The organism is Sporosarcina sp. CAU 1771, assembly GCF_054482775.1.
Genome location: NZ_JBTLRN010000005.1, coordinates 55968 through 113638, shown reverse-complemented (window position 1 = coordinate 113638; position 57671 = coordinate 55968). Strand labels below are relative to the sequence as shown.

General features: G+C 39.2%; 58 protein-coding genes, 3 pseudogenes and 1 riboswitch (2 of these 62 cut by a window edge). Of the genes and pseudogenes, 5 read left to right on the top strand and 56 right to left on the bottom strand.

Features of this window, described 5'->3' with window-relative positions:
* The 3 genes in view from ACXYMX_RS06535 to mce are tightly spaced (at most 13 nt apart) and all read right to left on the bottom strand, a layout consistent with a single transcriptional unit that may run on beyond the window.
* Positions 1-336, bottom strand: the 5' portion of a protein-coding gene (locus tag ACXYMX_RS06535) for a M20/M25/M40 family metallo-hydrolase (protein WP_459043437.1). 804 nt of this gene lie to the left of the window's left edge; only the first 336 of its 1140 coding nucleotides appear in the window; the start codon lies at positions 334-336; the stop codon falls past the left edge of the window.
* A 13-nt stretch (positions 337-349) separates the two neighbouring features.
* The gene (locus ACXYMX_RS06530) at positions 350-1897 is read right to left on the bottom strand and encodes an acyl-CoA carboxylase subunit beta (protein WP_459043436.1); all 1548 of its coding nucleotides are present in this window, start codon (positions 1895-1897) and stop codon (positions 350-352) included.
* A gap of 3 nt (positions 1898-1900) precedes the next feature.
* Entirely contained in the window at positions 1901-2311 is a 411-nt protein-coding gene (gene mce / locus ACXYMX_RS06525; protein ID WP_459043435.1) for a methylmalonyl-CoA epimerase, read from the bottom strand.
* A 112-nt stretch (positions 2312-2423) separates the two neighbouring features.
* On the opposite strand from mce, the gene prli42 reads away from it, so the two are divergent.
* Positions 2424-2525 carry a stressosome-associated protein Prli42 gene (gene prli42 / locus ACXYMX_RS06520; protein ID WP_459043434.1) on the top strand — a complete coding sequence of 34 codons (102 nt, stop codon included), beginning with the start codon at positions 2424-2426 and terminating at the stop codon, positions 2523-2525.
* A gap of 47 nt (positions 2526-2572) precedes the next feature.
* On the opposite strand, the gene ACXYMX_RS06515 is transcribed toward prli42, so the two are convergent.
* The 12 genes from ACXYMX_RS06515 to ACXYMX_RS06460 form a co-directional block, all read right to left on the bottom strand.
* The gene (locus ACXYMX_RS06515; protein WP_459043433.1) at positions 2573-3013 is read right to left on the bottom strand and encodes a BrxA/BrxB family bacilliredoxin; all 441 of its coding nucleotides are present in this window, start codon (positions 3011-3013) and stop codon (positions 2573-2575) included.
* Between the two features lie 89 nt (positions 3014-3102).
* Positions 3103-4197: a methylmalonyl Co-A mutase-associated GTPase MeaB gene (gene meaB, locus ACXYMX_RS06510; protein WP_459043432.1), complete on the bottom strand. Its 1095-nt coding sequence runs from the start codon at positions 4195-4197 to the stop codon at positions 3103-3105.
* Complete coding sequence (gene scpA / locus ACXYMX_RS06505; protein ID WP_459043431.1) at positions 4197-6356, bottom strand: methylmalonyl-CoA mutase; 2160 nt, start codon at positions 6354-6356, stop codon at positions 4197-4199. The genes meaB and scpA overlap by 1 nt, the downstream gene beginning before the upstream one ends.
* Positions 6353-8062 carry a methylmalonyl-CoA mutase family protein gene (locus ACXYMX_RS06500; RefSeq protein WP_459043430.1) on the bottom strand — a complete coding sequence of 570 codons (1710 nt, stop codon included), beginning with the start codon at positions 8060-8062 and terminating at the stop codon, positions 6353-6355. Before ACXYMX_RS06500 ends, scpA begins: the two co-directional genes overlap by 4 nt.
* Before the next feature lie 118 nt (positions 8063-8180).
* Entirely contained in the window at positions 8181-9488 is a 1308-nt protein-coding gene (locus ACXYMX_RS06495) for a dihydrolipoamide acetyltransferase family protein (RefSeq protein ID WP_459043429.1), read from the bottom strand.
* 52 nt (positions 9489-9540) lie between these two features.
* Positions 9541-10524 carry an alpha-ketoacid dehydrogenase subunit beta gene (locus ACXYMX_RS06490; RefSeq protein ID WP_459043428.1) on the bottom strand — a complete coding sequence of 328 codons (984 nt, stop codon included), beginning with the start codon at positions 10522-10524 and terminating at the stop codon, positions 9541-9543.
* The gene (locus ACXYMX_RS06485; protein ID WP_459043427.1) at positions 10524-11531 is read right to left on the bottom strand and encodes a thiamine pyrophosphate-dependent dehydrogenase E1 component subunit alpha; all 1008 of its coding nucleotides are present in this window, start codon (positions 11529-11531) and stop codon (positions 10524-10526) included. The genes ACXYMX_RS06490 and ACXYMX_RS06485 overlap by 1 nt, the downstream gene beginning before the upstream one ends.
* A gap of 29 nt (positions 11532-11560) precedes the next feature.
* Positions 11561-12988, bottom strand: a complete 1428-nt coding sequence (gene lpdA / locus ACXYMX_RS06480; protein ID WP_459043426.1) for a dihydrolipoyl dehydrogenase — start codon at positions 12986-12988, stop codon at positions 11561-11563.
* A 26-nt stretch (positions 12989-13014) separates the two neighbouring features.
* On the bottom strand, positions 13015-14097 hold the full coding sequence (gene buk / locus ACXYMX_RS06475) for a butyrate kinase (protein ID WP_459043425.1): 1083 nt from the start codon (positions 14095-14097) through the stop codon (positions 13015-13017).
* Between the two features lie 107 nt (positions 14098-14204).
* Positions 14205-15293 carry a Leu/Phe/Val dehydrogenase gene (locus ACXYMX_RS06470; protein WP_459043424.1) on the bottom strand — a complete coding sequence of 363 codons (1089 nt, stop codon included), beginning with the start codon at positions 15291-15293 and terminating at the stop codon, positions 14205-14207.
* 29 nt (positions 15294-15322) lie between these two features.
* Positions 15323-16228: a phosphate butyryltransferase gene (gene yqiS / locus ACXYMX_RS06465; RefSeq protein ID WP_459043423.1), complete on the bottom strand. Its 906-nt coding sequence runs from the start codon at positions 16226-16228 to the stop codon at positions 15323-15325.
* A 17-nt stretch (positions 16229-16245) separates the two neighbouring features.
* Positions 16246-18291: a sigma 54-interacting transcriptional regulator gene (locus ACXYMX_RS06460; protein ID WP_459043422.1), complete on the bottom strand. Its 2046-nt coding sequence runs from the start codon at positions 18289-18291 to the stop codon at positions 16246-16248.
* Between the two features lie 178 nt (positions 18292-18469).
* Here ACXYMX_RS06460 and ACXYMX_RS06455 point away from each other — a divergent pair, with 178 nt between their 5' ends.
* A complete protein-coding gene (locus ACXYMX_RS06455) occupies positions 18470-18742 on the top strand; it encodes a DUF2627 domain-containing protein (protein ID WP_459043421.1) in 273 nt (90 codons plus the stop codon).
* A gap of 43 nt (positions 18743-18785) precedes the next feature.
* Here the strand turns inward: ACXYMX_RS06455 and ACXYMX_RS06450 are convergent, their stop codons facing one another.
* From ACXYMX_RS06450 to ACXYMX_RS06325, 26 genes are all read right to left on the bottom strand, one after another.
* Positions 18786-20366, bottom strand: a complete 1581-nt coding sequence (locus ACXYMX_RS06450) for a DUF342 domain-containing protein (protein WP_459043420.1) — start codon at positions 20364-20366, stop codon at positions 18786-18788.
* 150 nt (positions 20367-20516) lie between these two features.
* Positions 20517-21308, bottom strand: a complete 792-nt coding sequence (gene spo0A / locus ACXYMX_RS06445) for a sporulation transcription factor Spo0A (RefSeq protein WP_459043419.1) — start codon at positions 21306-21308, stop codon at positions 20517-20519.
* A 221-nt stretch (positions 21309-21529) separates the two neighbouring features.
* On the bottom strand, positions 21530-22498 hold the full coding sequence (locus ACXYMX_RS06440) for a SpoIVB peptidase S55 domain-containing protein (RefSeq protein WP_459043418.1): 969 nt from the start codon (positions 22496-22498) through the stop codon (positions 21530-21532).
* A gap of 101 nt (positions 22499-22599) precedes the next feature.
* Positions 22600-24297 carry a DNA repair protein RecN gene (gene recN / locus ACXYMX_RS06435; protein ID WP_459043417.1) on the bottom strand — a complete coding sequence of 566 codons (1698 nt, stop codon included), beginning with the start codon at positions 24295-24297 and terminating at the stop codon, positions 22600-22602.
* Positions 24298-24312: 15 nt separating this feature from the next.
* On the bottom strand, positions 24313-24762 hold the full coding sequence (ahrC, locus tag ACXYMX_RS06430; RefSeq protein WP_459043416.1) for a transcriptional regulator AhrC/ArgR: 450 nt from the start codon (positions 24760-24762) through the stop codon (positions 24313-24315).
* Between the two features lie 58 nt (positions 24763-24820).
* Positions 24821-25642 (bottom strand): TlyA family RNA methyltransferase, encoded by an 822-nt coding sequence (locus tag ACXYMX_RS06425; RefSeq protein WP_459043415.1) that lies wholly within the window; start codon positions 25640-25642, stop codon positions 24821-24823.
* A complete protein-coding gene (gene dxs, locus ACXYMX_RS06420; RefSeq protein ID WP_459043414.1) occupies positions 25639-27540 on the bottom strand; it encodes a 1-deoxy-D-xylulose-5-phosphate synthase in 1902 nt (633 codons plus the stop codon). Before dxs ends, ACXYMX_RS06425 begins: the two co-directional genes overlap by 4 nt.
* 149 nt (positions 27541-27689) lie before the next feature.
* Positions 27690-28574: a polyprenyl synthetase family protein gene (locus ACXYMX_RS06415; protein WP_459043413.1), complete on the bottom strand. Its 885-nt coding sequence runs from the start codon at positions 28572-28574 to the stop codon at positions 27690-27692.
* A complete protein-coding gene (locus ACXYMX_RS06410) occupies positions 28567-28809 on the bottom strand; it encodes an exodeoxyribonuclease VII small subunit (protein ID WP_459043412.1) in 243 nt (80 codons plus the stop codon). Before ACXYMX_RS06410 ends, ACXYMX_RS06415 begins: the two co-directional genes overlap by 8 nt.
* Positions 28810-30165 (bottom strand): exodeoxyribonuclease VII large subunit, encoded by a 1356-nt coding sequence (gene xseA, locus ACXYMX_RS06405; protein WP_459043411.1) that lies wholly within the window; start codon positions 30163-30165, stop codon positions 28810-28812.
* Positions 30166-30287: 122 nt separating this feature from the next.
* On the bottom strand, positions 30288-31139 hold the full coding sequence (folD, locus tag ACXYMX_RS06400) for a bifunctional methylenetetrahydrofolate dehydrogenase/methenyltetrahydrofolate cyclohydrolase FolD (RefSeq protein WP_459043410.1): 852 nt from the start codon (positions 31137-31139) through the stop codon (positions 30288-30290).
* Positions 31140-31160: 21 nt separating this feature from the next.
* On the bottom strand, positions 31161-31544 hold the full coding sequence (gene nusB, locus ACXYMX_RS06395) for a transcription antitermination factor NusB (protein ID WP_459043409.1): 384 nt from the start codon (positions 31542-31544) through the stop codon (positions 31161-31163).
* A 130-nt stretch (positions 31545-31674) separates the two neighbouring features.
* Complete coding sequence (locus ACXYMX_RS06390) at positions 31675-32070, bottom strand: Asp23/Gls24 family envelope stress response protein (protein WP_459043408.1); 396 nt, start codon at positions 32068-32070, stop codon at positions 31675-31677.
* 21 nt (positions 32071-32091) lie between these two features.
* A complete protein-coding gene (gene accC / locus ACXYMX_RS06385) occupies positions 32092-33435 on the bottom strand; it encodes an acetyl-CoA carboxylase biotin carboxylase subunit (RefSeq protein WP_459043407.1) in 1344 nt (447 codons plus the stop codon).
* A 14-nt stretch (positions 33436-33449) separates the two neighbouring features.
* Positions 33450-33944, bottom strand: a complete 495-nt coding sequence (gene accB, locus ACXYMX_RS06380; RefSeq protein ID WP_459043406.1) for an acetyl-CoA carboxylase biotin carboxyl carrier protein — start codon at positions 33942-33944, stop codon at positions 33450-33452.
* 444 nt (positions 33945-34388) lie between these two features.
* The gene (locus ACXYMX_RS06375) at positions 34389-34589 is read right to left on the bottom strand and encodes a cold-shock protein (protein ID WP_378156680.1); all 201 of its coding nucleotides are present in this window, start codon (positions 34587-34589) and stop codon (positions 34389-34391) included.
* A gap of 255 nt (positions 34590-34844) precedes the next feature.
* Positions 34845-36071: a hypothetical protein gene (locus tag ACXYMX_RS06370; protein ID WP_459043405.1), complete on the bottom strand. Its 1227-nt coding sequence runs from the start codon at positions 36069-36071 to the stop codon at positions 34845-34847.
* A gap of 312 nt (positions 36072-36383) precedes the next feature.
* Complete coding sequence (locus ACXYMX_RS06365) at positions 36384-36926, bottom strand: SpoIIIAH-like family protein (protein WP_459043404.1); 543 nt, start codon at positions 36924-36926, stop codon at positions 36384-36386.
* Positions 36923-37342 carry a hypothetical protein gene (locus tag ACXYMX_RS06360; RefSeq protein WP_459043403.1) on the bottom strand — a complete coding sequence of 140 codons (420 nt, stop codon included), beginning with the start codon at positions 37340-37342 and terminating at the stop codon, positions 36923-36925. Before ACXYMX_RS06360 ends, ACXYMX_RS06365 begins: the two co-directional genes overlap by 4 nt.
* A 243-nt stretch (positions 37343-37585) precedes the next feature.
* Positions 37586-38485, bottom strand: a complete 900-nt coding sequence (locus tag ACXYMX_RS06355; RefSeq protein ID WP_459043402.1) for a stage III sporulation protein AE — start codon at positions 38483-38485, stop codon at positions 37586-37588.
* A gap of 16 nt (positions 38486-38501) precedes the next feature.
* Positions 38502-38900: a SpoIIIAC/SpoIIIAD family protein gene (locus ACXYMX_RS06350; protein WP_459043401.1), complete on the bottom strand. Its 399-nt coding sequence runs from the start codon at positions 38898-38900 to the stop codon at positions 38502-38504.
* The gene (locus tag ACXYMX_RS06345; RefSeq protein ID WP_459043400.1) at positions 38879-39088 is read right to left on the bottom strand and encodes a SpoIIIAC/SpoIIIAD family protein; all 210 of its coding nucleotides are present in this window, start codon (positions 39086-39088) and stop codon (positions 38879-38881) included. The genes ACXYMX_RS06350 and ACXYMX_RS06345 overlap by 22 nt, the downstream gene beginning before the upstream one ends.
* A gap of 96 nt (positions 39089-39184) precedes the next feature.
* Positions 39185-39745: an elongation factor P gene (efp, locus tag ACXYMX_RS06340; RefSeq protein WP_459043399.1), complete on the bottom strand. Its 561-nt coding sequence runs from the start codon at positions 39743-39745 to the stop codon at positions 39185-39187.
* A 14-nt stretch (positions 39746-39759) separates the two neighbouring features.
* Positions 39760-40818 (bottom strand): M24 family metallopeptidase, encoded by a 1059-nt coding sequence (locus tag ACXYMX_RS06335; RefSeq protein WP_459043398.1) that lies wholly within the window; start codon positions 40816-40818, stop codon positions 39760-39762.
* Positions 40815-41264: a type II 3-dehydroquinate dehydratase gene (gene aroQ / locus ACXYMX_RS06330; protein ID WP_459043397.1), complete on the bottom strand. Its 450-nt coding sequence runs from the start codon at positions 41262-41264 to the stop codon at positions 40815-40817. Before aroQ ends, ACXYMX_RS06335 begins: the two co-directional genes overlap by 4 nt.
* Before the next feature lie 62 nt (positions 41265-41326).
* Positions 41327-41764 (bottom strand): hypothetical protein, encoded by a 438-nt coding sequence (locus tag ACXYMX_RS06325; RefSeq protein ID WP_459043396.1) that lies wholly within the window; start codon positions 41762-41764, stop codon positions 41327-41329.
* Positions 41765-41890: 126 nt separating this feature from the next.
* Between ACXYMX_RS06325 and ACXYMX_RS06320 the strand changes: the two genes are divergently transcribed.
* The gene (locus ACXYMX_RS06320) at positions 41891-42874 is read left to right on the top strand and encodes a DUF1385 domain-containing protein (RefSeq protein ID WP_459043395.1); all 984 of its coding nucleotides are present in this window, start codon (positions 41891-41893) and stop codon (positions 42872-42874) included.
* 57 nt (positions 42875-42931) lie between these two features.
* Here the strand turns inward: ACXYMX_RS06320 and ACXYMX_RS06315 are convergent.
* From ACXYMX_RS06315 to ACXYMX_RS06300, 4 genes and pseudogenes are all read right to left on the bottom strand, one after another.
* A pseudogene (locus ACXYMX_RS06315) lies at positions 42932-43537 on the bottom strand (vitamin B12-dependent ribonucleotide reductase); the annotation flags it as partial.
* A gap of 127 nt (positions 43538-43664) precedes the next feature.
* Complete coding sequence (locus ACXYMX_RS06310; RefSeq protein ID WP_459043394.1) at positions 43665-44297, bottom strand: LAGLIDADG endonuclease; 633 nt, start codon at positions 44295-44297, stop codon at positions 43665-43667.
* A 197-nt stretch (positions 44298-44494) separates the two neighbouring features.
* Positions 44495-45661: pseudogene (locus ACXYMX_RS06305) on the bottom strand (vitamin B12-dependent ribonucleotide reductase); the annotation flags it as partial.
* Positions 45662-46036: 375 nt separating this feature from the next.
* A pseudogene (locus ACXYMX_RS06300) lies at positions 46037-46828 on the bottom strand (ribonucleotide reductase N-terminal alpha domain-containing protein); the annotation flags it as partial.
* Between the two features lie 561 nt (positions 46829-47389).
* On the opposite strand from ACXYMX_RS06300, the gene ACXYMX_RS06295 reads away from it, so the two are divergent.
* Together ACXYMX_RS06295 and ACXYMX_RS06290 are read left to right on the top strand one after the other, a co-directional pair.
* A complete protein-coding gene (locus ACXYMX_RS06295) occupies positions 47390-47719 on the top strand; it encodes a rhodanese-like domain-containing protein (RefSeq protein ID WP_459043460.1) in 330 nt (109 codons plus the stop codon).
* Positions 47720-47785: 66 nt separating this feature from the next.
* On the top strand, positions 47786-49054 hold the full coding sequence (locus ACXYMX_RS06290; RefSeq protein WP_459043393.1) for an ATP-binding protein: 1269 nt from the start codon (positions 47786-47788) through the stop codon (positions 49052-49054).
* Positions 49055-49123: 69 nt separating this feature from the next.
* On the opposite strand, the gene ACXYMX_RS06285 is transcribed toward ACXYMX_RS06290, so the two are convergent.
* From ACXYMX_RS06285 to comGB, 11 genes are all read right to left on the bottom strand, one after another.
* Positions 49124-49501 carry a GtrA family protein gene (locus ACXYMX_RS06285; protein ID WP_459043392.1) on the bottom strand — a complete coding sequence of 126 codons (378 nt, stop codon included), beginning with the start codon at positions 49499-49501 and terminating at the stop codon, positions 49124-49126.
* Between the two features lie 124 nt (positions 49502-49625).
* Positions 49626-50405: an enoyl-ACP reductase FabI gene (fabI, locus tag ACXYMX_RS06280; protein WP_459043391.1), complete on the bottom strand. Its 780-nt coding sequence runs from the start codon at positions 50403-50405 to the stop codon at positions 49626-49628.
* 179 nt (positions 50406-50584) lie between these two features.
* Complete coding sequence (gene gcvPB, locus ACXYMX_RS06275; protein WP_459043390.1) at positions 50585-52045, bottom strand: aminomethyl-transferring glycine dehydrogenase subunit GcvPB; 1461 nt, start codon at positions 52043-52045, stop codon at positions 50585-50587.
* The gene (gene gcvPA, locus ACXYMX_RS06270; RefSeq protein WP_459043389.1) at positions 52038-53405 is read right to left on the bottom strand and encodes an aminomethyl-transferring glycine dehydrogenase subunit GcvPA; all 1368 of its coding nucleotides are present in this window, start codon (positions 53403-53405) and stop codon (positions 52038-52040) included. The genes gcvPB and gcvPA overlap by 8 nt, the downstream gene beginning before the upstream one ends.
* 23 nt (positions 53406-53428) lie before the next feature.
* Entirely contained in the window at positions 53429-54526 is a 1098-nt protein-coding gene (gene gcvT / locus ACXYMX_RS06265; protein WP_459043388.1) for a glycine cleavage system aminomethyltransferase GcvT, read from the bottom strand.
* Between the two features lie 136 nt (positions 54527-54662).
* Positions 54663-54754: riboswitch (glycine riboswitch) on the bottom strand.
* 213 nt (positions 54755-54967) lie between these two features.
* Positions 54968-55483 carry a shikimate kinase gene (locus tag ACXYMX_RS06260; RefSeq protein WP_459043387.1) on the bottom strand — a complete coding sequence of 172 codons (516 nt, stop codon included), beginning with the start codon at positions 55481-55483 and terminating at the stop codon, positions 54968-54970.
* Between the two features lie 191 nt (positions 55484-55674).
* On the bottom strand, positions 55675-56124 hold the full coding sequence (gene comGF, locus ACXYMX_RS06255) for a competence type IV pilus minor pilin ComGF (protein WP_459043386.1): 450 nt from the start codon (positions 56122-56124) through the stop codon (positions 55675-55677).
* A complete protein-coding gene (locus ACXYMX_RS06250; RefSeq protein ID WP_459043385.1) occupies positions 56112-56408 on the bottom strand; it encodes a hypothetical protein in 297 nt (98 codons plus the stop codon). Before ACXYMX_RS06250 ends, comGF begins: the two co-directional genes overlap by 13 nt.
* Complete coding sequence (locus tag ACXYMX_RS06245) at positions 56401-56847, bottom strand: hypothetical protein (RefSeq protein ID WP_459043384.1); 447 nt, start codon at positions 56845-56847, stop codon at positions 56401-56403. Before ACXYMX_RS06245 ends, ACXYMX_RS06250 begins: the two co-directional genes overlap by 8 nt.
* On the bottom strand, positions 56837-57163 hold the full coding sequence (gene comGC / locus ACXYMX_RS06240; RefSeq protein WP_459043383.1) for a competence type IV pilus major pilin ComGC: 327 nt from the start codon (positions 57161-57163) through the stop codon (positions 56837-56839). The genes ACXYMX_RS06245 and comGC overlap by 11 nt, the downstream gene beginning before the upstream one ends.
* 13 nt (positions 57164-57176) lie before the next feature.
* Positions 57177-57671 carry the end of a competence type IV pilus assembly protein ComGB gene (comGB, locus tag ACXYMX_RS06235; protein WP_459043382.1) on the bottom strand. 549 nt of this gene lie beyond the right edge of the window, so 495 of the gene's 1044 nt are visible here — the last part of the coding sequence; its start codon lies off the right edge, out of view; it ends in the stop codon at positions 57177-57179.

Sequence of the window (57671 nt, the reverse complement as noted above, 5' to 3'; positions counted from 1 at the left end):
TATCCCTGCTTTGTCATCAGCACCTAGGATCGTCGTTCCATCTGAATAGATATACCCGTCATCACGGAGTTCTGGTTTTATGCCTTTTCCTGGTACAACGGTATCCATATGGCATGTAAAATAAATGGGGTACGCATCTTTCACTGACCCTTTCATAGATGCAATTAAGTTCCCAGCACCATGTCCGGTTCGTTTAGCAGAATCATCTTCTATGACATCAAATCCGAAATCTCTCATTTTTTCAGCTAAAACATCTGCAATTGTTCGTTCATCTTTCGTTTCTGAATCAATTTGGATAAGTTCCAAAAACTCAGTCAATAGTCTTTCTTCATTCAAAACTTACAGCCCCTTACAATGGTATATTGCCATGTTTTTTCTTCGGTCGAGACTCTTTCTTGTTACGCATCATATCTAACGCTTGTAATAACTTAATTCTTGTTTCACGTGGGTCAATAACGTCATCTACCATACCGTGTGAAGCAGCAACATATGGATTAGAGAACTTCTCTCTGTATTCTTCAATTTTAGCTGCACGCGTATCATCGGGATTCTCACTGTTTGCAATTTCACGAGCAAAAATAATATTCGCTGCACCTTCTGCACCCATAACTGCAATTTCAGCATTAGGCCAAGCATAGACTACATCAGCACCGATTGATTTTGAATTCAGTGCCACGTATGCTCCACCAAACGCTTTACGTAGAATGACCGTCATTTTAGGAACTGTAGCTTCTGAGTAGGCATATAAAATTTTGGCACCGTGACGAATAATTCCACCATGTTCCTGTTTAATACCCGGGAAAAATCCAGTTACATCTTCGAATGTGATAAGAGGAATATTAAAGGCATCACAGAAGCGAATAAACCGAGCGATTTTATCTGAAGAATCGATGTCCAGTCCGCCTGCCATAAATTTAGGTTGGTTACATATAAGTCCAACAGTTTCACCTTTCATCCGAGCAAGTCCAACTACAGCATTTTTTGCAAATTCAGACTGAACTTCCATAAATGAATCTACATCTACGACTTGTTCTATTACTTTTTTCACATCATAAGGTCGGATTGTTTCGTAGGGAACTATATCAGCCAAATCCTTACGGTAATCGTCATTTTCATCGTAGTCTTGAATAGGTGCTTTTTCTTCGTTATTTTGTGGCAAATAGGCTAGTAATTTTCTTACATCAGCTAGTACGGTTTGTTCGTCTTTTCCACGGAAGTGCGCATTTCCACTAATCGAGTTATGTACTTTGGAACCACCAAGACCTTCGGAAGAAATCTTTTCACCTGTTACTATTTCAATAACTTTAGGTCCAGTAATAAACATTTGGCTAGTTTCATCTGTCATAAAAACGAAATCTGTAATTGCAGGTGAATAAACAGCACCGCCAGCACATGGGCCAAGTATTACCGAAATTTGTGGAATTACTCCTGAGTAGATTGCATTTCGGTAAAAGATTTCTCCGTAGCCATCAAGTGAAACAACGCCTTCTTGAATCCGCGCTCCACCTGAATCGTTTAAACCAATGAAAGGCGCACCATTTTTTGCAGCAAGATCCATAACATTGGCAATTTTCATTGCGTGCATTTCACCCAGTGCTCCACCGAAAACAGTGAAATCTTGAGAGAATAAATAAATTGGGCGGCCATGAATTTTTCCGTATCCGGTAACGACACCATCACCAGGGCCTTCGAGTTGGTCCATCCCAAAATCTCGCGTTCGGTGTGAAACGAACGGATTCAATTCAACAAATGTATCCGGATCGAGTAAAAGGTCAATACGTTCTCTTGCCGTCAACTTTCCTTTTTCATGTTGTTTGGCAATTCGTTCATCGCCGCCACCCAGCTCAATTTTTCTTTTTCTATCATACAAATCATTTATTTTATCATAGATATCCATAATTTATTCCCCCTTGTCCTTTTTTTCACATAGCTCATAAAGTACACCATAAGATGATTTAGGGTGTAAGAAAGCAACCTCAGCTCCCCCAGCTCCCGGTTTCGGTTCATCTTGTAACAAACGAACACCTTTTTCTTCTAATTCCTTCATTCGCGCGCGAATGTTGGTAACTCCAAAAGCGATATGATGAACCCCTTCTCCACGCTTCTCGATAAAATTAAAAATAGGACCTTCATTATTTATTGGTTCTAACAATTCAATCTTAATGTTTCCTGCATCAATAAAGGCAACTCGTACTTTTTGACTTTGAACTTCCTCAATTGCAAGTAGTTTCAAGCCAAGTGTATTTTGGTAGTAATCTAGTGATTCTTTGATAGTTTTTACAGCAATCCCAATATGATCTACATTCTCCATTTACATCACCCCTACCTTCTATTGTACATTCTTGAGAACAAAACTGCTACATCTTGTAATAATCAAAATTTCTGTTAAAATAGAAGATACAATGATTAAGGAGTTTTGATCAATGAGCAATCGAAAAACACAGAAGATAATTGTCTACGTTATGGTTGGCGCAATGTTAATTTCTGGTCTCGGTATGGGCTTAACAATGTTTGCTGGTATGTAAAAAACTGTCTGTATCCGCCGAATGGCGAATACAGACAGTTTTTTTAATTATACTTCTTTACAATGATCCTCAAACTGGCTTTGCAAGTTTTGAATTACAGACATCGGGTCATGACCTTCAATTTCATAACGACCAATTTCAGAAACTAATTTTCCGTCTTTAAGTAGTGCAAAAGAAGGCGATGATGGTAAATGGTCATCTCCAAAAAGCATACGTGCTTGTGCAGTTGCTTCCTTGTCTTGACCAGCAAATACTGTCACTAAATGATCAGGACGCTTATCGTAATGTACCGAATGCTTCGCTGCAGGACGTGCAATTCCTCCAGCACAACCACACACAGAATTGATCATAACAAGAGTTGTTCCAGAACGCTTAAATGCATCCTCTACTTGTTCAGGTGTCGTTAATTGCTCATAGCCACTCTCATCCATATCTGTGCGTGCTTGTTTAATTGTATCATTCATTAACATATTAAAATCCATTGCCATTCGTAAAAACCCCTTTCTATATTTACATCTATATCATAGCAGTAGCACGTTTAAGATGCAAAGGACGTGCAACTTTAGAACAGCACTATTTAGGATTCGGGTTGCTCTTCCTTAAATAGTCGATCGACCGCTCCCGAAACAGTTAAGTTACCAGTTATTATTGCTTCCTCTAGCTGAACTACTTCATTCTTTTTCCCTTGTATTCCAAAGAAGTTGTCAATCAGTCGGTCGTTTATCATTGAATGAAACCAGTCTTTTGTTTGTGACTGTCTTCGCATTTCCCAATTAGTACTTTCCTCCATTACACCTTTGAACGTCATAACTGTTTCCCATACGTCATCGAGCCCTGTTTTAGCTAATGAGGAGACGGGTTGGGCAGTTGTGGTCCATCCTGGTGAAGCAGGTTGTAAGAAATGCAGCAACTGACGGTATTCACGAACCGTTTTTTTTGCCAATCTTAAATTATCACCATCCGCTTTATGAACAACGATACCGTCAGCTAATTCCATTATTCCTTTTTTCATACCTTGCAATTCGTCCCCAGCGCCCGTTAATACGAGCAACATAAAGAAGTCTACCATTCCACGAACAACTGTTTCACTTTGCCCGACGCCAACCGTTTCAATTAAAATTACGTCGTAACCCGCAGCTTCGCAAAGCAACATTGTTTCACGAGATTTCTTATGAACGCCTCCGAGAGTTCCGGCTGTAGGGGATGGACGAATAAATGCGTTTGGATGACGTGCGAGCTCTTCCATACGAGTTTTATCTCCCAAAATGCTACCGCCTGTAAGTGTTGAACTAGGATCGATTGCCAATACCGCAACTTTATATCCCGCATTGCAGAGCATCAATCCAAACTCTTCAATAAATGTACTTTTACCGGCACCTGGCACACCCGTAATCCCAATTCGAATGCTTTTCCCAGTATGAGGAAGTAAATTTAACAACAATTTCTGTCCGGCATTTTTGTCCTCGGAAGTCGTACTTTCAAGTAAAGTAATTCCTTTAGCCAAATGCAATCTTGATTTTTCTAGAATCATTTGTGTCCATTCATCGATTGGTACGCTACGATCTTTTTTCTTAAAACGTTTCCTTGGTGTCGCAGAAAGCCCATCATGAGAAGAAGCAATACCATTCATAACATGCAGTGCGCTATTGTTTGGTATGTTTTTTTTGTTCATTACCCAGTCACTTCCTCGTAACCAAGCCTACGATAGATTTCTTCAATCACTTTTTGTGCAGCCACAGGAATTACGGTTCCGGGTCCGAAAATTGCAGCGGCCCCGTTTTCTCTCAGGTATGCATAATCTTGTGCCGGTATTACACCGCCAACTACGATTAAGATATCTTCTCTTCCTATTTTCTTCAGTTCGCCAAGCAATTCCGGTACAAGTGTTTTATGTCCAGCCGCTAATGAACTAACTCCAATAACATGCACATCATTTTCAGCTGCTTGCAAAGCGGTTTCTTCTGGCGTTTGGAAAAGTGGTCCAATATCGACGTCAAAGCCTAAGTCAGCAAAAGAAGACGCAATTACTTTAGCACCACGATCATGTCCATCTTGTCCCATTTTAGCAATTAGGATTCTTGGACGTCGCCCTTCATTTTCTAAAAAGTCATCGGACATCGTTTTCACTTCATCAATTTCCTCTTTATTCGAGAAGTTCGAACTATACACGCCGCTCACTGATTGAATCACCGCCTTATGTCTTCCCGAAACACTTTCAATCGCATCAGAGATTTCGCCAATTGTAGCACGTGCCCTAGCAGCATCCACAGCACAAGTCAGTAGGTTTCCTTCTCCAGTTTGTGCAGTTTCCGTTAGTACTTTCAATGTTCGCTCGACTTCAATCTGATCTCGAGTTGATTTCATTTCATTGATTCGATCGATTTGTTTTTGGCGAACAGCTGTATTATCAATATCTAAAATATCAATAGGCTCTTCAACGTCTAAACGGTATTTATTCACTCCAATAATCGACTCAGACTTTGAATCAATTTGCGCTTGGCGTTTTGCAGCAGCTTCTTCAATTTTCATTTTAGGTAAGCCTGTTTCAATTGCTTTAGCCATACCTCCAAGATCTTCTATTTCCTCGATTAGTTCCCATGCTTTCTCCATTAATTCATCCGTTAGTTTTTCAACGTAATAGGAACCTCCCCATGGATCAGCAACTTTTGTCATCATTGTTTCTTCTTGGAGAAACAATTGCGTGTTTCGTGCAATTCGAGCGGAAAAATCAGTTGGTAAAGCAATTGCTTCATCCAGTGCATTTGTATGCAGTGACTGAGTATGCCCCATTGCAGCTGCGTTAGCTTCAACCAACGTCCTTGTAACATTATTAAACGGGTCTTGTTCAGTTAGACTCCATCCCGATGTTTGTGAATGTGTACGTAAAGCTAACGACTTTGAATTTTTAGGATCAAAAGATTGCATCATTTGTGCCCACATCTTACGTGCTGCACGCATTTTCGCAATTTCCATAAAGTAATTCATGCCAATTGCCCAGAAGAATGATAATCTTGGAGCAAACGAATCAATATCGATACCGGCTTTTAAACCAGTACGCACATACTCAAGCCCATCAGCTAGGGTGTAAGCAAGCTCTATATCTGCTGTTGCTCCAGCTTCTTGCATGTGATAACCCGAAATGGATATCGAGTTAAACTTAGGCATAAATTTAGATGTGTATTCAAAAATATCAGCAATAATTTTCATCGACATAGCTGGCGGGAAAATATATGTATTTCGCACCATATACTCTTTCAAAATATCATTTTGAATCGTTCCTGCTAGTTTGTCGGGTGAAACACCTTGTTCTTCAGCTGCAACAATATAAAATGCCAAAATAGGTAAAACTGCGCCATTCATCGTCATAGAGACTGACATTTGGTCCAGTGGAATTTCGTCAAAAAGGATTTTCATATCCTCAATTGAATCAATTGCTACTCCCGCTTTACCAACATCACCTGTAACCCGTGGATGGTCAGAGTCATACCCACGGTGAGTCGCCAAGTCAAATGCAACTGACAGTCCTTTTTGCCCCATCGCCAAATTTCGTCGATAAAACGCGTTACTTTCTTCTGCTGTTGAAAACCCGGCATATTGACGTACAGTCCAGGGCCTAGATACATACATCGTCGGATAAGGACCGCGCGTATTTGGTGCTATTCCAGGGTAATCGTTTAAATGATTTACGTCCGTTAGATCCTTTTCTTCGTATACCTTTTTCAGACTTATGCCTTCATTTGTCAAGAAAGGAGTGCCCGTCGGAGCTGCTGTTTCTTCGCTTACAGTTGGAGTCGATAAAAAATCTACTTCGCTAAATACTGGCTTTTTCATTTCTTTACAACCCCTTTCAACGCATTTCCGATTTCTGCAAGTTTCTGTACTTTATCTTGACCGCTATAGATAAATCCAGACAGTCCAGCAGCACGCCATTTATTTGAATCTTCCTCGCTATAGAGTCCAGCTACATCAACCAGAATATCTTTCGGAAGGCCATCTAATAACTCGTCCATTACGTTTTTCGTAACTTTAGGTGAAGCACAAACAACGACATATTCTGGCTTTTCAGTTGCTAACCATTGAACTACTTGCTCTGCATTTTCAAAGACCGGGCTCCATTCGACTCGAATTCCACCTGTTGATAAAAATCCACTTACAAAATCTGTTCGAGGTTTAAAGTCTTTGAGATCACCTATAGGTACTAAGTAAATTTTTGGTTGAGCTTCTTTATTACTCATTCTTAAAATTTCAAAAGGCTCCGCTAAGCGCTCTGCGACTTGAAAACTCGAAGATTCAGGTAAGGCTTCAGCTGAAAGATCTGCGTAGACATTGGTCCCAATAAGCGAACTCTTTCCTTTTGCAATATCTTGTTTTCGGATTAGCTTTCGTTGTTCCAGTAATTCAGCTAACTTTCCACTTTCTACATAGGTACTGTAACCACCGAAGGATTCGATAGTTAAGAATAATTTCCACGCTTTGTCTGCAAGTTCGAGAGTAAGATTTTCGATGAAGTAAGAACCACCAGATGGATCTAATACCTTATCGGCATGAGTCTCTTCTTTAATAACTAATTGCACGTTTCGCGCCAGTCGGATAGAAGTTGGCGTTACACCTGTTAAGACATCATGTGGGTGTACCGTAACAGCATCAGCACCACCAAGCACAGCTGAGAAAACTTCATTTCCAGCTCGAAGTAGATTTACATAAGGGTCTAGCTTTGAATATGAACGAAGTGATGTCGCCACCAAAATCGGTACATGACTCACACTCTCTTCTCCAAAAGCAGAACTAAATTCATTCCAAAGGACTCTAAATGCCCGAATCTTAGCCATTTCCATAAAGAAATGTGTATCTACTGCAAAACGTACAGAAAAGTCTTTTGCAAATGTAGTAAAGTCCTTATAATCCGTTGTTGACTCTGCCGCTTGTGCAAGTGCAATTGCCAGTTCGGTTACTCCATCTGCACCCTCATGATGGATGGACCACGTGTCCACCCCAATCGTACGTAAATTAAAGAATCCTTCTGGTTTCAACCACCCAGGTGAAAAAACTGACCCTTGGACTTTCATACGTATTTCAAGGGGAATCAAATCAAAAACCTTCAAAAAAGCATCGTTTTTGTCCGTGTTAAAAATAATAACTGGATACTTTGTAATTAGTTCCGCTATTTTATTAATGGAATCGTCACACCATTGAATTGAATTGGTTCCATCAAAAACAACGGCTTCATTTCCTCGCTCAATTGATGTTATTAATCCTGTAATGAAATCGTTTCCATTTGTCGCATATTGTTGTTGTGCAACAATCCATCCAGATTCATCCGTAGAAGCCCGAATAGAAGAAGTAATATGCGCAAGTGTTTCATCTGCATGATTCAAAAGATCTTTCTCGGTATATAAAGGCTTTAAATCAACGCCTTCAATTGTCTTTGTAATAAGTGCATCGAAAGGTTTTCCTTTTAATGATTGAGTCGCAACTTCATGCCATTCATCATAATTAATAGTTGCAAATGTAGTTGACTTCATTTTATGTATTGTCATAATATCATTTCAATCCCCCTCGAAATATTCAAACTATTTCTAGTTTACACGACTTCCCATTTATTTAAAAGTAAAAAAACCCAGAACCAAACGAAATGGTTCCAGGAAATTAATATAGTTAATAGATAGAAGTATTTTCTGGAGAAATATTTTCAAGTATTTCCTTAACGCGTGCAAGGAAACGCCCACAAACAAGCCCATCTAATACCCGGTGATCTAATGACAAACATAGGTTCACCATATCGCGAGCTGCAATCATTCCACCGTCCATAATTACTGGACGTTTAACAATGGATTCAACTTGGAGAATCGCCGCTTGAGGGTAATTAATAATGCCCATCGACTGAACCGAACCAAATGAACCCGTATTGTTTACAGTGAACGTTCCACCTTGCATTTCGTCAGATTTTAATTTTCCTGTACGAACTTTTCCTGCAAGCTTTTGAATTTCACGTCCAATGCCTTTTACTGTTTTTTCATCTGCAGCGTTAATCACAGGTACATAAAGTGCATCTTCCGTAGCTACTGCTATCGAAATGTTGATATCTTTTTTCTGAATGATTTTATCGCCTGCCCACATTGAATTAATCATCGGGAATTCTTTTAGAGCTTGAGCAATTGCTTTCACAAAAAATGCGAAGTAAGTCAAGTTGAATCCTTCTTTTTGTTTGAAATCATTTTTTAAAGAATCGCGATAGCTTACAAGGTTCGTTACATCAACTTCGATCATTGTCCATGCATGTGGCGCTTCGTGTTTCGAACGCAACATGTTGTTCGCAATCGCTCGACGAATACCAGTGACTGGAATTTCGATATCACCAACCATAACAGGAATATCTGGTTGTGCTGGTGCGCTTGCTGATGCTGGAGCGGCAGCATTAATCGATTGAACCTCTGCTTTTTCAACAGGCAAATCTTGTGCTTTAGGAATATCTCCACTTTCAATAATTGCTTGTAAATCTTTTCGTGTAATACGTCCTTCACGCCCAGAACCTGCTACCAGCGTTAAGTCGATATCATTTTCTTGAGCAAGACGAAGGACCGCAGGAGAATAACGGGATGCTGCTGCACCTTTTTCTCCTTGAATTGGCTGTACGGATTGTTTAACCTTTTTTTCAGGTTGAACGTTCGCTTCTTCAGGTTGACTTTCAGTTGGTTCTTCTTCTTTTTGAGGTGAAGCTGCGCCATCTGTTTCAATTACACAAATAATCGCGCCAACTTCTAAAGTTTCACCTTCTTTAGCAATAAGTTCTTTTATCGTTCCTGTAAAAGATGACGGAACTTCTGCTGTCACCTTATCTGTATTCACTTCTGCAAGGGAATCATACTTTTCAACGGTATCACCAACTTGCACGAGCCATTTCTCGATTGTTCCTTCTGTAACACTTTCACCAAGTTGCGGCATTGTAATATTTTCAGTTGCCAATATACTTACCTCCATCTCGAAATTCGGTCACCGATTCCAGTTTTTTGTACACTTAGAATTCAGCTAGTTCACGTGCTGCTTTTTCGACTTTATCTGGGTTCATCATAAAATAGCGTTCCATTGATGGTGCGTAAGGCATTGCTGGAACATCAGGTCCTGCAAGCCGCTTGATAGGAGCATCTAAATCAAATAAGCAATTTTCCGCGATAATTGCGGCAACTTCTCCCATGATGCTACCTTCCATATTGTCTTCAGTAACGAGAAGCACTTTACCTGTCTTGGATGCTGCTTCAATTATCGATTCTTTATCGAGTGGATAGACAGTGCGTAAATCTAGAATATGAGTAGATATTCCGTCCTCTTCAAGTCGTTCTGCAGCTTGCAAAGCAAAGTGGACGCATAAACCATATGTGATTATTGTAATGTCGTCTCCTTCGCGCTTAACATCTGCTACCCCTATTGGAAGAACGTAATCATCTTCTGGCACTTGCCCTTTAATTAGACGATAGGCACGTTTATGCTCGAAGAATAATACAGGATCTTTATCGCGAATCGCCGCTTTTAAGAGTCCTTTCGCATCGTAAGGAGTAGACGGAATAACTATCTTCAATCCAGGCGTGCTAGCAAACATTGCTTCAACGGATTGCGAGTGATAAAGTGCACCGTGCACGCCGCCTCCGAATGGAGCACGAATTACTATTGGACAAGACCAATCATTATTCGAACGATATCGAATCTTAGCTGCTTCTGAAACAATCTGATTTACTGCAGGCATAATAAAATCTGCGAATTGCATTTCTGCTATTGGACGTAAACCGTACATTGCAGCTCCGATTCCAACACCGGCAATCGCTGATTCTGCAAGGGGAGCATCGATAACTCGCTCTTCTCCAAATTGGTCATAAAGCCCTTGAGTTGCTTTAAATACGCCACCTTTAAGGCCAACATCTTCCCCTATGATAAAGACGCGTTCATCCCGTTCCATTTCTTCTTTCATGGCTAATGTAATCGCATCAATAAAAGACATAACTGTCATTATTCGTTACCCCCTTGTTCAGCATACACGTGTTTAAGCGCATCTTCTGGAGCTGCATAAGGTGCTTGTTCAGCATAATCTGTAGCTTCATTAATTTCTTTCATAATTCGCGCTTCCAATTCTTCGTGAATTTCATCTGTTAATATGCCGACTTCTTTTAGATATGTGGCAAAAGTAGTATTCGGATCTTTATTTTTTTCGCTTTCTAGTTCTTCTGCAGAGCGATATTGCCTTTGGTCATCATCAGAAGAGTGGGATGTCAATCGGAAACAAACTGTTTCAACCAGACTAGGACCTTCTCCACGACGCGCACGGTCAGCGGCTTCCTTTACCACACGATACACTTCTAGAGGATCAGTGCCATCGACTGTCACTCCTGGCATTCCATAACCAATCGCACGATCAGAGACATGCTCAGCAGCGATTTGCTTCGAGATTGGAACTGAAATTGCGTATTTATTGTTTTCTACCATTATGACGGTAGGCACTTTATGAACACTAGCAAAGTTCATGCCCTCGTGAAAATCTCCTTGGTTAGAAGAACCTTCACCGAGTGTTACAAAAGTAATAAAATCTTTCTTCTCCATTTTAGCAGCTAGTGCCACACCAACTGCATGAGGTAACTGCGTTGTAACTGGAGATGAACCTGTTAGTATTCTGTTTTTTCTTTGTCCAAAGTGACCCGGCATCTGGCGTCCACCTGAATTTGGATCTTCTGCTTTTGCAAAAGCAGACAACATGAGTTCTTTTGTCGTCATTCCAAAATGTAGAACAACTGCCATATCACGATAATAAGGTGCAATCCAGTCTTTATCTTTGTCTAAAGCAAAAGCAGCTCCGGCTTGTGCAGCTTCTTGCCCTTGACAAGAAATTACGAACGGGATTTTCCCAGCACGGTTTAGTAACCACATACGCTCGTCGATTCGACGTGCTCGTACCATCGTTTCAAATATGTCTAAAACATCTTTATCCGTCAAACCAAGTTCTTTATGACGATTCTTTGTCAACGTAAATTCCCCCTTAAACAATTCGTTTTTCACATATGAATGGCCTTACCGTCTACGGCAAGTGATGCTTCTCCCATCACTTCTGATAACGAAGGATGTGGATGGATCGTGCTTGCAACTTCCCAAGGAGTTGCGTCGAGTACCATTGCGAGGCCAGCCTCTGAAATTAAGTCTGTAACATGTGCGCCAATCATGTGCACTCCTAAAATATCATCCGTTTTCTTATCAGCAATGATTTTAACGAAACCATCTGAATTCCCATTAACAAGCGCTTTTCCAATTGCCATAAATGGAAACTTTCCAATTTTGACATCATAGCCTTGTTCCTTGGCCTGTTTTTCAGTTATTCCTACACTGGATGCCTCAGGGCTTGAATAAATACAACGTGAAATCTTTGTATAATCAATTGGCTCATTCTTCAAACCAGCGATATGTTCAACAGCTGCAATTCCTTCATGAGATGCAACATGAGCTAGCTGAAGCCCACCTATCACATCACCGATTGCGTATATATGACTTTCTTTCGTTTGGAAAGTAGATTTCGTTTGAATGTAACCACCATCAACAACAATTTCAGTATTGTTTAAGCCTATGTTCTCGATATTCGCTTGACGACCAACAGATACGAGCATTTTTTCAGCTGTAAATTGTTTGGTTTCTCCGTCTATTTCAGCAGAAATCGTAACGGAGTCATTTTCTTTCATGAGTGTTTCCGGTAATACTTTAGCAGATGTCGCAAACGTAATTCCCTTTTTGGTAAGTAACTTTTTCATCTCTTTTGAAATATCCACGTCTTCTGTTGGAATGATGTAATCTGCATATTCAAGTACAGTAACGTCTACGCCAAAGTCATTCAACATCGATGCCCATTCAATTCCTATGACACCACCACCAACAATAAGAATCGATTTCGGAAGCGCTTCCATGCCGAGTGCTCCATCAGAAGACATGACATTGACCTCATCGATTTCTAATCCAGGTAATGTACGTGGTCGAGAACCTGTTGCGATAACTAAATGCTTAAGTATTAGCATTTCGTTTTCTTCGCCATTATTCATCTCAACTGAAATTGTGCCTGGCATTGGAGAAAAAATAGATGGTCCGAGCATTCTACCTAAACCTTCGAAAACATCGATTTTCCCTTTTTTCATTAGCGCTGTTACACCTTGATGAAGTTGTTTAACAATTTTCTCTTTGCGTTCTTGCACTTTGCTAAAATCAAGGACTACTTCTTTCGTGTTTACTCCATAATCTGCTGCATGATTTTTAGCTACATCGTAAACTTCAGCACTTTTTAATAGGGCTTTACTCGGAATACAACCTTTATGAAGACATGTACCTCCTAGTTGCTCCTTTTCCACAAGTGCAGTTTTTAAACCTAACTGAGCTGCTCGGATAGCTGCAACATAACCACCTGTTCCGCCACCTAATATAACCACATCATATTCTCGTCCCACTTAAATAACCTCCTCTAAACTATACGTTATGACGGATAGTTTTTTGCTTCCTCTTCACCAGATAACACACGTAAAGCACCTTCAGCAAGAGCTTGCAATTCATCTTCTCCTGGATAAACAACCACATCTGAAATCCAATCAATTCGTGAAGATATCTGCTCGATAAATTCTTTGCCGTACGCGAGTCCACCAGTTAAGATAATGGCATCCACTCGACCTTTGAGAGCAGCGGCGGCACTACCTATTTCTTTTGCGACTTGATAGGCCATAGCTTCATAGACAAGTTTTGCCTTTTCATCTCCTGAAGAGATCTTTTTCTCTACGACTACTGCATCATTCGTTCCTAGATAGCCAACTAGTCCACCCTTACCTACAAGTAGCCTCATTATTTCGCTTCTGAAATACTCACCAGAAAAACAAAGCTCAATGAGGTCTCCCGTCGGTACAGTTCCTGCTCTTTCCGGACTAAATGGACCATCTCCGTGGAGTCCATTATTTACATCGATTACTTTTCCAGCCTCATGTGCACCTACAGTAATTCCCCCACCCATATGGGTTACAATGAGCCGAAGTTCTTCATACTTTTTATCAATTTGACGGGCGTATCTTCTCGCGACCGCTTTTTGGTTCAGTGCATGAAATATCGATTTCCGTTCGATTAGCGCTGTTCCAGAAATACGGGCAACTGGAGCGAGTTCATCAACTACAACCGGATCCACTATATATGCAGGGATATTCAAGCCGACTGCAATTTCATTTGCAAGTATTCCACCTAGATTCGATGCATGTTGACCGGAATAGCCAATCATTAAATCATCAATCATCTGGCTATTAACTGCGTACGTTCCACCTGCAATCGGACGGAGTAAGCCTCCCCGTCCACAAATTGCATTTAATTTAGAAATGCTAATTCCTTCAATTTCAAGAGCTTCTAGAATTGCTTTTTTTCTAAATTCATACTGATCAATTATAGATGGAAATTGTGCAATTTCATCAGATGAATGACGAATCGTATGCTCCATAAGAAGGCGTTCGTCTTCAAATACACCTATTTTCGTTGATGTCGAGCCTGGGTTTATAACTAGTACACGATAAAAGTCTTCAATCACATGAATCACTCCTTTTGACTCAAACGATGGAATCATCGAATGAAGACAAACATAAATCCAATTCTTTTAGCTTCCGCATTTAAATTGTTGAATATCTATAGATACAATTAACGTCCTGTTAGAATGCTTTTTTCATTTTGTAAAAATTGGCTACGAGTTTTAGCAACTCTCGCAATACGTTCTTCAGCTAAACGGTCAGCTGCTACGTATGTTGGAATGTTGTCGCGTTTTGAAATGGCAAAAATTTGTTCAATCGTACCGTAAATACCACCAACACGTTTCATAGCTCTATCCTGATTATAGCCTTGCAGTTCATCAGCCACATTTATCACGCCGCCCGAATTGATAACATAATCTGGTGCGTAAACAATTCCCATTTCATGGATTTTATCTCCGTGAATTGTTTCTTTTAGTTGGTTATTTGCAGATCCAGCAATTACTTTTGCCTTCAGCTGTGGAATTGTTACATCATTTATCACCGCTCCAAGTGCACATGGAGCAAAGATATCTACATCTTGTGAATAGATATCGTTAATGTCTACAGCTTTTGCATCAAACGCTTCAACTGCGCGCTTTACGGCATCTTTATTTATATCCGTTACTACCAACTTTGCACCTTCATCATGTAAATGTTTACATAGTGTGAATGCTACGTTTCCTACACCTTGAACAGCAACGGTTCTACCTTCAAGTGAATCTGTACCAAATGCTTCTTTCGCAGCCGCCTTCATACCTTGATAAATTCCGTAAGCTGTTACTGGTGATGGGTTACCCGCAGCACCTGTAGAAGTACCTGCTACAAAATCTGTTTCAAGATGAATAAGATCCATATCTTCTTCCGTTGTTCCTACATCTTCAGCAGTAATATATCGGCCATTTAGACCTTGAATAAAGCGACCGAAAGCACGGAACATTTCAGGGTTTTTATCCGTTCGTGGATCACCTATAATTACAGTTTTTCCTCCGCCAAGATTCAAGCCTGCAGCAGCATTTTTGTAAGTCATTCCTCTAGCTAAGCGAAGTGCATCTTCAATAGCTTCGCTTTCGTTTGCATATGTCCACATGCGCGTGCCACCAAGTGCTGGCCCTAGCGTTGTGTCGTGAATAGCAATAATTGCTTTAAGTCCTGATGTCTTATCTTGACAAAACACCAATTGTTCGTAGTCGTACGTTTCCATATAATCAAAAATCTCCATGTAAAATCTTCCTCCTTGAGTATGTAAATTTATTTGGATGAAACAATTGCAAGTGCTAAAGAATATAATTTGCTTTCTGCACTGTCTGCTCGAGATGTTAGAACGATTGGCGCCTTTGCGCCTTGAATTATAGCTCCAACTTTTGCATTCGCAAAGTACATAAGCGATTTATAGAGAATATTTCCAGCTTCGATTGACGGTACAACTAGAATGTCCGCTTGACCCGCGGTTTCACCTGTTAACCCTTTTTGTTCGGCTGCTTTTTTAGATATTGCATTATCGAGTGCAAGTGGCCCATCTATAATGCAACCTGAAATTTGACCCCTTTTATTCATTACAACAAGCGCGGCTGCGTCTGTTGTAGGTGTCATTGCAGGATTTACAGTTTCGATAGCTGCAAGGGGCGCAACAATTGGTTCTTCTACACCACATGCGTGTGCAGTCGCAACTGCATTGCGAATTATTTGGGCTTTGGCCATAAGATCCGGAGCGATGTTCATAGCTGCATCCGTAACAAATAACAATCGATTATATCCTGATACTTCAAACGCAGCGACATGAGAAAGGATTTTATCTGTTCGCAAACCGTATTCTTTGTTCAACACGGCTTTTAAAATAAGTGGCGTTGATATATTCCCTTTCATTAGAACATGAGCAAGGCCACTTGAAACTGCTTGTACTGCTTGAGTGGCTGCATCCATCTGGTTGTTCGTAGGATGAATACTCACTTTATCATTTTGGGCTAGTTCCGGAAATTCCTGATCAATTAACTTTTGCAACGTAAGAGCATCATCAAACAACATAAATGAAGCGAGTCCATGTGATACCGCATTACGAACAGCTTCAAGAACGTTTATGTCTGCTGCAGATGCAATGGCAACCACAGACCCTTTAAATGATAGCGCTTTCGAAACAAGTGCGTCGAGAGTCGTCATTTAGATTTCGCTCCTTATCAAATAAGTTGGAATTTCTCTAATTTGTAATAAAGGGACCGCAGTGAAATTCCCAATCGAGTCGCAGTAAGTGATTTATTCCCATCATTTTCACGAAGAGCTGCTTCTAAAATTGTTTTTTCATGGTCATCCATGATTGATGCAAGCGAACTTTCTTTCGGAAGTATCGATTCTTTCGCTATTGTATCCGGCGATGATATAGACTTCGTCACATCTTCTAATTTTAGAGTTGTAGCACTAGGATCCATGTAAATCAATGCCCGACTCAAAACACTTTCTAATTCCCGAACATTACCTGGCCATTTATACTGTTGCAACCAAGTGGCTGCTTCAGGCGTAACTTCTTCTATATTCATTCCAAGTTCTTGATTCAATTTCACCAATAGATGCTCCACAATAATTGGAATATCTTCTCTTCTTGAACGAAGCGGCGGTATTTGAATTGAGATACGGTTAAGCGCATAGTACAGTTCCTCGTTAAACAAACCTTCTTGCATAGATTTTTCTAGGTTTTTGGATGTTGCATTTACTACGCGTACAGATAATGAAATGGGTTGATTGTTCCCTTCTCTGTAAATTACACCTTCTTGAAAATAGAGAAGTAATTTATTCTGAATTGATATTGGTAAATCTGTAATTTCATCAAGAAAGAGTGTCCCATTATTTGCTTCTTCAAGAAGTCCTCGTTTTAATAGATAATTTCCATTTTCAATTTCTCCTTGTTCTTGTCCAAATAATTCGATGTCTATCGTTAGGGGATCAATCGTTGCACAATTAACGCGAATGAATTTACTAAACTTTCGTTCGCTTCCGCTATGAATAGCGTGTGCAAATAATTCCTTTCCAGTTCCAGACTCTCCTCGCAATAATACCGGTATAGAAGAATTCGATGCGATTTTTGCTTGTTCAACGGAGATACCAATTTCTGATGAATCACCAATTACATCATCAAATGTAAATGTCGATTCCAACTTTCTAATAATCGTTCTTGCGCGATCAAGCTCCTTCATTAAGCTTCTCATTTCGGTCATATCGTGGAGTACACCGACGCTTCCTTTAACCTGATGATCCACTATAATAGGAGCAACATTGACAATCACTTCTCGATTCTTTTCACCTACACGCATATTTACACCACGAATAGGTTTTCTTGACTCCAGAACTTTCATATGAATACTTTCACCTTCTGAAATGTCTGAAGTAGCTGGCTTACCAATTACTTCATCTTCTGAAAGTCCAGTAATCCTTGAATATGCTGGATTAACAAGGATTCCATTCCCTTTTTCATCAACCACTGAAATTGCATCATCACTTGAATGAATAATTGCTTCTAGCATCGTTTTAACTTGTTTCAAGTCAGTAATCTCTTCTGCTAACGCAACAACTTCGGTAATGTCTTTGAATACGGCAAATGCACCAACTTTTTCATCTTGATCATTAAATAGCGGATACCTTGAAGTTACGATTTTTAACCCATTCGCTAAAACAAGTTCTTGATTTAATTCAGACCTACCGGAATTTAGAACTCTAGGAAGTTTCGTTAAAGGAATCACCTTAGAAATCGGCTGACCCACTGCTTCTTTTATTGAAACTCCAGTCATTTTCGAAGCACTTTCGTTAAAAAAGTCAACTTTACCACGTTCGTTTATTCCAATCATACCTTCTTCAAGCGAATCAAAAACCATTCTTTGCTTGTACATCTCCTGGCGAGTCCGTTTTATATGTGCATCGTTTTTTTGAAGTAGTTGGACTAAAAGATTCGCAACTGTTCCTGGAATTAGAACGGTGTGTGTCGGCCTTACCGCTAATAACTCAGTAAACACAGAATCATCACCAGTTAAATCAAAAACAATCTGCAAGTCTTCTGTTAAATATTCTTTCCAACTAGATCCGTGTGCAATCCCAAGACTTTTCGCACGGACAATTCCCGGTGCATCTTCTTTTTTGTCGATAATGGCTTTAACTTTCATAAACTCTAATTTTTGGAGCAAATCCAGAATAATTGTTCCCCCAGTGCCTGCTCCTATAATAAGAACATTTTGCAAGGATATTCAAACTCCCCTTTTACTATATGCAATCTTTTGCATTTACTATTTTATCATACACGATTGCCCTTCACTTGACAATATAACTAGTGAGAGTAAAATTATTTTGTATGGAACTTCATTTAAGTATCTAATAAAATGCTCATATTTTGAGCTAGGCAAATTAGGAGTGAGTAAAGTGGCACGACTTGCAGCATTTATAGTACTGCTAATACCTGGCGTGATTGCAGCCGGAGGTATAAAGATTATGAGAGATTCATTGTTCGGGTTACCAATGTTCTCTTCAGATGAAGTTAATTCTACGGCACCTATTTTACCAATTTGGCTACAATTCCTCATTGGGTTGATTATGTGTATCGCTGGTCTCGCATTCTTTGCAGGTTTCCTTTTAAATAGGGACCGTAAAAATGGTAGAGTTCAACAAAGATTTCGTAGCAAGAAAAAACCGTGATTTTTTTCACGGTTTTTTTTAATTATGTATATTTTCAATGCCTTTACAGTGAGCCATTCTTTTCGACGATCAATTCACCATCTATATTACAAAACTCACCTTTTGCTTCTTCTTGCAGAACCATATTCAATTTACCTACTTGAATAACTGTTCCTGGAAAAGCTTGGCGTGTCACCTTGATTCTTGGGGTTTCTGCATTTTTTATTGTATTTAACATGATTTGTATTTGTTTATCGAGTTGACTTATTACGGAGTTGTTCGTTATAATTGCATCTTTTGACTTATTAAGAGCATTGACTTGTTCATCTGAGTAACTTACAGCAACCGCTTCAAACTTAGCTATTTGTTCCTCAAGTCTCTCAACGACACCATTTCGTCTTTTCAAATCAAGAGCTAATTCTTTAATTTCTATGTAAATCTCTTCCTTGTCCACTCCGGTTACACAAAGAGTCGTCATACGTTCATGATTGTTTCCAACCATTGCACATTCAATCGTGTACAATGCTTCAATTATCCCACCTATAATTTTCCCTTGTTTGTTATCAACATACACATTTTCTGCAATAATGTCGGTTCCAAATAAGTACACCCCTACTTGAACTTCCTTAGCGTAAAGCTTGCAATTATTTGCATGTTTTAAATAAATCTTCTCTTTCGCCTCAATAACTGTCTTTCCGCCTCCAAAAACGCCACCTTTTATATACACATCCCCACCAGAAGATTGAATCATTTTCGCGTTGGTTACCCCTTCATTTCCTTCTATTGAAATATCACCAGTAGCAGTAATCGAAAAATCGTCCAAGACAGTACCATAAACTACTACAGTTCCATCAAATGTTATGGACCCCGTTTTAGGCCCAACATCAGACTCGATGACTAAATGCTTTCCTACACTTACAACGCCATTAATAAACTCAAGAGCTCCGGCGTGGAGTGCACGTAAGACCATTTTGCCGTCTTCACTTTCGCATGTGACCGATTTTCGATTAAATTCTAATTTTGCGTCTAAACCTCTAGTCGATGGAATTACGTTACCGAAAACATCCATCCCATCCATTCCTTCTTGTGGGAGTATCTTTTCACCTAGCCATTCCCCTTGCTCAATTTGGGTAACAAAGTTCATTTCATAATAGTCGGCTGATCCATCCTCTCGTATATGAGGTTTTCGTTCGGGTTGCTCAATATAGGTGATCTTCGCGTCAGCACCACGAATTGGTTTCTTACCTTCCGCAACGATTATTGGTCGTCCCAACACAAATAAGTCTTCTGTTAGCTCTTTTATTCCCAAAGTAACTCCTAGCTCTTTAACTAAGCTTAGAGCAGCTTGCATAATTCCACTTTTTTGTTCAGTAAGTTGTGCATTCGTAACATTTAACAGTAGTTCTACAGTCATCTTATTCGTGGAAATGGTTGCATCAATTAACGGTAACCACGTTCCAATCACATGCCTATCTCCTACTTTAGTAAGTGCTTTCTGTAATACCGGAAAGGAGTTAATTTTCAAACGCGGATATTCGGAAGTGATTTTATCAAATGATTTTAAGAGAAAACCAGTTTTTTTAGTATGCATGACAACATTCATATCTTCTAAAAAAAGATCGAAATACGTATTTTCTATTATCACAAACTATTCACCATTCCTTTTTGTAAATCATCAAAGTATATACTGTTATTATACTATATTAAAAAAGACAAAGTGTTTAACTTACCCACTTTGTCACTTCCATTTAATTACTATGAATTATGAGTTGATTCCATTATACTACCTTTTTCATTAACTCGCCATATGTTCAAGACGAATCTTATCGGCAATCATTGCTATAAACTCACTATTTGTTGGTTTACTCTTTAGATGATGTACGGTATAACCAAACATCTTAGAAATAACCTCATAATTCCCTCTGTTCCAAGCCACTTCTATGGCATGACGTATTGCGCGTTCTACACGAGAAGCAGTTGTATTATATTTCTTAGCGATGTCCGGATAAAGTATTTTAGTTACAGATCCAAGTAAATCAACGTCAGTATAGACCATCTGTATTGCTTCTCTTAAAAATGCATAACCTTTAATATGAGCGGGAACTCCAATTTCTTTAATTATTGCAGTAATCGTCGTATCAAGTACCTTTTGACTTACTTTCATTGACCCGTTTGCTGCAACAACCTCGACGACAGGTAAGTTAGGTTTTTGTGTCCCTGCGATTTGAAAGATTTGATTAGTTAAGCGTTCAAATTCAAACGGTTTTAGCATGAAATAGGATGCACCTAAGTTAGCTGCCTGTGTCATAACATCCTCTTGTCCAAATGCAGTAAGCATAATAATATTTACATCACTGAATTCCGCTTTAACTCTCAATGTTTCAAGCACTGCGATTCCATCTAAATGTGGCATAATAATATCAAGTAAAAGAACATCAGGCTTCTGTTCTTCAAGCATTTCTAGGCAAAGTCTTCCATTATTCGCTGTCCAAATTACTTCGATCTCAGGATGTCTTTCGAAGTACGTCAACATAGTTTTTACTAGCTCTTTGTTGTCATCTGCAATTGCTACTTTTAGTTTATCCAAATTTTGCTCCTCCTTGTTTTGCTACGATGAAATAAATAAGCGACTTCGTAACATGTAGTGCTGTCATATTAATGTTTTTTCGACACAGCATATACTTTCCCTTTATTTTTTATGGAAAATGAACCTTATGTTGGATGGTTTCATCATAATTCGACTTTTTTCGAGAAGTACCTATAATTGTAAACAGAAAAAGAGCCAACCAAATTGGTTGACTCCTTTCTTCATTTTTCGCCCGATCGCATTGTCGAAAGAAAAAGACCAGCGCCTTTTTCTGGTTCGTCGACAAACATATGGGTGACAGCACCTGCAAACTTACCATTTTGGATTACCGGACTTCCGCTCATTCCTTGTAAGATCCCACCCGTTGTTTCGATGAGTTTTGAATCCGTAAGGGTAAAAAGAAATTGATCTTTCTCCACGCTGGTAATTTGGATCGAAAAAACCTCTACTTCAGTACCTTTAACTGTTGTAAAAATTTCCGCCTCACCTACTTTGACATTTGAAGGGTGAATAATCTCAAGCGGTTCAGCTAACACTTTCTTAGAAGTCGTGTTCCAAGATCCATAAATTCCGTAAACACCATTTTTCTTAATACTACCCAGAATTTGTTCTTCTTTCAAAATCGTAGAGATTTTATATCCTGGATTTCCAGGCATACTCTTCCGGATTTGGCCGATTTTTGAAAGGTAAATGGACCCTGTCTTAAATGATGGTGGTGAGTTAAATGAGCTATCGATGATTTGATGGCCCAGTGCACCATACGTCCGACTGTCTGGATCGACATACGTTAACGTTCCCGTCCCTTCGGTCTTATCCTTCAGGAATGGAATGAGACGTTTCAAGGCATCACGACTTGAATGGACTTGAATCTTTTCCTCATTCCTCAAGACGAGCATAGCTACATTTTGCTCTTCAGGTGCTGTAGACAGTGTATCTCCAAAATTTTCAACTTTTAAAATTTTTACGCTGTCAATTTCTCCAATCTGATCACCGGCTTTTAGCCAAAGATCTTTATCGAGCATAACGTCGTTTGTTACAAAGACACCCGATAAGTCCATCTTTATGCCAATAGAATGTCCCATCGGAATTAACGAACCACTATTTCCATATGCTAAAACTGGGTTAAACGGTACAAACAGCAAGACCAAAGAAAGCGATAAAAACAACCTCAACTGTCTACTCCATTCCATACTTCACCTCCTCGTGAAATGATACTATTGGTATGTCCGTTCACGGGAATGTTATGAAAGGGTAAATCAAGCAAATATGAAGCGTTATATATTTGAATGGGTTAACGAAATGTTTTTTTTCGCTCTGCTGCCAATTTCAATAATTCTTCGGCATGTTTTAAAGTTAGTGGCGTAATTTCTGCTCCAGAAAGAATTCTTGATAGTTCTGCCGAGCGTTTTGTATCAATGACATCTTCAATTATTGTTCGAGTACGTTCTTCCTTAATTTCTTTTTTAATTAAATAATGGTGATCAGCCATAGCTGCAACTTGAGGCAAGTGAGAAATGCAAAGTACTTGGGAATGCGTGGCTACCATGGAAATTTTTTCTGCAATTGCTTGTGCGACTCGTCCACTCACACCTGAATCAACTTCATCAAAAATGATTGAGGTTACGCCCTGATGTTTTGAAAAAATGGTTTTAAGAGCAAGCATAATTCGAGATAACTCTCCTCCAGATGCAACTTTAACAAGAGGTTTGAGCGGTTCTCCTATGTTTGTTGAAATATGAAAGGCTATATTATCTTTTCCATTAACGTCGAAATGATTCCCTTTTAATTGTTCAAAATTTACGCGAAATGCTGCATTTTCCATATGTAACTGCTTTAATTGTTCCATAATCGCACTTTCTAAATGTGACGAAGCATCTTTACGAATAATGGATAGTTCCTCTGCTTCTATTTCAAGGTCTTCGATTAAATTTTTAAGTTTCTCCTGGTCAGCAGCTAGTCTTTCATCACGATTTACTAATTCATCTAATTCATCGGCTATTTTGTCTCGATAAAGAAGAATATCTTCAACAGTTCGTCCATATTTTCGTTTCAATGTCAAAAGTTGTGAAAGCCGATCCTCGACTGTTTCAAGTCGAATTGGGTCAAATTCCATGTCGTCTAAGAATTTCTTTAATTCATGCGCCGTGTCCTGTAATGCGAAAAAGCTCGTTGCGATTGTCTCATAATGAGGATTCAATTCCTTGTCGACAACTACCGCATCTTCTATATCACTCATTGCAGACCCGACCCAATCTATCGCACGAGAGTCTCCACTTAGGGATTCGTATGCCGTATGTAAGCGTTCATATAATCTATTGAAATTTTGAAGTTTATGTTTCTCCTCTTCTAATAGGGATTCTTCTTCTATTTGTAGAGAGGCCTCATCAATTTCTTTTAACTGAAAAGAATATACGTCAATTCTTTGCGCAACAAGTTGTTCGTTCTCATTTGCCATCTCTAACTTTCTTTGTAGTTTTCTATAATCTTTGTACAACTCGGAATAACTTTCATATGCACTTGCTAACTTTTTACCTGCAAATTGATCTAACAGGTGTATATGTCTTCGTTCTTGCATAAGTTCTTGATTTTCATGTTGCCCATGAATATCAATAATTTGAGAACTGATTTCCCTCATAGTCGCGATAGTGACGAGTTTGCCATTTACTCGACAAACACTTTTTCCATTCGAATTCAAATCTCTTCTCAGGATAACTACGCCATCTTCTGCTTCTATTCCAAAGTCTATCAACTTATTCAAAACTGGGTGTGAAGGGTTCTCAATCGTAAACTGACCTTCTAATTCAGCCTTTTTCGCTCCATGTCTAATAAAGTCCTGAGAACCTCTTCCCCCTGACAATAGCTGGACTGCGTCAATAATAATAGATTTACCCGCACCAGTCTCTCCGGTTAGAACTGTTAATCCCTCTTGAAACGTAACTTCCAAACTTTCAATAATTGCAAAGTTTTTAATTGAAATTTCAGTTAACATGTTGTGTCACCTCTTTCAAAGCATTGCTAATAACTTTTCTTTTACTTCTGAGGTGTAGGATTCCTCCCGACAAATTAGAAGGCACGTATCATCTCCGCAAATTGTGCCGAGTAATTCTTCCCAATCTAGGTGGTCAAGAAGAGAGCCTACTGCTTGAGCATTGCCCGGCAGTGTTTTCAAAACAAGAAAATGTCCCGCACCATCAATGCTAACGAAAGCGTCATTCATCGCCCGACTCAATTTTTCTTCGGTATTATGCGACCGTACTTGAGGTAAGCTATATTTGTATCGTCCATCTGGTAAAGGTACTTTAATTAAATGCATTTCTTTTATATCACGCGATACGGTTGCTTGAGTTACTTCAACACCCGCACTTTTCAAACTTTCAACCAGATGATCCTGTGTTTCAATTTCAAATTTCGAGATAATATCTCGGATTCGTATATGCCTATGCCCTTTATTCAATGAAATCACTCCAATGCTATATTATCCGTCGATAAGAAAAGCGCGCATCGACTGCGCGCTACACTAATTCCTTGTATGCGTCACGGATGAGCGTATCAAACATTTCGTCATCAAATAACTTTTCCGGTGCGTCATCGGATGTTAGGTGAAAAAGAAACTCAATATTTCCCTCTCCACCTGTTACTGGTGAAAATGAGGCTCCTCGCAAACTAAACCCTTCTTCGAAAGAAGCATCCGCAATTCTTTTAAGTACTTCTAAATGAGTTGAAAATTCTTTCACAACACCTTTTTTGCCTACTTTACCTTTGCCTGCCTCGAATTGAGGTTTAACGAGGGCAATAACATCTCCACCATCGCAAATTATCTGCTTAAGTGCGGGCAAAATAAGCCTTAAAGATATGAACGATACATCGATCGTTGCAAATTCAGGACGCCCCTCAGTAAAAAGATCCAGTGTTGCGTGCCTGAAGTTTGTTCGTTCCATGACTGTTACTCGAGGATCTTGCCTAATTTTCCAAGCAAGTTGATTGTACCCCACATCCAGAGCATAACAGTGAGATGCACCTTCCTGCAGCGCACAGTCTGTAAATCCACCTGTAGAAGAACCAATATCTAGAAGGATTTTTCCGCTAACATCAACCTCAAACACTTGCAGTGCCTTTTCCAGTTTTAATCCGCCACGACTGACATATTTAATTGCTTTTCCTTTAACAAGTAAAGGGGCATCCGATAGAATTTTTTCCCCTGGTTTATCAAGCCTTGTTTCTGCAGAGAAAACGATTCCTGCCATAATAGAGCGTTTAGCTTGTTCCCTTGTTTCAACTAATCCTCTTTCAACAAGTAGAACATCCACCCGCTCTTTACTAGGCCCGGCCGTCATACTGGTTCACGTTCTGTTGATTTTTTTCGAAGTAAAGATTCGATATCTTCAGCAATGTGATTTGCAGTCATACCAATTTCTTTTAGTAATTCGTTCACATTACCATGTTCTATAAACTTATCTGGAATTCCCATTCGACGAATTGTAGATGATGAATACGACACATCGTTGGCATATTCAAGAACTGCACTTCCAAATCCTCCGGCAAGTACCGCTTCTTCTACTGTTAGAATTGGGAGTTGTGAAGCAAATATGGAATCTAACATCGCCGTATCAATAGGTTTAATAAATCGGGCATTTACAACTCGAACCGAAATCCCTTTGGACTCCAGTTTTTCTGCAGCTTCAAGCGCCATTGGAATCGTTGTTCCGAAGGTTAAAATCACAGCTTGATTCCCAGGTTTAATTACTTCCCAACTGCCAATAGGAATCGCTTGGAGCTCTTCGTCCATTGGTATACCAAACCCGTTACCTCTTGGATAACGCATAGCAATTGGACCATCATCGTAATCAATTGCGGTTTTCACCATATGCTGACCTTCATTTTCATCTTTTGGCATCATAATTACAAGATTTGGCATATGTCTAAGAAAAGCAATGTCGAAAACACCTTGATGGGTTTCCCCATCGGCGCCAACTAATCCAGAGCGATCAATTCCAATAAAAACATTTAAGTTTTGTCTAGATACATCGTGTAGCATCTGATCGTAAGCACGCTGTAAGAATGTCGAATAGATTGCAAGGAATGGCTTCATCCCTTGTGTTGCGAGTCCAGCAGCCATGGTTGTCGCATGTTGTTCAGCAATTCCAACATCAAAGAATCGATTTGGAAATTCCTTGGCAAATGATTCTAGTTTCGATCCAACAGGCATTGCTGGTGTAATCGCAACAATTCGCTTATCCTCACGTGCTATCCTTCGAACTGTTTCAGCTACTAAGCCACTCCAAGATGGCCCACTGGAAGCTGATTTAACAAAATCGCCTGTGTTAATCTTATATGGACCTGTGCCATGCCATGTTCCAACTTTGTCTTCTTCTGCTGGTGTGTACCCTTTTCCTTTCTTCGTAATCACATGAAGAAGTACGGGACCTTCCACTTTTTTTGCATACTGAATGTTTCGCTCTAAATCTGACAGATCATGACCGTCAACAGGACCTAGATAAGTAAATCCAAGCTCCTCAAAAAAGACGCCTGAAACGAGAAGATATTTCAAACTATCTTTCACGCGTTCTGCTGCGTCCGCAACTTTCCCGCCGACAGCTGGAATCTTGCGTAGAACGTATTCTAATTCATCTTTTGCTGAATTGTATTTTCCAGTTGTACGAAGTTTAGCAAGCACGCCATGGAGTGCCCCAACATTTGGAGCAATCGACATTTCATTGTCGTTCAAAATGACAATCATATTCGTTTTTTCATCACCGATATGATTTAACGCTTCGAGGGCCATTCCTCCTGTGAGTGCACCGTCACCTATTACTGGTATCACAAAATTCTTTTCACCCTTCACATCACGAGCTGCTGCCATTCCCATCGCTCCGGAAAGCGAAGTTGAACTGTGGCCTGTTTCCCAAACATCATGAATGCTCTCGTTCGTTTTTGGGAATCCGCATAAACCCTTATATTGTCTTAACGTATCAAATTCAGATGCGCGTCCAGTCAATATTTTGTGGACATACGCTTGATGCCCTACGTCCCAAAGAATCTTATCATTCGGACTGTCAAACATTCTATGGAGCATAATTGTAAGCTCAACAACACCAAGGTTCGGTCCAATATGACCACCGGTTACAGATAATTTCCCAATAAGAAATGCCCTAATTTCTTCAGCAAGCTTCATCATCTGATCTTTATCAAGTTTCTTAATAAAAGACGGGCTTGTAATTTCAGTCAAATCCATAGTTATCACACACCTTCACAAAATAATTTCTACGGATGAATAATGTTGCTAACAGTATAACAATAAGAACGATTAGTATAAAGGATTGGTTCCTTTCTCGACATATAGTTATTAGCCTGTTCCTCACTCGACTTATTAATACATACCCGTTAATAGCTCCGCTTAACAATATAGTCAGCAAATAAAGCTAAAAGTGATTCTTCATTTTCTAAAAACAAAAGTGACTGTTTCGAAATAAAGTGATATTCATCTAGTTGTTTCTTTGCGCCTTCTAGGCCTAACAATGAAGGATAGGTTGCCTTATCGCTAGCTTCGTCACTTCCAGCAGTCTTTCCTAATTCTTCCGTTGTTGCAGTAATATCAAGTATATCATCTTGAATTTGAAATGCTAAACCTATATTTTTGGCATAGGCTTTTAATGAGTCTGTTTGATCTTTTTCTAGACTTGCAAGTTCTGCCCCAGCCTCTATGCAAAAAGAAAGGAGGGCTCCGGTTTTATTCAAATGAACTTCTTCCAACATGGATAATGTAGGTTTACTTGCTTCTCCTTCAATATCAAGAATTTGTCCACCAACCATACCTTGTGCACCTGACGAATTGGACAGAAGGCGCACTAGTTCTAGTATTTGTGTTGGCGGGGTATTTGGAAGTCGACTCAGTACGTTAAACGCTAATGTTTGAAGAGCATCACCAGCAAGAACCGCTACTGCTTCTCCGTAAACTTTATGGTTTGTTAATTTACCTCGTCTATAATCGTCGTCATCCATACATGGTAGATCATCATGAATTAGTGAATATGTATGAATGAATTCTACTGCACAGGCAACGAGTAAAGCATCTTTTGACTCGACTCCAAGATCTTTGAGCGTGGCAAGTACTAGAAGTGGCCGGATTCTTTTACCTCCGGCGTTTACAGAATAGGCCATAGAGGATTTCAATAGTATGGGTCCTTCGATTTCATCCAATAAAACATTTAGTTGGTTATCAATAATGGGTATATGTGTATCAATAAAGCTTTTTAGTTTTTCATGCATCTGAATCCACACCTTGTGTTGGATCAATTGGTACCTTGTTGCCATCTTTGTCAATCATCGAAATAAGCTGTTTTTCAGCATCCTGTAATTTACCATGGCAATATGCGGATAATTCCATCCCTTTTTTGTACAAGGTAATTGCATCCTCAAGTGGAACATCACCCGTTTCAAGCTGCTGTACTACTTTTTCTAGATTTTGCATCGCTTCTTCAAAGCGGGGCGGCTGATTTTCCAATTAGCTTTCCTCCTTGTCATTTGTAGATTTTGCTTGGACAATCGCTTCCGCTGTCCCATCATGTAGTTTGATTTCTATTTCCGAGCCTATCGGCAAAGAGTTAATTGAATTTACTACATGTCCTTCTTGATATATGATCGAGTACCCTCGTTCCATCACATGGAGGGGATTAAGTGCCTGCAACATTCTTACAGAGGATGTAAAACGGTCTGTATGTACTCTTAAGTCCTGTTGGACAATCCTTTGTAATCTCTCCGTCAACATCGTGACAGACTTTTTTTCTTCTTTAATTTTTTGGTTTGGAGAATACGATGCAAGTATCCCAGTAAGTTTTGATAACTCAGAAGTTCTACTTCTAGTTATATCATTTCCACTTCTTAACAGTCTTTCTTCAAGACCGCTTAACTTCTCAGTAAATGGTCGATAGAGTCGATCAGGATATTGAAGTGGATAGGAACTTTGTAGTGCAGTAAATCTCTTTTGTTCAGTCGCTATTTTACTTGCTAGTGACCGATATACAGATCGTTTTCGATCAAGTATTCGTTCAAATAGTTCCAATTGCGAAGGAACAACAATTTCTGCGGCCCCAGTCGGTGTTGGAGCCCTTTTGTCCGAAACAAAATCGGCAATCGTCGTGTCTGTTTCGTGACCTACAGCACTAACGATAGGAATTTTACTGCAGAAAATAGCTCTAGCAACAATTTCTTCATTAAACGACCATAAATCTTCAATCGAACCTCCACCACGTCCAACTATCAATACATCAATCGAACCAACTGATTCAGCTTGTTCGATTGCGCGAACAATGGACTTAGCTGCTTGGGTACCTTGTACAATTGCTGGAAACAGAACGATTTCAGCTAACGGATACCGTCTTCCGATAGTTGTACAAATATCTTGAAATGCAGCCCCTGTTTGTGCTGTTACAACACCAATTGTTGTCGGAAAAGGAGGCAACGGCGATTTCCAACGCTCGTCAAACAAACCTTCTTTACTCAACTTTTCTTTCAATTGCTCAAATGCAAGATAAAGTTCGCCAATTCCATCAGGTTGCATCGTTTGCGCATACAATTGATATTGTCCGCTCGCTTCGTATACACTGACATCTCCTGTAATAAGAACATTCATACCATTTTCGGGTCTGAATTTTATTTTGGATGCATTTGCTTTAAACATTGCGGATTGAATCCGACTTTTGTCATCCTTTAACGTAAAATAAATATGACCACTCGGATGGTTGTTTACGTTTGATAATTCCCCTTTAACATAAACGTTTCTTAAATGGGGATCCGCATCAAATTTCCTTTTTACATATTTAGTTAAAGCTTGTACTGACAAATAAGGGTTACTAGTCAAAATATACGCCTCCAAATCCCCATATGCCAAACACTTACAAAGTAGAATGGTTGAAACGAACCCACTTCTACTCTAAATAAATGTATATTGATTCGACGGCATTATTATTGGGTGCACTCTTTTTAAATTAATGATTGTTCAGCGCTATGAAGCGTATTTTTTAAAAGCATTGTAATTGTCATAGGGCCAACTCCACCAGGAACAGGTGTAATTGCAGATGCGAGATTTTTAACTGCTTCAAAATCTACATCCCCACAAAGCTTTCCATTTTCATCTCTATTCATTCCAACGTCAATAACGACTGTTCCTTCACTCACATGCTCTGCGCCAATGAATTTTGTGCGTCCAATAGCTACAATTAAAATATCAGCTTGTTTTGTTATGGAAGCTAGATCTTTTGTTTGAGAATGACAGTATGTTACAGTCGCATCTCTTTGAAGAAGAAGCTGCCCCATTGGCTTACCAACAATGTTGCTACGCCCAACAACTACTGCATGCTTCCCTTTAATTGGCGTGTTCGTACGTTCGAGCAATTTAATAATTCCGTATGGTGTACAAGGTAAGAATGTTGGCTGCCCAATCATCATTTTACCAACATTGACAGGGTGAAAACCGTCAACGTCCTTTTGAGGATCAATTGCGCTGATTACTAGGTTTTCATCAATATGTTTTGGCAATGGAAGTTGAACCAATATTCCATGTATCGTCTGATCTTCGTTAAGTTTCTGGATTTGAAGTAGTAATTCTTCTTCAGTAACAGTCGCAGGTAGCGAAATCAATTCCGATTTCATCCCAACTTCTGTACTTGATTTCTGTTTATTTCTGACATATGTATGCGATGCTTGGTTTTCACCCACAAGAATAACCGCCAAGCCCGGAGTGCATCCTTTTTCAATCAAAACATCTACTCGTTCTTTTATTTCCTCGCGAATCATTGATCCAATTACTTTACCGTCAATTAAACTCCCGTTCATTTTGCATCTCTCCGTCCGAAATTATTGGTCTTTCGTGAATTTCGACAAAACGCCATTAACGAATCTACCCGACTTTTCATCGCCAAATGTTTTACAAAGTTCGATTGCTTCATTCAATACTACTCTGTCTGGTACGTCCTCATTAAATAGCAGTTCATAAACTGCAAGTCGTAAAACTGTACGCTCAATTTTAGGTAAACGATCCAACGACCAGTTCTCTAGATTTTCTTTTAAAGCTGCATCAATTACTTCCTTATTTTCAACCATTCCACGAACTAATGTCTCGTAAAATTGATTGGCTGGTTCTTCTGTAATATACATAATTGCATCGTCTACGGACAAGTCCGTGTTATCAAGCTGAAAAAGTGTTTGGACCGCCTTTTCCCTTGCTTCTCTTCGTTTCATGTTCAGTCTCCTCTACTACCGTATCTCTAAAGAGATATCATAGCATATTTAGGTTATTAAAATACAGTATGTCACTTTTAATTTACATTGAAAAGCACCATCCTTTTAGGACGATGCTTTTTGGGTTCCATTAATCTAATTCTGTTTCACTTTGAATTCCGGTTATATGGACATTAACTTGTTTTGTCTCAAGAGAAGTCATATGATATATTGCATCTCGAACTTGTTTTTGAATTTCCTTGGCTACCGCCGGAATTGAAAAACCGTATTCTACAACACAATACACGTCAACGGCTAGACCTTCCTCAATCCACTCTGTTTTAACACCCTTACCATGCATTGCACGCCCAAATTTTTTCGCAACTTCTGAAGCAAAATTACCCCTTGTGTTTGCGACACCTTTCACTTCGGTCGTTGCGATTCCAACAATAATTTCTAAAACTTCGGGAGCGAGCTGAACACGTCCCAATTCAGCATCCCCAGTTTTAGCAGATCCTATGAATGAAGGCATTGTTTTCTCAGCCATTTTCATCCTCTCCCTTCTTACTTACATTACTTCATATTTTTCAAGAAACTTCGTATCAAAATCTCCTGATTTAAATACTTCATGATCCATTAGATTGGCATGGAATTGGATCGTCGTTTCGACACCTTCTACGATAAATTCATCAAGTGCGCGCTTCATCCTCGCAATTGCTTCTTCACGAGTATCAGCATGAACGATTAACTTCGCAACCATAGAATCATAAAATGGCGGGATCGTATATCCTGTATAAACTGCAGAGTCTACACGTACACCGAAACCACCTGGTGGCATATACATTGTAACTTGTCCTGCTGAAGGCATAAACTTTTTCGCAGGATTCTCTGCATTTATACGACATTCTATCGACCAACCGTTAATCTTCACATCTTCTTGTTTATAGGCTAGTTTTTCACCAGACGCAATTTTTAATTGTTGTTTAACTAAGTCGATGCCTGTAACCATTTCAGTAATTGTATGTTCAACTTGAATACGCGTATTCATTTCCATGAAATAAAACTTTTGATTAATATGATCGAAGATGAATTCCACTGTTCCAGCGCCTCGGTAATTTACTGCCGTTGCTGCCTTAACTGCTGCTTCGCCCATTTCTGCTCGAAGTTCAGGAGTTATAGCCGGAGATGGAGCTTCTTCAATCAGTTTTTGCATACGACGTTGGATTGAACAGTCTCTTTCGCCTAAGTGAATCGTATTGCCATACTTGTCTGCAAGTACTTGAATTTCAACATGGCGAAAGACTTCAATGTATTTCTCGATATAGACACCAGGATTACCAAATGCAGCGGCCGCTTCTTTTTGGGTGATTTTCACACCACTAATAAGCTCTTCTTTATCACGCGCTACACGAATTCCTTTTCCGCCACCACCAGCAGTAGCTTTAATGATGACCGGGAAACCGATTTCTTCTGCAACAACCAACGCTTCATTTGCGTCAGCAACAATACCCGTAGAGCCAGGAACTATTGGAACTCCAGCTTTGCGCATTGTTTCTCTAGCCACATCTTTAGTACCCATGCGTGAAATAGCATCCGATGTTGGACCAATAAATTCGATATTGCATTCCTCACACAATTCAGCAAAGCTAGCATTCTCCGCTAAAAAGCCATACCCTGGATGGATTCCATCACAGTTCGTAAGGTTAGCGACACTCATAACGTTCGAAAAGTTTAGGTAACTGTCTTTTGATAACCTAGGACCGATACAATATGCTTCGTCTGCAAGTTCAACATGAAGTGCTTCACGATCCGCTTCTGAATAAACCGCTACAGTTTCAATACCAAGTTCTTTGCAGGCACGGATAATACGTACCGCGATTTCTCCTCGATTTGCAATTAAAACTTTTTTCATTTGCTTATCCCCCTTCAATTCTTTCTAACTAAGAAAAGGGGCTGCCCGTATTCAACTAATTGTCCATCTGCTGCGAGGACCTCAACAATCTCCCCTGAAACTTCTGCTTCAATTTCATTGAATAACTTCATAGCTTCAACGATACAAACGATTGATTCTTCATTTACTTTATCACCAGTCTGTACATAAGCCGACGCTTCAGGCGAAGACGACGCATAAAACGTACCTACCATAGGTGATAGTACTTTGTGTAAGGAAGGATCTTCTTCCGTTGCTACTTCTGTAGGAACAACTTGAACGGGCTGTTGAGGAGCAGCTATAACTGGCTGTTGCACTGCCTCAACTACTGGCGCTGCTTGTTCTTGAACTGGAGCAACTTGTGATACCTGTCCGCCGTTACCTCCTTTTTTCAAAACAATTTTTGTACCTTCTGATTCAAATGTAAATTTCTCGATTGAAGATTGATCAATTAATTTAATAATTTCCCGAATTTCTTGAATTTTCAACATAATCAATTCCCCTTACTAATATTTTATATAGTTCTACTCTATATTAGACGTTTTCGCTTCATATTGAAATAGATTTGGTTAATTTATCTTCAAATCACCTGTTATTTGGTCTAAAACCACTACCAATTGTCGGAATTTGCGAGGGGTTGCGCACATATTTTCATTACCAATACAAATCGTAAATCGATTTTCGTTCAAAAAAAACCCTTTTTAGCAAGGGTTTTTGTTTTCTTAAGTAAACTGTTTCAAGATCTACCTAAAATCTATATATATATGTGGTGGAGACGGCGGGAGTCGAACCCGCGTCCAAAGGCTCTTTCACTCAAGTATCTACGTCACTAAATATCTGTATATTAAGCCCTTATATACTTGGGAGAATTAAATAAAAACTAATTTTAAACAAAAAAAAGAGACCCTACATGTAGGGTCTCAATTCAGCTAATATTAAGCTTTTTGAACGTTAGTAGCTTGTAGGCCACGTTGTCCTTCTTCAATTTCAAATGTTACACTTTGACCTTCGTCTAAAGATTTGAAACCTTCGCCTTGGATAGCTGAGAAATGTACGAATACGTCTTCTCCTGCTTCACGTTCGATAAATCCAAAACCTTTTTCTGCGTTAAACCATTTTACTGTACCTTGTTCCATTATTGTTGCCTCCTAGTGTGGAATTCCACACAATGTGTTACTATCCTTGCTCAAATACCTTAGACGAATAACAAAATCTATTCTTAATCTGAAATCGAACAAAAATAACTCTTCTTAACAATAACAGATTCAAGTTGAAATAGCAACTAGTTTAGTTTGTTAATGAATTTTCTTTGCTATAAGTAAGAGTTAGATGTTGATTTCAAAAAGACGACTAGATGAATACATTTCATTAATCATTTGACCATCGTGACTTTAATCCACTCCACCTTCTAAAGAAATATCATCAATTTCTGTTCCCTCTTCATTAAAGTTTATGTTTAAGTAATAGTTACCGACTTTATAATACATATGTAAATAATCCCTACTACGCCACTCTTCAATTGGTTCGCCCAATTCTTCCTTTACCTCTTCCATACTAAGCATTGGCTGAATGATACTGTTATTCACGGTAATCCCATTTACTTCGGCACCTTGAATTACATAACCATCGTAGCCGAGACTCACTGTCCCAAATGCAGGAATGCTATGATCAATGATTGGTTCTCCTAGCCGGGAAATTACGTCTTCAATATTTTCCCCAAGATAAACATTGATGCCGTTTATCAAACCAAGTCCTACTCCATATAGCAAATCTTCATCAATACGTACTATTGGCTTTTCTGAGACTTCCCAATCCGCAGATCGTTCTGCATCGACTTGTACTTCATTTTCTTCATCGTCATAATAAATATCATTTGTGTTTTCTCCATAATAATATTCACTTGTATTTTCATTTTCAAATCCTTGTTCCGTTGATGATTCTGTAACTTCTGGATTTACGGGTTCCCCATCTGCACTTCCATTTAGAGAATGATTCAAACCTATGTTTTCTTCACCTACAAATGACACTTCAATTTTGTAGTCTTCATTGGAACTAGGATCTACCTTTCCAAAGAGATCGTTTGTACTACGAGAAATGGTTATTAAACCGTACAGACTTTGTTCAGGCAGTTCATAATAATATTCCGAAACATCATGAATTTTAGTATATCGAGCTAATTCATTTCTTTCTTCTGTAGAATAACTTTCTTCATAAAGATAGTAATTGCTAAAAGGAAGCATTTTTTCACCAATTGAACGGATCTCGCTAATATCTCCCTCTACATAAATTCCCATCGCGTCAATACGATTTGTATCTGGATCATAATTCACAAATATCTTTTGTCTGTCGCCTAGCAGATAAAAATCGACTTGATCCCCTGATTCAAACGCTACATCACGGAACATTGAATAGGCTTTGTTCATGTCCTGTCCTATGCGAGGGTATTCTAACTTTGATAATTTGGAAACTTCGTCTATCTTTAAAACAACTTTTCCGTTTTCGAATCCCTTATCTAGTATTGGCATGTCAAAATTAACAATCCCCATTTTCCCTAAAATAAATAAGGTAGCAATTGTTGATACGACAACGATACCCACAATTTTGATGATATTCTTCAAAGCAACTTCCTCATTTCAAACTATGTTAATGAATTCCCACGTTTCAATTCTGTTGCTCAATCGATTCGTTGCGCTTCATTTATGAAAGATTAATAGTCGGTAATATAAAAAGTAGTAGAACTCCAAATTAATTGCTGCGCTCAGGTTCTATACTCCTATTATAATGTTTAACTGTAGATCTATTGTACTTGATACTTCATGATTCAACAATAGTCTGTGGTTAATTCTATATACCTAAAAAAATATCATTTGAAAATTTATGTTCAGGATTAAAACAAAAAAAAGACCCTTTTACAAGGGCCTTCGTTTCCTTCAAGAACCTGTTTCAAAGTCCACCTTAACATTACGTGCTTCTTCCCAAGTTGTCATTACTAGATGCATAATCTCATTCGCTTGCTTCTTAGATTGACCATCCATCGTTAAGACCCTAACGTTAACTTGACCTTTATCCGTCTTCACAAAAGCATCTGGATAACCCAGCGCTATTATTTGCATTTCCATTAAGGTCTCTATGGAATCTAGTTTTATAAGTGCTTCCATCTGATCGTATGCCTCGTTCTTTTCATCTGATGAAAGACCAGCATTTAATATTTTCGATGTAAGTTGATCGTTAAGTAAACTTCTTTCATTCCGAACCGTCATTCTCATATCATCAAATATATAACTCTCCGCAAAAACCGGAGTTTGTATATCCGTCTCATTTGCTTTATCATCATTTGTTACCTTAGGCTTGCCCTCCCCAAAAAGTGCTATACCATCAAATGGTTTTGGGTTGTTGTTCATGTAAAAAATCGAGATCACAGCAACTAGACTTATCAATGTTAGAAACCATACCGTTCTTTTATTCGCTTTCATCCAGATTCCCCCTTTTTTTTCATTTCAGAAATGACGATTCGATGTTCTGGTACTTGGAGAACAGCAGACAAAGTTTTCGATAATTCATTTCGAATCCTTCGGTCGCCTGCACCTTCAGCAATGACAAGTATGCCTTGTAAACGGTTTGCTTTTTTCGTTGTTGTGTTGGAAAGGGAAAAGTAATCGGATAAAGTATTTCCTTGTTCCCCATCTTCAAAATGAAAGTAAATCGTTACTTCTCCTACCCCTTCCATATTCATCAATACATCTTCTAGTGCCGCATACTCTTGACCAGCCCCCTTATCCTTTGCCTTCTCTCCTCCAATTCCAAAAATACCGGAATTAATACTAATGATGATCAGAACAATAATGGTCCCTAAGAGAACTGTGTGACTTTTCTTCTTCGGTTTTTCCACATTATCACCATCTTCGTTCAATGAGCGGTCTATACTATCTGTCATCAATGGTTTAGTTTATGCACTTTCACATGAAGCTATGACCAAAAAGTGAGAAGACAGCACGGATAATCCAAATTCCCATCGCCATTTTAATTATCGGAAGAAATGATTCTTCTAAACTATCCGGAAACAACAGCAAGAGTAGAGAGGCTAGCAACGATATTGAAATGACACCCATCAAAAATTTTCCATGTTCTCACCTCACTGGGATGACGTTAGTAATTTAACGAGAATAATTGAAAAAAGTGCAGTATAGATGAAGGCAAAAGCAATGAGAAAGGAAACCGCACATAAGACAAATAATGTTTTACCTATGTCATCAATGACGCCCGTTATATCTTCATGAGCGAAAGGTTCTATTAGCGCAGCAGTCCATCTATAGAAAAATGCAGTAATTAAAGTTGATAAAGATGGTATTAACGCAACAGTCCAAATCGACGTGATGAGCCACCCACCTGCAAATATACTGACACCTGATGAATATTTCCCAATTGTACTCAAACTCTCTGTCATAAATGAACCGATGAGTGGAACGTTTTGTCTAATGAGTTCCTTTACAGGGCCACTCGTTAATCCTGAAAGAGCCCATGTAAGTGTTCCTCCTGTAGTAATGAAGATCGAATACCCCGCAACTAATGCGGATACAACTCCAAGCAGAGTCGTCCGAATAAGTTCTGCCATTTTTGTAAAAGGAATTTCTGGTAACAATCTAGATGCAACGTCAAAAATTAAGGTTGCGGTTAGTAAAGGGATGAGCAATTGATCGGTAAGTACAATCGCACCATTCGCAAATAAAAGCATAGCCGGTTGAAAGTTTAGTAAACTAAATGCGCCTCCCGAAGCAATCATACTGGCTGTTAAAATTGGATAAACACCTATAAACATCAGAGATACTGACTTGGCTATTTCTCGAATAAACGAAAAGTGTTCAAATGCAGGTTGAAGTGAGGCTGTAATAATAATGAAAAACAAGATAATTCTCGTCCATCTAGTAAATGACGGGAATACGAAGTCTACAGCCAATGCAATAAATGTAGAAATGAGTATGATAACTAGGCTAGATACTACAGTTCCAAGGATTGCCTGGATGAATGAAATCATAGATATACCCGTCCGATCATTTTGAAATTAGTGAGGAAAGAATATCGATAACCGCTGTCGTTTGATCGATCCAAAGGGTTAAAATTGCTACTTTTACTGCAAAATGGGACATAGACGCCAAGGAACCGTAACCCGCTTCCTCAATATGCTGAGAAACCAACTCCGATATATAAAAAAGGATTGCGCTTCCAATGAGTAGTTTTGCATAAGGGCCAGGTATAGAACTGAATAATTGTACATAGGTTTTTCCGAACGGGAAAATGAGTGTTGTCAACAAGTACAAAAAAAAGAAAAAGAAGATTGACGTGTACATAATTGGTTGAAGTTTAGGCGCTACAAAAGAGAGCATTAACAAAAGCATAAAAACGACGATAATTTGAAATAGAGTCAGCATCACATTGCCATAGATAGCCATTGAAAGAATTCGGATATTTCACTGAAAAAGATCTTCAGAAATCGGAGCATTTCAGCAGTTATATATAAATAACCTATTAAAAATAAGAAAAAAGAAAAATCTTTTTTTCCAGATTGCTCGAAAAAGACATGTAGAATCCCAATAACTAACCCGATACCGGCAATTCGAAGCAAGTCATTTAGTTCCATCCGGTACTCCCCCCATGTCAACATCTTATGTAGCTACTTCAGTCCATATGAAAAAGACCTTACTTCCACAATGGAAGTAAGGTCTTTTAAGGTTAATTATTGAGATCTAGAAACGTATTCGGCTTCTTCTGTATTGATAATTAATTTGTCTCCCGCATTTACGAAGAATGGAACTTGTACAGTAAGTCCTGTTTCAAGTGTTGCAGGCTTCGAACCCCCACTTGAAGTATCGCCTCTAATACCTGGCTCCGTTTCAGTAACTTCTAAAACGACAGTAATTGGTAACTCTACACCCAATACCTCATCTTTGTACTGAATAACATGTACTTCCATATTTTCTTTCAAAAACTTCAATTCATATTCAATTTGACTACTTGTAAGTTCAATCTGTTCGTATGAAGTGTTATCCATAAATACATGATTGTCCCCATCTGCATACAAATATTGCATACGAAGATTATCAATTTGCGCGCGTCCAACTTTCTCTCCGCCACGGAACGTCTTTTCATTAATATTACCTGAACGTAAGTTACGTAGTTTCGAACGTACGAAAGCTGCACCTTTTCCTGGTTTAACATGTTGGAAATCCAACACACGCCAAATATCGCCGTCTACTTCAATCGTAAGACCTGTTTTAAAATCGTTTACTGAGATCATTCTAATTCCTCCAATTATAAGATAAGTAATTCTTTTGTTGAAAATGTCAGACGTTCGTTTCCGGTTTCTGTAATTACGATATCATCTTCAATCCGGACACCGCCGATTCCCGGAAGATAAATTCCAGGTTCAACTGTTACCGTCATGTTAGGTTTTAAAATTGTATTCGAACGGAATGAGAGTCCTGGGCCCTCATGCACCTCTAGACCAATCCCATGCCCTGTCGAATGACCAAATTCCTTACCGTAACCTTTAGACGTAATGTAGTCCCGAGCAAAGCTATCTGCCTCTATTCCTGTCATGCCAGGTTTAATGCTTTGAAGTGCAAGTTCCTGTGCGGCAAGAGTAACTGCGTAGATTTCTTTTAATTTATCAGAAGGTTCTCCTACGGAAACGGTACGAGTGATATCCGATATATACCCATTATACAACGCGCCGAAGTCCAGCGTAACAAAATCGCCTGATTCAATCACTTTATTTGTCGCGACTCCGTGTGGAAGTGCGCTTCTTAGCCCAGATGCGACAATGATAGAAAAGGATGAAGAGGTTGCACCTTGTTTACGCATAAAAAATTCGAGCTCATTGGATACATCAAGCTCCGTAATACCAGGACGAATAAACGTAATAATATGATCAAACGCATCATCCGCAATTTTAGCAGCCGCTTTTAAGACAAGTAATTCTTCGTCAGATTTGACCATTCGAAGTTCTTCAACTAATCCTGCCACAGGCTTCATTTCTACTTCTACTGCTTTATTGTACAATTCATACATCCCAAAAGACATGTCTTCTTTTTCAAAACCAAGCGCTTTCACATTCATGTCTTTTACTTGATGCGCAACTTCTTCCATAATTGTTTTTGTATGCTGAACAATACGAAATCCTTCTATTTCTTTTGCTGCTTGTTCTGTGTAGCGGAAATCAGTAATGAAAACTGCATCTTTCTCTGAAACTACAGCAACACCAGCAGTACCCGTAAATCCAGTTATATACCGACGATTAAATGGATTTGTAATTAATAGAGCATCAATCTCTTCTTTTTTCATTAATTCACGTAAGTTTGTTAGTTTCATAGATTTTTGTCTCCTTTTCTTCGGAGGAGGAAAGCATGCAACGCAAGCTCATATCCGTCCATGCCAAATCCTGTTAATTGCCCTACACATACGGGCGCAATAACGGATGTCTGTCGAAACGGTTCTCGATTATGTATATTTGATATATGCACTTCTATTGTCGGTACATTGACAGATGCAATTGCATCCCGAAGTGCGATGCTGTAATGCGTATATGCACCTGGATTAAAGATAATCCCATCCATTCCTTCATTGACAGTCTCATGAATTCGATCAATCAAAGAACCTTCCGTGTTTGATTGATAAAAAGATACTTCCACATCATGATTGGATGCAAATTGGGTCAAGTTACGCTCTAAATCCATGAGTGTTTCATGACCATACACATCTGGCTCTCGTTTTCCAAGCAGATTCAAATTGGGGCCATTTAATATAAGTAATTTCACCGTTGCAACATTCCTCTCACCGTTTCCTTTCCTATTTTATCACACCGAGAATAAGTGGCAACTTATTTTGGAGTTTCAGTAAAAGTTTCTTTCATATAAACGGCAGTTCCTGTGATAAATCGAAAAATCATTAAAGATACTCCAAGGAAAGGAATAGACAAAGAACCGAACAATGCAATCAAATTTTCCGGGTGATCAACGAACCAGTGGACAATAAATACAAAACTAAGTCCCAAAACGATTGCTGAAATAGAAGGCGGAATTTTATAAAGTAATGAAATAACGATATAGATGATTGCAAACAAAACTGAAAGTGCTAAAATTAGCATCAGCCAATTCACAAGGTGATGCATTAAATGATCCGATGTAAAGAGCTTCCATTTTTTTGACCAACCTACGGGTGACCACTTTATAAAACTAAAATAATGAAGAAACTTCAGTGCAAAGGCTAAAGTTAATGCAGCAAAGAGCGATGTATAAACGAATGTTTTATTTATCATGTCGAAACCTCCTTCACTAAGTGTCGGGCGGTTCCAAAATTTTTAAACATCATTGTGGAGTAGCGAGTGAATTTTTAGTATACTAAAGAAAGATTTAATTTGATTTGATAGAAAGTTGGCTAAATAATGGAGAAATCACAATCAGCGCCCGTTTTTGGTGGGCAAGCACTTATAGAAGGTGTAATGTTCGCTGGTAAGGAAAACACGATTACCGCAATACGAAGAAAAGACGACACCATTGATTATTTTCACCTTCCAAAGGAGCAAAACACTACGCGAATGAAACTGAAGAAAATTCCCTTCATCCGTGGATTGGTAGCACTCTTTGAATCCGCTATTCTCGGTTCAAAACACTTAAACTTTTCCAGCGACCGGTACGACATTATGCCTGGCGAAGAGGAAGAAAATGAAACCGAAGAAACGTCTAAATTAGTTATGGTCCTCGGCGTTGCAGCAGTTGCTGTGTTATCTTTCGTTTTTGGAAAGTTTATTTTCACTCTAGTTCCCGTTTTTCTTGCAGCATCGTTAAAATTTGCCGTTCCATCTGATACGGGTCAAATTTTATTAGAAAGTTTATTTAAGCTCATTTTACTGTTAGGGTATATATCCATTATTTCGATGACTCCACTCATTAAAAGAGTCTTTCAGTATCACGGCGCGGAGCATAAGGTAATTAATGCCTATGAAAACAAATTGCCACTAACTGTGGAAAATGTTCAAGTGCAATCTAGATTGCATTTCCGTTGTGGAAGTAGCTTTATGCTCTTTACTGTTATTGTAGGAATGTTTATTTACTTTCTTGTTCCAGCAGATCCACTTTGGTTACGACTTCTCAATAGAATTCTTTTAATTCCAGTAGTCCTAGGCATTTCGTTTGAAGTGCTACAGATTACAAACGCAATGCGAAATATCCCGGTCCTTAAATATTTAGGTTACCCAGGATTGTGGTTACAGCTATTGACAACGAAAGAACCCGATGACAAACAGGTTGAAGTTGCAATTGCATCATTCGAAAAGTTACTTGAAGTTGAAATTCATGGTGCTTCAGCTCTAGAACCAGTCACACAACCCGAAAAAGAGTCTTCCGCAAATCCGGTGTTGGCGCAATAATAAAAATGGCATCCTCTTCTCGTTCTGAGAAAAGGATGCCATTTTTATATTCTGTTATTAGAGTCCGCACTTCAACTGTGCATTGCAATTTGTACACGTGTTACAGCCGCCCAATTCTTGAACGTTCCCTTGGCGACAAACCGGACATGTGTTGCCCACTTCGGATCCTATCGTTACATTTGTTGAGGCCAATGCTTGAATTGTGTTCACAAGCATAATTGGACGCTCTTTATTTACTGCTTCTTCTTGATAATCCGAGTCCATCTCGTTTTCTTCTGCTTTTAGAGTAAGAACCTGTGAATCTCGGCTTCCGTCAACGTAAACCGTTCCGCCTTTCGCTCCACCCTTATACAAGCGCTCATAAACACTTTCCACTTGCTTCACAGTGTATCCACGAGGGGCGTTCACTGTTTTCGAGATAGAACTATCAATCCAACGCTGGATGATGCACTGGACGTCAGCATGCGCTTCTGGTGCAAGACTCATTGAAGAAATAAACCACTCTGGTAAATTTTCCGGGTCTGCTTCTGGATTGCGCGTTAAATATTCTTCAACAATTTTCGCCTTAACTTCGATAAACTTGCCAAGACGTCCACTGCGGTAATAAGAAAAGGAAAAATATGGTTCTAATCCGGTACTAACTCCTACCATTGTTCCAGTACTCACTTTTGTTACTCTCCTGATTTTAGGAGGGCGGGATTATCAGTACCCGCTCCATATGTCGCCATATGGGTCAGACTATATCATCAACCGAAATAATTCGGTTGTTAAGCGTAACGATGTATACCTATTAACTATATTGCAAATCAACCTTATATTTCATACTTGAAATTATATAATCTTCAATAATCCCAAAAAATATTTTCGCATTCGTAGCATTCATGACAATTCGATAACTACCTTTATTTTTATAAATCTTAACTTGAATTCCCCATTTTACAAGAAAATATCTTTGTATTATTTCATGTTCTTCATAGGAAAAACACTGTGTATTAATGGCTACTTCTCTGCTCTTAATTCCAGAATCTCCATTCTTCTTTTGGTATTTATGAATAATTAGATTACCGTCATCCATGTACCAAATTGCTAAACCCAAAGGATCTAATAAGTTTAATGTCTTTCGAGTGACAACTTTTTTTCCTTTTGGATAAAACAATTTCAAATAATACTCGAAGATTTTTGATGTTCTGGTTTGGAAGCGCCACTGTGGATATTTCTTCTTCATACCAGACATAACCATATTGGGAGTAGAGACTTCAATCTTAGATTCAATAAAAATATTGTATTTCCAGTACAGATAGTCTTTTTGTTTATCAGAATGCGAAAAATGAATCCTTGGTGTTTTGAATGTCCTGTTTATAGATGAATCACCCAATAAACTACCAATAATTAGTTGATTTGCTTTGTTCGAAATGGAATTCATATTATATAATTCCTTTCTACTATTAGTATCATCTTAGTCGTTGAGGGGTCAGCCATGACTTCCCTGCGGATTGTCTGCACCTTTTGATTTTTACCTTTACGTACTGGCAAGGTACAGGTACAAAAAGGATACTCAGAGTTTCCCGCATACAGCCCGATTTGCACGGTATGATTACTCATACCGGGGGCAATTCATTTACCCGTTGGAGCAACAGTTAGTAGATGAGAGTTTCGGATACCGTGTTCAAGGATTGCTTGACGGATATCTTCCGGCATTTTCTTCATGAATCCGGTGTTAATGAATGCGTTACGAAGGGCTTGTGTTTCTTCATCTGTTTTACCGATGAGGAATGGGAAGCTTCCTTTTTCTTTCGCAAGTTCGATAGATTCACGGTATGCTGTCGTTGCAATCGTTTCAAATACGTTGTCAACGAGTTTGTTCCCTTCCTCTGATCCATATTCATTTTCACAATAGATTAGAAGATCTGCAAGACCCATTACACCAAGTCCGACACGGCGTTCACCGAGGGCTTGTACTTTATTATCTTCAAGGAAATACGGAGTGGCGTCGATAACGTTGTCTTGCATACGAACACCGACTTGTACGATTTCCTTCAATTTTTCATAGTTCACTGTTTTTGTTTCTTTATCAGCTACTTCAGCAAGGTTTACTGCAGCTAAATTGCAGACGCTGTAAGGAGCAAGAGGTTGTTCCCCACACGGGTTTGTAGCTACGACTTGCTGGCCGTATGCTTTTGCATTTGTTTCATTGTTTGCATTGTCAATAAAGAAAATACCAGGTTCTGCTGAATACGTTGCACAAATATTAATTAAATCCCATAGTGCACGGGCTTTAATCGTACGGTAGACGCGTACTGCGAATCCTTGTTTCTCCCACTCGCGTACATCTCCGACTTCGTGCCACTTTTCGTTATAGATGACCATTTCTTCTGGTGAGTATTCCTCAACTGCCGGGAATCTAAGATCAAAGTCTGCATCTTCTTCCACAGCCTTCATGAAGTCATCTGTTAAGGTAATTGAAATGTTCGCTCCGGTTAGGAACTCTTCATTATGTACCGAATACGTTCCACCGTCGCGTAATTTCGTTTCAGCATCTTTCAAGATTGCTTCATTGAACCCACCTAATCCAGGGATTGCCTGGTAGTTCAGGATACCTTGATACATAGCTTCTTCTTGTGTTGTGAGTGCTTTAAATTTCAGTTTTTCACTAACGAGTTTTTTTACCAATTCTTCTTCCGTATGTTCCAGAAGATAACGTAGAATTCTTGGATTCTGCATTTTTGAAATAATAAACTCGAAAATATCAGGATGCCAATCCGCCAACATAATCATTTGTGCTCCACGCTGGTTGTTACTCCCTCATTTACTTAAGGGGGCTAGGTCATTTCTGCCTAGCTCTCATGCTTTCACATGAGATCAGACTATCTCATCAAAGTCGAAAATTATTTATTCATCTTTGTCCTGCGCCCCATAACCACGTTGCCGTTTGTTATGGTTTACTTCTTCCTTTGCTTCCAATTTATCCACCATCAAAAGCTTTAGGAAGTTTTAATAGTCGTTGAACGTTGATCTTCGTTTCCAAAGACCCTTCGCTGCTGATTGCCCAATCCTCATTTTTTTCAAACCTTCACGCCCACCGTCGCCGGTCACGTTGTGGTAAATAAGGCTCTAAGGGTGTTCCAGCAATTCGCAGAATTTTAATCCCGCCGTGTTAAGTTAACGGGATCCACCTTGTTCGACAAGATGCGTCAATTTAGCAATATCATCAAGCCATGAAACGGATCCTGATGATTTACCATTCACGCCTCGTGCTAGCGTATTACGTGGTCTTAAGGTTGAGCCGTTCGTTCCAACTCCGCCGCCTCGACTCATAATTTCCATAACCTGCTTGCGATGATCCGAAATACCTTCTCTCGAATCTGCCACAAACGGCATTACGTAACAGTTGAAGAATGTTACTTCTGTATCTGATCCTGCACCGTAAAGAACACGTCCTGCTGGAATAAAATTCAATTTTGAAAGTTGTTTGTAAAAACGATCGAATGACTCTTGACGTTTTTCCTCTGTTGTTTCAACTGACGCAAGTCCCGTTGCATTACGCTTCGCTATTTGTTCATAGTAAACTTCCAACGGCTTTTCGATGACTTCGATAGGACGAGTGACGATTCCAGACTCTTGTTCTACTGGATTGTCAATAGCTGAACGATAATCCTTCTCTATCCAAATATCAGCTTTTCCATTCTTTTTATCAAGCGCTGTAATAAAGCCAAGTCCACGAGCTGGAAACTTCGGATCTTCCTTAACTGTTAATACGACAAAATCTCCAATTTCCAGCGTTTTCTTTTCCGTATCTTTAAATGAATACCTGTCAATCATGACCAATCTCGATACGCCTTGGTGTTCGATATGCATCTCTTCTGTAATTGGATGCACTTGCGCAAAACTTGCGATATCATTGTTCAATTGTACTTTATCCAATATCGGTTCCTGATGTTTTGAAGCGATGACCATTTACGCACCCCTCCTTCAATTATTTTTTCATAAACACTATATCTAGTGTCCATCTTATTATTCAATGTACTACATCTTGAATTCCCGTGCAACGAATTGATTTTAACATCATTTTACAAATCCATAAATGACAGTGTTCTTCATTACGCTCCCATTAAAAATGAATCCAAAGTTCCATGTTTTCACTTCTTGCGAAACACTCTTTTTCCCCACCAATTAAATTGAATTTCTAGTCGAAAAAAGTCTCATCTTGAAGGACTAGGAAAGAATTTATCATGTTGCGACCTTTTATATATTATCATTCTTGAAGGTGTATATCTATAAATCCATGAAAATGTTTCCTTTCATAATTATCATAAAACTCATTGACATGCTCTTGTGATTAATATAAGTAATTTATCTGAATTCATCTAAATCCACTTTCAAACGAATATTCCTAACCGTTCCCATTGAATTCTCACCACTCCATACCTTATAATTGAACACAGAAAGAGAAAGGGGAAAGTTGTTGTGGATTTTTTATATTTAAGCGTTGGAATTTTATTGGCACTTATCATCTATATGGTGGTAACGATGCTTCGATTGCGGAAAGCAGTCACAAACCTTACACAAGAAGAATTTATTGAAGGATACAGGAAAGCTCAATTAATTGATGTTCGTGAAACAAAAGATTTTGACGCTGGTCATATTCTCGGATCTAGAAATATTCCTTATTCACAGTTTCGTCAGCGCTTCAAAGAAGTACGACCGGACAAGCCCGTTTATTTGTACGATCAAAACGGTGGAAAAAGCGCGCGTGCAGCTTTGTTCCTTAAGAAAAAAGACTATAAACATCTGTACCACCTCCAAGGCGGATTCCGTCAATGGACTGGTAAGATAAAAAGTAAGTAATCGAAAAGTTCTTCCTACCTAATAGGAGGAACTTTTTCTTCTACTTATATGAATGAGGAGAATTGAATGAAGAACGATATCCTATTGCAAGTAGAAACAAACTTTCGCAGCACATTCCCTAATTATGAGGACTACTCTATCGTCATCCGTCACATTATGGAGCGACTTAATGCAAGGAAAGAACAAAATTGGCAACTCGTCATGGCAGACGAACTCGTTTCCCATACCCAATCCGTTATTGATGAATTAATGAAAAAAGGAAAATTACATTTTGAATCACTCGGTCATATATTCGGTGTACGCCCGACTGGAAAAGTTGAACAATCTGATTCGGACAATGGATTTACACTCCGCGTTACCGAAACACTAGACAATCAGCTTCTATACTTTCCTGATTACGATGTAGCCTATACATCCATTCTCAACTACGCTGGGTCAGGAGCTACGTGGAATGAAGATCATTTCTTCTCCTCCTCACCCGAACAAGTACGGGGATTCATATACGACTTAAATCAGTTGCAGCGTGAAATGATGAAAACTACTGTTACTTACCTTGTCGATACGGACGAAGGTGTTAAAAAGAAAACCTACGAACACGACGATGCAGTCAGTCGAGACGACGTTTTTCTAGAGAATACCATGAAAAAAGATATCTTCCGAGGGATTGATGAATTTTTCAAGGATGAAGGGGCTTTTTATAAAGAATATGGACTTCCTTATAAACGTGGAATTCTTTTATACGGAGCACCTGGAAATGGAAAAACGACGCTCGTCCGATCCATTACAGGTTCTACTTCCGCCCCAGTAATTTACTGGCAAATTACTGAACACACCGGAAGTTATTCCGTACAAGAAGTTTTTGAAACAGTTGCGAAGATGGCTCCGGCCATTCTAGTCATCGAAGATATTGATTCGATGCCTGAACATACACGGTCTACATTTCTCAATACACTAGATGGTGCACGCGTTCGCGCGGGACTTTTCATCATTGGTACGACGAACTATCCAGAAAAAATTGACCCGGCACTCATTAACCGTGCTGGACGATTTGACAGCACATATGAAGTTCCATCCCCTTCTTCGGAAGTCCGTCGTAACTATATGAAGAAACTCGACATCAAAGGACTTTTCGATGAAGCCCAATTAAATGAAGTAAGCAAGCGAACCGAAGGCCTGTCTATTTCGCAATTAAACGAACTCTATATGTCCGTAGCACTCGGTTTTCATTATGATGGAACAATTGATTTCGAACGTCGGATTCACGACCTACAAAATCAGCATAAACGCGCTGAAAAAGGGGTTTGGGAAAAAGAAAGCATCATTGGGTTTTCATAAGAAAAAGATCGAGCACACAGAATTTAGTCTGTTCGCTCGATCTTTTTATTAAGAAATATCTAGTCAACTTCATGCGGATTTCAACACTTTACTTGTAATGAAAAAAGTGATTGGAATCGTAATGACCACCGCAGCAATCGGTGCTAGACTCTTATCCATTTGAAATAAATCGACCAGAAAAAACAAGAATAGTGCCGTAACTAGTAAATTTACTACTTGAGTCAAGGGAAATAAGAAAAACTTCCTCCAAGTTGGCTTTACTTTGTAGGTATAATACGAATTTAAGAAAAAAGAACCACAAACGCTTATTAATACCGCTATCGTATGTGCCAACAAATAATGAAACCCGAACACATGAATCTCGATTAAATAACATATGTAGTAAACGATTGAATTGACACCGCCTACAACTATGAATTTCAAAAATTCGCGATTTGTAATATGCATAACGCTCTCTTTCCCAGTCGCAACAAAGCCAACTGTAGAATTGAAATTCCTTTCATTTTTCAAGAAAAAAGATCAGGCGTACAGAATGTTAATCCGCATACCCAATCTTTCATCTACATAAAACTTATCCCATTATGTTGTATCCGCCATCTACGTAAATAACTTCTCCTGTTACACCGCTGGATAGATCGCTTAGAACTGCAAGCGTCATCTTACCAACTTCTTCTTGTGTAATATTTCGTTTAAGAGGTGCGGTTTCTTCTACAATTGTTAAGATCTTATTGAATGAAGGAACACCTTTAGCCGAAAGTGTTCGTAGTGCGCCTGCAGAGATTGCATTCACACGGATATTATTTTTCCCTAAATCAGCTGCCAAATACTTCACAGACGCTTCTAGAGACGCCTTCGCAACACCCATCACATTATACCCATCTAGAACTCTATCGGCACCCAAGTAACTCATAGTAACGATGGAGCCACCTTCTGTCATTAACGGGCTCGCTTCTTTTGCTACTGCAATTAATGAAAATGCACTTGTGTCCTGAGCAAATGCAAATCCACTTCTGCTCGTATTGACAAAGTCAGAACGTAAGTCTTCTGCATGAGCAAACGCCAGTGAATGAACAACGCCGTGAACAGTTCCGATTTCCAAGCCAATTTTAACGAATGCTTGTTGAATACTGCCATCGTCATTGACATCACATTGCACAATTAATTTGGCTTCCATATTATTATCTGCTAAAAGCTTCGTAATGCGAGTCATGGAACGCTCTTTACGATATGTGAAGATTAAGTTTGCGCCTGCCTGATGAAGGGTCTTCGCCACTCCCCATGCAAGACTTCTCTCGTTCGCCACGCCCATAATAACAATGTTTTTACCTTTGATTTTAAGTAATTCTTCCATAGTAGCCTCCTGAGTAATCTTATAATTTTATACACCTTTATATACTAAGTTCACAATAATTTAGTACCTGATACTAATTTATTATAACATACACACCCTTGAAGTTAAATATCTTTTCCAAGAACAGACAGAAAAAAGCAACCACTTCAAAATAAAGTGATTGCTTTTGATTCAACTTATTATTTTTTCGTATAGCGCAATACTGGGTGACGTGCCGCTTTCGTTTCATCTAAACGGGTCACAACAGTCGTGTGAGGTGCATTTTGCACAACCTCTGGATTTTCTTCAACTTCCGTAGCAATTTGAATCATAGCATCTATAAATGCATCGAGTGTTTCTTTAGATTCTGTTTCTGTTGGCTCGATCATCATAGCTTCTTCCACGTTCAACGGGAAATAAATTGTCGGTGGATGGTAACCAAAATCAAGAAGTCTTTTCGCTATATCAAGTGTACGTACGCCTAGTTTTTTCTGACGACGACCTGAAAGTACAAATTCATGTTTACAATGTTGTGTATATGGAAGGTCGAAGTAAGGCTCTAATCGACGCATCATATAGTTCGCATTGAGAACCGCATTCTCAGTAACAGCCTTCAAACCATCAGGCCCCATTGAACGAATATACGTATACGCACGCAAATAGATACCGAAGTTTCCGTAAAAAGGTTTTACGCGTCCAATTGATTGTGGAAGATTTGTTTCAAATGTATACGTGTCGTCTTTCTTCACTAGAACAGGAGAAGGCAAGAACGGAATTAGATCCTTATGAACGCCTACTGGACCTGAACCTGGGCCACCGCCACCATGTGGACCTGTGAATGTCTTATGCAAGTTCAAGTGAACTGCATCAAAGCCCATGTCTCCAGGACGCGCCTTAGACATTACCGCGTTCAAGTTGGCACCGTCATAATAGAGCTTACCGCCTACACCATGAACGATAGCAGCCATTTCTAAAATATCTTCCTCGAACAAACCTAGAGTGTTTGGGTTCGTCAGCATAAGAGCTGCCGTGTCATTTCCGACATGAAGTTTTAAATCCTCAATATCAACAAGGCCCCGGTCGTTCGACTTTATCGTAACTGTTTCATACCCTGCAACTGTTGCAGAAGCTGGGTTCGTACCGTGTGCTGAGTCGGGTACAAGTACTTTCGTACGGTGGAAATCCCCATTGGACTCATGAAATGCACGAATCATCATTAACGCTGTCCACTCACCGTGAGCACCTGCAGCAGGCTGTAACGTCATTTCATCCATCCCAGTAATTTCAGCAAGATGCTCTTGCAAATCATACATGATTTCCATTGCACCTTGAACTGTCGATTCATCTTGAAGTGGATGAATGTTTGCAAATCCTGCATAGCGAGCAACGGACTCGTTAATTTTCGGGTTGTATTTCATCGTACATGAACCAAGCGGATAAAAACCCGAGTCGATTCCATGATTTCGATTCGATAAAGCTGTGTAATGACGCATAATATCAAGCTCAGAAACTTCAGGAAGTTCTGCTACTTCTTCTCGTTTATATCCCGCTGGTAATAAATCGGAAAGATCCAGTTCGGGTACATCAAGTTCAGGAAGGCTATAACCAATTCGTCCTTCTTTTGTACTTTCAAAAATAAGTGGTTGATTGTCCTTATGCATTGAGGGCCTCCATTTCCTGCACACAAGCAGCAGTATGCTGTACGAATGCATCAATTTCTTCTTTTGTACGTTGTTCTGTAACTGCGATAAGCGCATGATTTTCAAGGTTTTTATATGTTAAACCTAGATCATAGCCACCAAGAATCCCTTTTGAGAATAAATACGCATTAATTTTTTTAATCGAGCCTTTAACATTTACAACGATTTCATTGAAATGAGAACCGTCAAATACAACGTCAAAGCCCGCTTTAGTGAACGCTTCTTTTGCATAACGCGTCTTCACAATGTTTTGATACGCCATTTCTTGTGTACCAACTTTCCCTAATGCAGTCATTGCAACAGAAGCTGCAAGCGCGTTAAGTGCTTGGTTCGAACAAATATTAGAAGTCGCTTTGTCACGGCGAATATGTTGTTCACGTGCTTGAAGGGTTAACACATACCCACGTCTACCGTCCTCATCTGTCGTTTCTCCAATAAGGCGACCTGGTAATTTACGCATTAACTTTTTCGTTACAGCAAAATAGCCACAATGTGGTCCTCCAAAGGACTCTGAAATACCAAATGGTTGTGCGTCACCGACAGTGATGTCTGCACCCAATTTACCTGGAGAAGTTAAAACACCAAGCGCTAATGGATTCGCTGACACAACAAACAAACCACCCGCTGCATGCGCAATCTCACCAGCTTTTTCGATATCTTCAATCTGGCCGAAAAAGTTTGGATATTGTACAAGAACTGCTGCCACCGAGTCGTCCATCAATTCTTCTAACTTACTTAAGTCCGTCACGCCGTCTTTTTGAGGAATCGTAACAACTTCAATTGATTGTCCGTGTGCATAAGTTAGAACGACATCGCGTGATTCTGGATGAACCGTTTCTGAAACTAACAATTTCTTTCTTTTTGTGTGACCCGCAGCAAGCGTACCCGCCTCAGCAAGGGCCGTTCCACCGTCATACATAGATGAGTTCGCAATATCCATTCCCGTTAGCTCAGCAATCATTGTTTGGTATTCAAACAGGGCTTGCAACTCCCCTTGTGAAATTTCCGGTTGATAAGGCGTGTACGCCGTGTAAAATTCTGAACGAGAAATTACATGGTCCACGATAATTGGTTTGTAGTGATCATACACACCCGCACCAAGGAAAGAGGCATAGGATTGTGCATCGGCATTTTTAGCCGCAATTTGTTTAAGCTCTTTTGTTAAGGAAGATTCAGATTTAGCCTTTTTAATATTATATGCGCCTTGAAAACGAACTTTTTCTGGTATATCTGCAAATAACTCATCTACTGAAGAAATACCAATCGCTTGCAACATTTCCTGTCGATCTGTTTCCGTCATTGGAATGTAACGATGTTTCATGTCTACTTATCCCCTTTTCATAATTAGCGTTTATAAAATGGTGTTGCAATAATTACTGCTCTCAATTGTCTTTTTCGAACTTGTACAATTACTTCAGTTCCAATTTCCGTTAATTCCTTATTAATTAAAGCAAAACCGATATTTTTTTGGAGTGTAGGTGATTGCGTACCTGTTGTGACTACACCTATTTCTTTACCATCTACCAAAACCTCATACCCCGTTCGAGGAATACCTTTATCAATCATCTCAATACCAACAAGCTTTCGGGGTACGCCATCCTCTTTTTGTGCAGCAAGTGCTTCTTTTCCAATAAAGTCCTCTTTTTTGTTCAACTTAACAACAAAATTTAGACCCGCCTCAAGTGGAGTAATGTTTTGAGACAATTCCTGTCCGTATAACGGTAAGCCCGCTTCAAAACGGAGCGTATCTCGGGCACCAAGACCAGCAGGAATAACACCTGCCCCTTTACCAGCCATTAAGATAGCTTGCCATAGTATGACAATCGATTCTGGGGATGCGTATAATTCAAATCCATCCTCACCTGTATAGCCCGTCCGTGAAATCAGAACTTGCTGACCACAAATCTGGACATTGTCTTTAAAACGGAAAAACTTAATCTCGTTTAATGTCTCTTGCGTTAATGTCTGAAGAACTTGCTCTGCTAAAGGACCTTGAAGAGCTAGCAAGCCAAAAGAATCAGATACGTTAACGATTTGTACATCTCCAGATGCATGTTTGTTCATCCAATCCATGTCTTTATCGATATTAGATGCATTTACTACAAGTAAATAGTCGTCTTCTCCTCGTTTATAGATAAGGAGATCATCTACCGTGCCACCATTTTCATAACACATCGCAGTATATTGGGCTTGCCCATCAACTAATTTTGATACATCATTTGTCATCATTTTTTGCAAATAGGGAAGGGAATCTTTACCACTCACTAGAACTTCTCCCATATGAGAGACATCAAACAAACCTGCTTTTGTGCGCACAGCTGCGTGCTCGTCTTTAATACTAGAGAATTGGACCGGTAAATCCCAGCCGCCAAAATCAATCGTCTTGCCACCGTGCTCCGCATAAAAATCATATAACGCGGTACGCTTCAATGCATTCGTCAACGTAAATTCCTCCTTAAATTTCCAAAAAAATAGACAGAGATTCCTTCGAAAAGGAATCTCTGTCCGGTTACCTGAAAGTTTGACCTTGCGGCTTTCCTCGTTGGTGGTCGGTCGAAGCCGACACTCTCCAGAGTTGCGTCATGTAAGAGTCTTTTTGCCTGAGAGATTCATAACATTAGTTACTTGCTCCTTCGGCGACGCCTAAGCGTTCTCTCCCCATACAATCATTCGCGATCATATTTACAGAAAATATACTTATTCATTCAACTAATATCTTAACATTGGAATAATATAAGCGCAATCCTTTTCAGTCAAGAGCTGAAAAGACGAACAAAGCCTCTATTTAAAGAGACTATGTTCGTCTTTAAAGACTTGATAGTATGGTTCAGCGGATGCGGATAGTATGGAAGTGAAAAATAAGGCGAATTGCCAAGTTTCGTGTTAACTATCTCCTTTTAATCGGTCGACTTGAAATGCTAAGTAATCAGTAATTTGTCGCAGCGTCCGTTTTTCTGTTTCCACTTTAAAATGGGCTGTACTCAAATAATGCGGAAGTCGGCCTTTAAATATTTCTTCCAGCTCATTTCTAGTTGAACGCTGAACGATTGGCCGATTTTTGTCCGTAGAGATTCTTCTCCAAATATCCCTAAATGGCGCATTTAAATAAAATACAATTCCCGTATGGCGCATAATTTCCCGATTTTCTCGCTTCATCGGGACCCCGCCCCCTGTAGCAATAATACAATACTCGTCACGAAACGTACGAAGAAATTCAGTTTCTTGTTCACGAAAATAAGCTTCGCCATAAGTTTCAAATATTTTTGGTATGGACATACCTACTTTCTTTTCAATTTCAGTATCCATATCATAAAACGGAAGACGGGTCGCAAAGCTTAACCTTTTGCCTATAGCACTCTTGCCACAGCCCATATAACCTATTAAATAAACCTTCTTCATTTCCTCACCTACTCGGTAGGACAGTGATTCTTCACTAATCCCGTATCATTATCTTCATCGTTTCATTTTCGTAGTATGTTTCTAGCGAATCAAAACTTTTATATATACTATCATGCCACGAAACGATAGAGAAAAGAAAGAGACTTATGAAAAATAATAATACAATGGCTGTCGCAAGCAGTGCACCTCGCTCATTTTGCATATATACCAACTGTAAATCCCCTTTCCCTTTTAGTCCCATCAAGTAAGGTTACGTCTGCAAGTAGAACAAATCCATCGAGTGAAAATCGAACCGAGTGTACATTTGTCAAAAAAGGAACATAGCCCTTTCCGTAAACCCTTTTTCGAATAACTGCTGTTCCTTGTTCTATAATTATTACACCGCGTTCATTTAACAATGTAATTCCGCGCCTATTTGGAAATACACTAATTTCCTCAACATCAGATAACAGCTGTTGCATATCTACTGCAAACAACTCCCAATCTAGTGCAGACAGTTCGCTATATTTTTGCTCAATGGGAGCTTTCCAAAAGAAAAAAAGTAGAAAAAACTGGGCGAATACAGCTAAAATGAGTAATTGGAATAAGCTTTCAATGAATGTATACCCACCATCAGCTAAGCGTTTATCTAATCGACACATTTCATTGCTTCCTTTTGATCCGTAATATAATACACACAGATTGTGTTGCCATCAATAATCCAATCGTAACTGTCATCTTCGATAGTGCGTGAACCCAGCTCGATTCCGTAAGCACTATACAAAATCATACCCTGGTAGGCTGTCTCAGCCGCACGCATCGCCTGTTTTTTTTGTATAAGAACGGATGTCATATGTGACGCAAAAGGAAGAAGACTACCGAACACAGTAATTAATATTGTGAGCGTCAGTAAAGCCTCTACAAATGAAAAACCATTTTCATCCATCGATAATCATCCTTCCTCTTTGGAATTGAAACCTAATTTGGAAAGTTCGCGAATTGGTTTCAATTGAAAGGACTCCAAGTATACGAATATCTCCATCAGGTTGAAACTCCACACTTTTCAAACCACTCCAATACGGTACTGCCATTCCTTTAGGCATAGCTGTTTTAGAGAAGACTTTCCTTCCAGGTGCAGATGAAATGTAGTGAGTCCCTTGTTCTACAAATTCCATTTTTGTAAAAACATTATTTGCAAGTGAGTAACTTTGCAAACTTTGAATTTCCGCGACGATAGCTTTAAATGCATCTTCTTCAGCTGTAGTTTGGACCCAAGTGTTTCCAAGAGGAATGATGAGGGCTGTTAGAGTGAACAAAACAGATAAAACGAGCATCATTTCTATTAAAGTATACCCATCCTCTTTTTTAAACGAATTAACTACCATCCGATCCACTTACTAAAGCGATTACCTCTCCTTTTTCATTAATTTGGATATCCCTGCCATCAGGGCATTGTGCACTTTCGGGAAGGTATCCCTCTGCCTCAAGATTAGCAAGCGTTGCCTCCCCTTTTTCATCCATTTTATAGGCCTCAATTTGTCCTTGAACCATTTTCAAATAGGCCATACAGCCTTTATCGTCAATTGATTGGGATTGCTTCGCAACATTTGGAATCGCAATCAGAATTAAAACCGAAATAATTAATAATACGATCATCATTTCTATTAAAGTAAAACCTGATTCTTTTTTGATTATATTCATAGTTTTCCACCCTTCAGTATTTTTCAATCATCCCATAGACAGGCAGCAGTAAAGCGAGGTATGCGGCTAGAATACATAAGGCAATAAGACTAAATAATGCAGGTTGTAATACCGCTAGTCCTTTTGCGATTTTCCCATCAATTGTTTCGTCTAAGTGTTCACTGTAAATAATCAATTCTTTTGCTAAATGACCACTTGTAGCACCGTGCTCTGCAAATCCGGTGAATTGTTTTGTCAGCCCCGGCGTTAAAGCTACAGCTGAATGGAATGGTTCACCATATACAATAGATTCCTTTACATTTTTCGCTATCTCACTAAGCACTAGGTCTAATCTTTGAGCAATCAAAACATCGAGAGCCTCTTGTATAGATAATCCAGATTGCAACAAACTTCCAAGTTCACTCGAAAATGTTTTCGTCTTCAATTCTTTATACACTTGAGCGACAAGTGGAATTTGAATCATGATACGAATCTTTTTTTCCGGAGTATACTTTTTATACATTAAGTA

Coding starts and splice junctions, on each gene's coding strand:
- ACXYMX_RS06530 (WP_459043436.1), bottom strand. CDS start 1,897: ATGGATATCTATGATAAAATAAATGATTTGTATGATAGAAAAAGAAAA.
- mce (WP_459043435.1), bottom strand. CDS start 2,311: ATGGAGAATGTAGATCATATTGGGATTGCTGTAAAAACTATCAAAGAA.
- prli42 (WP_459043434.1), top strand. CDS start 2,424: ATGAGCAATCGAAAAACACAGAAGATAATTGTCTACGTTATGGTTGGC.
- ACXYMX_RS06515 (WP_459043433.1), bottom strand. CDS start 3,013: ATGGCAATGGATTTTAATATGTTAATGAATGATACAATTAAACAAGCA.
- meaB (WP_459043432.1), bottom strand. CDS start 4,197: ATGAACAAAAAAAACATACCAAACAATAGCGCACTGCATGTTATGAAT.
- scpA (WP_459043431.1), bottom strand. CDS start 6,356: ATGAAAAAGCCAGTATTTAGCGAAGTAGATTTTTTATCGACTCCAACT.
- ACXYMX_RS06500 (WP_459043430.1), bottom strand. CDS start 8,062: ATGACAATACATAAAATGAAGTCAACTACATTTGCAACTATTAATTAT.
- ACXYMX_RS06490 (WP_459043428.1), bottom strand. CDS start 10,524: ATGACAGTTATGTCTTTTATTGATGCGATTACATTAGCCATGAAAGAA.
- ACXYMX_RS06470 (WP_459043424.1), bottom strand. CDS start 15,293: ATGGAGATTTTTGATTATATGGAAACGTACGACTACGAACAATTGGTG.
- yqiS (WP_459043423.1), bottom strand. CDS start 16,228: ATGACGACTCTCGACGCACTTGTTTCGAAAGCGCTATCATTTAAAGGG.
- ACXYMX_RS06440 (WP_459043418.1), bottom strand. CDS start 22,498: ATGGAATGGAGTAGACAGTTGAGGTTGTTTTTATCGCTTTCTTTGGTC.
- recN (WP_459043417.1), bottom strand. CDS start 24,297: ATGTTAACTGAAATTTCAATTAAAAACTTTGCAATTATTGAAAGTTTG.
- ACXYMX_RS06425 (WP_459043415.1), bottom strand. CDS start 25,642: ATGACGGCCGGGCCTAGTAAAGAGCGGGTGGATGTTCTACTTGTTGAA.
- dxs (WP_459043414.1), bottom strand. CDS start 27,540: ATGGATTTGACTGAAATTACAAGCCCGTCTTTTATTAAGAAACTTGAT.
- ACXYMX_RS06415 (WP_459043413.1), bottom strand. CDS start 28,574: ATGCATGAAAAACTAAAAAGCTTTATTGATACACATATACCCATTATT.
- folD (WP_459043410.1), bottom strand. CDS start 31,139: ATGAACGGGAGTTTAATTGACGGTAAAGTAATTGGATCAATGATTCGC.
- nusB (WP_459043409.1), bottom strand. CDS start 31,544: ATGAAACGAAGAGAAGCAAGGGAAAAGGCGGTCCAAACACTTTTTCAG.
- ACXYMX_RS06390 (WP_459043408.1), bottom strand. CDS start 32,070: ATGGCTGAGAAAACAATGCCTTCATTCATAGGATCTGCTAAAACTGGG.
- accC (WP_459043407.1), bottom strand. CDS start 33,435: ATGAAAAAAGTTTTAATTGCAAATCGAGGAGAAATCGCGGTACGTATT.
- accB (WP_459043406.1), bottom strand. CDS start 33,944: ATGTTGAAAATTCAAGAAATTCGGGAAATTATTAAATTAATTGATCAA.
- ACXYMX_RS06375 (WP_378156680.1), bottom strand. CDS start 34,589: ATGGAACAAGGTACAGTAAAATGGTTTAACGCAGAAAAAGGTTTTGGA.
- ACXYMX_RS06365 (WP_459043404.1), bottom strand. CDS start 36,926: ATGAAAGCGAATAAAAGAACGGTATGGTTTCTAACATTGATAAGTCTA.
- ACXYMX_RS06355 (WP_459043402.1), bottom strand. CDS start 38,485: ATGATTTCATTCATCCAGGCAATCCTTGGAACTGTAGTATCTAGCCTA.
- ACXYMX_RS06350 (WP_459043401.1), bottom strand. CDS start 38,900: ATGGCTATCTATGGCAATGTGATGCTGACTCTATTTCAAATTATCGTC.
- ACXYMX_RS06345 (WP_459043400.1), bottom strand. CDS start 39,088: ATGGAACTAAATGACTTGCTTCGAATTGCCGGTATCGGGTTAGTTATT.
- efp (WP_459043399.1), bottom strand. CDS start 39,745: ATGATCTCAGTAAACGATTTTAAAACAGGTCTTACGATTGAAGTAGAC.
- ACXYMX_RS06335 (WP_459043398.1), bottom strand. CDS start 40,818: ATGAAACTAACAAACTTACGTGAATTAATGAAAAAAGAAGAGATTGAT.
- ACXYMX_RS06325 (WP_459043396.1), bottom strand. CDS start 41,764: ATGATAAATAAAACATTCGTTTATACATCGCTCTTTGCTGCATTAACT.
- ACXYMX_RS06320 (WP_459043395.1), top strand. CDS start 41,891: ATGGAGAAATCACAATCAGCGCCCGTTTTTGGTGGGCAAGCACTTATA.
- ACXYMX_RS06310 (WP_459043394.1), bottom strand. CDS start 44,297: ATGAATTCCATTTCGAACAAAGCAAATCAACTAATTATTGGTAGTTTA.
- ACXYMX_RS06295 (WP_459043460.1), top strand. CDS start 47,390: ATGGTGGTAACGATGCTTCGATTGCGGAAAGCAGTCACAAACCTTACA.
- ACXYMX_RS06290 (WP_459043393.1), top strand. CDS start 47,786: ATGAAGAACGATATCCTATTGCAAGTAGAAACAAACTTTCGCAGCACA.
- ACXYMX_RS06285 (WP_459043392.1), bottom strand. CDS start 49,501: ATGCATATTACAAATCGCGAATTTTTGAAATTCATAGTTGTAGGCGGT.
- fabI (WP_459043391.1), bottom strand. CDS start 50,405: ATGGAAGAATTACTTAAAATCAAAGGTAAAAACATTGTTATTATGGGC.
- gcvPB (WP_459043390.1), bottom strand. CDS start 52,045: ATGCATAAGGACAATCAACCACTTATTTTTGAAAGTACAAAAGAAGGA.
- gcvPA (WP_459043389.1), bottom strand. CDS start 53,405: ATGAAACATCGTTACATTCCAATGACGGAAACAGATCGACAGGAAATG.
- ACXYMX_RS06260 (WP_459043387.1), bottom strand. CDS start 55,483: ATGAAGAAGGTTTATTTAATAGGTTATATGGGCTGTGGCAAGAGTGCT.
- comGF (WP_459043386.1), bottom strand. CDS start 56,124: ATGTGTCGATTAGATAAACGCTTAGCTGATGGTGGGTATACATTCATT.
- ACXYMX_RS06250 (WP_459043385.1), bottom strand. CDS start 56,408: ATGGATGAAAATGGTTTTTCATTTGTAGAGGCTTTACTGACGCTCACA.
- ACXYMX_RS06245 (WP_459043384.1), bottom strand. CDS start 56,847: ATGGTAGTTAATTCGTTTAAAAAAGAGGATGGGTATACTTTAATAGAA.
- comGC (WP_459043383.1), bottom strand. CDS start 57,163: ATGAATATAATCAAAAAAGAATCAGGTTTTACTTTAATAGAAATGATG.